Source organism: Sinorhizobium sp. BG8 (assembly GCF_016864555.1).
Taxonomy (GTDB): domain Bacteria; phylum Pseudomonadota; class Alphaproteobacteria; order Rhizobiales; family Rhizobiaceae; genus BG8.
Genome location: NZ_CP044011.1, coordinates 1,622,843 through 1,679,623 on the forward strand (window position 1 = coordinate 1,622,843; position 56,781 = coordinate 1,679,623).

A 56,781-nucleotide genomic window follows, 5' to 3' on the forward strand; every position below is an offset into this window, starting at 1 on the left:
CACCGGCCACACGCTCGCCCGTTTCGAGGACGCCTTTTACGAGCCGATGCTCTCCGACTGGCGCAACTTCGAGAACTGGTCGGAAAGCGGCGCGAAAACCGGGACCGACAGGGCGAACGCCATCTGGAAGGAGCTGCTGCGCACCTACGAACAGCCGCCACTTGACGCGGCGGTGGACGAGGAACTCTCTGCCTACGTTGCCCGGCGCAAGGAGGAGATCGCTGCCGGCCGGATGTAGGTGCCTGCCGGCCAGTTCATTCAGAGCGGTCGATCCTGCCACCGGATTGGCCCCGGCGCGTGATTGTCGCGTGACGTGGATCCCGTTTCGGTCGGCCGCCGCCCTTCAATCCCTGCCTTTCTCGGGGGGCGGTCTCGCGGTGCCGCTCGCCCTCAAATCGATTCCTGTCGGGGAGAATTTGCGGTAGACGTCGGTCTCCTAGAGGGAGACGCGACGTTTCCCGCATCCGCCGGCCGGTCCGACGATAGGCGTGACTGTCCGGCGATTGCCACGAAAGAACGATGAGATGAGCAGAAATACCGGTCAATCGATCGCCACCCTGTCCGCCCGCATCCAGTCCGGCAGCCTGGATCCGATCGCTCTCGCGGAGGAAACGCTCGACGCCATCGGCGCCTGCGAGGACCGGTCGATCTTCCTGGCCGTGACGCCTGAGCGTGCGCGAGCCGAGGCCGAGGCGGCGTCGAAGCGTATGCGCGAGGGCCGTTCGCTCGGCCCGCTGGACGGTATTCCGCTCGCCTGGAAGGATCTTTTCGATCTCGAGGGAATGCCGACCCCGGCGGGATCCCGGGTCCTGGCGGAAGCCGAACCCGCGACCGAGGATGCCGCGGTGGTCAAGGCGCTGAAGGCCGCCGGCATGATCACGGTCGGTCGCGTCAACATGAGCGAGTTCGCCTTTTCAGGCCTCGGCATCAATCCGCATTATGGCACGCCGAGAAATCCGGCCTCGACGGATGGTGCGCGCCTGCCGGGCGGCTCTTCCTCGGGTTCGGGCGTTGCGGTGGCATCCGGCCTCGTTCCCGTTTCGATCGGGACCGATACGGGCGGTTCGGTGCGCATACCGGCCGCGTTCAACGGGATCGTCGGCTACAAGGCGACGCGCGGGCGCTATCCGATGGCGGGGGTCTTTCCGCTGGCCAAGAGCCTCGATTCCCTCGGTCCGCTCTGCCGGACGGTCCAGGATGCCGTCTGGGTTGACGCGGCGATGCGCGGCCTGGTCACTCCCGATGTGATCCGCGGATCTGTTTCGGGCCTGTCACTGGTCGTCCCGGAGACGGTCGTCTTCGACGAAGCGGAAGAAGCGGTCGTCTCTGCCTTCGAAGGGGCGCTGGAGCGGCTGGTGCGTGCAGGCGCGAAGGTGCGTCGCCAGGCCTTCCCGGCATTTGGCGAAATCTTTGAACTGATGGCGCGGAATGGTGCTCTGGTAACGGCGGAGGCATTCGCCGTGCATACAGAGCGTCTTGCGGGGCCGGAAGCCGAACGGATGGACCCGCGCGTGGTTGCGCGGACGCGCCTGGGCGAGAAGATATTGCTTGCCAGTTACATCGATACGCTGTCGGCGCGCGAGCGGCTGATCGCGCAGCTGGCGGACAGCGTGGGCGCGGACGAGTTGATCGTGTCGCCGACCCTGCCGCACGTCGCCCCGCCGACAGAACCGCTCGTCGAGGACGACGACACCTTCTTCAAGGTCAACGGGAAGACCCTGCGCAATACGCTGATCGGCAATTTCCTCGATTGGTGCGCCGTATCGGTCCCCTGCGGCAGGGGAGATGCGGGCATGCCGGTGGGGCTGCAGCTCGCCGCGCTGCCGAACTGCGACACGCGACTTCTCTCCGCGTCGCTGGCCGCCGAGGAGATCGTACGGGGCGCGTAGAGCGTCCCTCCGGCGAGGTATGGCGATCATCCGAACTGTGCCTGTCGCCCCGTCCCATGCCGGGGTTGTTCTGCTATCGAACCGCGTGAAATCTGCTAAGCTCAAGCCGTTGCTCTTCCAGTAAGCTCTTGGCAAATGGTGTCCGATGAAGCGACGAACCAGAACACGCACCTTCGCTGCCCTGACGTTCTTTCTGCTCCTCGTCTATCTTGCCGTCGCCTACTTCATGGCGCCTGAGCTCTGGAAGTTCCACGACCGCAGCCGCATCCGCGAGTTCGGCAGCATGGTGACGATGACCGAGCAGGATATCCCCGGAGATCCCATCAATGTGGGTCTCGTGGGCACGAAGGAGCAGGTCATTCGCGCCTTTGCCGCCGCCCACTGGGATCCTGCCGACAAGATCACCCTGAGCAGCTCCATAGACATAGGCCTCAGCGTTGTGCTGGACCGCCCCGATCTCGATGCCCCCGTGAGCCCCTTACTCTATGAGGGGCGGGTTCAGGACATGGCATTCGAGAAGCCTGTCGGTCATAGCGCGGACCAGCGCAACCATGTCCGCTTCTGGCATACGCCAAAGACTGGGGAGGACGGCCGCCCGATCTGGCTCGGTTCGGCCAGCTTCGACCGCGGCGTGGGCCTGAGCCACGATACCGGCCAGATCACCCACCATATCGGGCCGGATGTCGATGCCGAGCGTGATCTCGTCATCCATGACCTCACGGAAACCGGGAAGATTGCTTCTCAGTACGAAATCGAAGGCGTCGGCGCCACCGAGGATGGCCGCAATGGCGGTGGCGACCGATACTTCACCGACGGCAAGGTAATCGTCGGCGTGCTCGAGGGGGGAGCGCCGCAGTAAGGCACCCGGAACGTGACTTTGTCGCAAGCTGCTGAGCAACGCCACAGCCGAAAGGTTATTCCAAGCAAGTCCTGCTATTGCGGATGTGTATCTACGTCGAATTTGTAATAAAACTCTTCGATACTCGTGCGAAGATTGCGTGTATGCTTTCGGGGCGGACACGGACAAGAGAAGATTGTCTGCAAGGGTGATGAACTTTTGTCCGGCAACGCCCAGGCGGGAATGTTGCCGCCGCGATGAAGCGCGTCATGCGCCGTGGCGGTCTGAAACTGCTGCAAGATCTTGCTTCTGATGGCTCCGATCTCAGGAACAGGCAGCATGTCGATGCATGTGAACCCGAGGAACCGCTTGACGTAAAACACTCAACTTTCAAGAACCGGGGGTAATCCAGATGATATCCAGTCGTACTGCCCGCGTGATCGCGGGCGCAGTAAGCCTGCTATGCCTCGCAATGCCTGCGTTCGGTCAGGATGCCATGTCGGCACCGGCGCAGAAGACGATCGGTGCAAAGTCCAGCCAGATGGTGCCCTCGCTTGCCGTGCTGAACTCCGGAGGTGCGAAGCTTGCCGACGGGAAGCTGACGATGACCGCCATCGGACCCACCACGATCGTTTTCGCCGATCGCCCCGTAAGGGCGGCGGGTCACGTGGCGACGGCCAACTTCATCAAGCAATGGGATGAGGGAAACGACAGCTTCGCCAAGGACCCGCCCAACGCGACGATCTCCGTGCTCAACAGTGATGGCTCGGCAATCGAGGATGCGGTGGTGACGCTCAAGTCTCCAAAGCTCGAGGGCGGCAACCTGACCTTTGACGTCGCCGTGCTGGAAGGCGACCTGACGGGAGCGGACGGACCGGCCTCGCTCTTCATTGACTGGTTCGCTGTTCGCGGCGGCTATGGCAGGGTCGGCGCCGTTGGCGGTGTCGGCTACTATCACGGCCCGGTCTGGCACGGCGGCTGGTATGCCCATCCGGGAGCGGTGGCTGCAGGCGTGGCCATCGGCGCAGCGGCGGCATCCGCATATCGCCCCTACTATTACCCGCCGCCATGCGGCTACTATCCGTATCCGCCCTGCTACTGAGGGACCATGTACGCTTGCGCGGTCGCTACTTTTGGCGGCCGCGTTTCATTGGCATCGCGGCGTTCGCCCAGAGAATCGACAGCGAAACGGTTCTCGGTCTTCAGTACAAACAATATGTTACGTGAAGAGGACCAACGACCTCACGCGTATTTTGCGGTCGAGCATTCGTAGAGAGCATCGCCCGTTTCCGCCTCCACTCCGGCGAGGCTGACGTCGTAGCCCCAGAGATGCCGGACATGGCGCAACGTGGCGTCTCGGCTTGCCTCGTCGAGCAGCACGCCGTTCTTGATGTTGTGCTGGAGGCGAAGGTGGCGGTCGCCGAGAAGATCGACGTCGACCACCTGTATGTCCGGCTGGTTGGCTCCGAGATCGTAGCTGCGCGCCAGTGCCGCGCGGATCGCCTCGTAGCCACGCTCGTTGTGGATCGATGCGACTTCCAGGTAATTGTCGTTGGCGTCGTCGGACAGCTGGAACATTCTGAATTTCCGGATCAGGGAAGGGCTCAGATACTGGAGGATGAAGGATTCGTCGCGATGGTTGGCCCAGGCGTCGAGAAGCGTCTCCTTCCAGTTGCCGCTGCCGGCGATGTCCGGAAACCAGTCCCGGTCCTCCGACGTCGGCTCGGTGCAGATGCGCTGGATGTCCTGCATCAGCGCAAACCCCAGCGCATAGGGGTTGATGCCTGAAAAACGGGGATCGTCGAAGGAGGGCTGGAAGACCACGTTCGAGTGGCTCTGCAGGATCTCGAGCATTGCTCCTTCGCTGATCTTGTCCTGGTCGTAGAGCCTGTTCATGATGGTGTAGTGCACGAAGGTGGCGCACCCCTCGTTCATCACCTTCGTCTGTCGCTGGGGATAGAAGTACTGGGCGATGACACGCACGATCCGCAAGAGCTCCCTTTGCCAGGGATCGAGGATCAGGCTGTTTTTCTCCAAGAAATACAGCAAGTTCTCTTCCGGAAGTTTCAGCGCCTTCTTCCGCTCCGAAGCGTCGCGCTCGGCTTCGCTCGGATCGCTTCCCTCCGCTGTCGGGGGCAGGGTCCTCCAGAGGTCGTTGAATGTTTGCTCCTCGTATTCCAGTCGCTCACGGGCCCGTTCCCGAACCTTCTCTGAGGAAAGGCGCGGTGGGCGCCGGTATCGGAACACGCCCTGGTCCATGATCGTGTGCGCGGAATCCAGGATGGCCTCGACCGCGGCGGTGCCGTAGTGCTCCTCGCACTTGGCGATGTATTTCTTGGCAAACTCCATGTAGCTCAGGATGGAACTTGCGTCCGTCCACTGCCGGAAAAGGTAGTTGTTCTTGAAGAAGTGATTGTGACCGAAGGCTGCGTGCGCTGTCACCAGCGCCTGCATGGCCATGGTGTTCTCTTCCATCAGATAGGTGATGCAGGGGTTGGAATTGATGACGAGCTCATAGGCGAGACCGCGGCGCCCCTTGCGATAGAGGTTCTCCTCGTAGACGAAGCGCTTGCCGAACGACCAGTGCTGGTACATCAGCGGCATTCCGACCGAGGAATAGGCGTCCAGCATCTGCTCGGAGGAAATGATCTCGAGCTGGTTCGGGTAGACGCTGAGGTTCAGTTCATCGAGCGCGATTGTCTCGATGGCGTCGTAGGCGCGCGACAAGGTCGCGAAATTCCAGTCGGAACCACGGAACAACAGTTTTGAACTCGCCCTTCGCTCCATTGGCATAGCCTTTCACTTACGCAACTGCATTGTAGGCTGCTTGGCGAAGAGTTTTCGGAAGACCGGATAGATGTCCGCCGGCCTTGCTATTCGCGTCATCTGGAAATTTGGAAACTCGCCGTCGACGGTGCGGTAGGCGCGCCACAGCGAGGTGCCGTTGTCGGTCGACCCAAATATGTCGGTCTCCCGCTCGTCGATGATCTCGACGTAGGCATAGTACTGGCATATCCGCATCAGATGATCCCTGAGCAGCGAGGCACAGCGCTCGGAATCGCCGCTGATATTGTCGCCGTCCGAGGCCTGGGCGGCATAGATGTTCCACTCGCTGGCGGGATATCGCTCCTCGACGATGCCGATCATTTCCTCGAGTGCTGTCGAGACCACCGTGCCGCCGCTCTGCGTGCTGTAGAAGAACGTGTGCTCGTCGACTTCCCTTGCCTCGTCCGTGTGGCGAATGAAGACGATGTCTATCCGCTCGTAGCGGCGCTTGAGGAACAGATGCAACAGCACGAAGAACCGCTTGGCGAGATCCTTGTCTCGTTCGCCCATCGAAGCGGAGACATCCATCAGGCAGAACATCACGGCGCTGGTATTGGGCAGTGGCTGGGGCTCGAAGCGATTGAAGCGAATGTCGATCGGGTCTACGTAGGGGATGCGCCGACGCCGGCGTTCCAGCTTGTCCAGTTCCTCCTGCAGCGCCCGCAGCCGCGATCCATGCGATCCCTGGAGCGGCATTTCGGCCTCCAGCTTGGCGATTTCCTCTCCAAGGGCCTCCATCTCTCGTCTGGACGGGCGGCGCAACGCAATGCGTCGGCCATAGCTGTTGCGCATGGTCCGGCCGACATTGATGTTGGTGGGCGAGCCGGTGGTCGCAAAGCCGCTCCGGCGCGGCTTGAAGGCGGTCGTTTCCTTGAGGCTGAGCTTGACCATGTCGGGAAGCTCCAGGTCCTCGAAGAAAAAGTCGAGGACCTCCTCGCGCGACAGGACGAACTGGAAATCGTCCTCGTGCTCATCGGCGTCGGTGCCCGACCCACTGCCGCCCCCGCCGGAGGGTCGCTTCTGAAGGCGATCCCCCGCCGAGAATTCACGGTTGCCGGGGAGCACATGCTCCCTTCGCCCCGTGTTGCGGTTCGGCTGGAACGTCGGCTCGCTGGCACCGCGCGAGGGCATGGGTACGCTGTGGTCGGCATCGACATCCGTGATCTTGCCGGCCTTGACCTGCTCCTTGATGACCCTTTTCAGTTCCTCGCGTGCCCGCCGCAGGAAGCGCCGCCTGTTTCCGAGACTTTTATCCTTCGGATTGAGGCGGCGATCTATGAAATTCGGCATTAGCTAATCCCCGCGCAGCATCGTCAGCCGGCCTTGTTCACGCGCATGTACCAGTCGACAAGTCGCCGGACCTGCCGCTCGGTATAGCCGCGCTGGATCATCCTCTGCACGAATTCGGCATGCTGCTTCTCGGTGGAACTGTCCTTCTTGGATCCGAAGCTGATGACCGGCAGCAGGTCCTCGACCTGACCGAACATCCGCTTCTCGATGACCTCCCGCAGTTTCTCGTAGCTCGTCCACGAGGGATTGCGGCCGTGGTTCTTCGCGCGTGCGCGCAACGTGAACTTGACGACCTCGTTGCGGAAGTCCTTCGGATTGGCGATGCCCGCCGGCTTCTCGATCTGCGAAAGCTCGCTGTCGAGAATTCCCCGGTTGAGGATCTGCCCCGTATCGGGATCCTTGAAATCCTGGTCTTCGAGCCATGCATCCGCATAGGCGATGTACCGGTCGAAGAGGTTCTGGCCGTACTCGCTGTAGGATTCGAGATAGGCCTTCTGGATCTCATGCCCGATGAACTCGGCATAGCGAGTGGCGAGTTCCGATTTGATGAAATCGAGGTAGGCAGCCTCGTTTTCCTTGGGGAACTGCTCGCGCTTGATCGCCTGCTCGAGAATGTACATGAGGTGCACCGGATCGGCGGCGACCTCCTTGGTATCGTAGTTGAAGGTTTCCGACAGCACCTTGAAGGCAAAGCGCGTGCTGACGCCCGTCATGCCTTCGTCGACGCCCGCGGCATCGCGATATTCCTGTACCGATTTAGCCTTCGGATCCACGTCCTTCAGGTTCTCGCCGTCATAGACCCGCATCTTCGTATAAAGCGGCGAGTTTTCATGCGGCGTGAGCCGGGTGGAAACGGTGAAGCGGCTGAGGTTCTCGAGCACTTCCGGTGCGCAAGGGTTGTCTACCAGCTCGCTTTCGCGAAGAAGCTTTTCGTAGATCTGCTTTTCCTCGGTCACCCGCAGGCAATAGGGGACCTTGACCACCAGGATGCGGTCGAGGAAGGCCTCGTTGTTCTTGTTGTTCTTGAAGTGGAGCCACTCGGATTCGTTGGAGTGTGCCACCACGATCCCCTGGAAGGGGAAGGCGCCGAAGTTTTCGGTGCCGTTGTAGTTGCCCTCCTGGGTGGCGGTCAGCAGAGGATGCAGGACCTTGATCGGCGCCTTGAACATTTCGACGAATTCGAGGAGCCCCTGCGTCGTGCGGTTGAGACCGCCGCTGTAGGAGTAGGCATCCGGATCGGCCTGGCTGTAGTTTTCGAGCTGCCGGATGTCGACCTTGCCGACGAGCGAGGAAACGTCCTGGTTGTTCTCGTCGCCCGGTTCTGTCTTGGTGATCCCGATCTGGCGCAGTCGCGAAGGCATGAGCTTCACGACGCTGAACTTGGAAATATCGCCACCGACCTCGTCGAGACGCTTGGTCGCCCAGGGCGAAATGAGGCCCGTCAGGCGTCGCCGGGCGATCCCGTACTTGTCTTCAAGCAGATCCGCCATGCGCTCGGGGTGGAAGAGACCGAGCGGACTTTCGAAGATCGGGCTGATCTTGCCACCCACCATGAGTGTGTAGATGGGGCGCAGTTCCATCAGTTTCTTGAGCCGCTCGGCGAGAGACGACTTGCCGCCGCCGACGGGTCCGAGCAGATAGAGTATCTGCTTGCGCTCTTCTAGGCCCTGTGCCGCATAGCGGAAGTAGCCGACAATTCGCTCGATCGTATCCTCCATGCCGAAGAAGTCGGCGAAGGAGGGGTAAATCTTGATGGTCCTGTTTGAGTAGATGCGGCCGAGCCTTTCGTCGGCACTCGTATCGATGAGGGTCGGCTCTCCGATCGCCTCGACCATCCGTTCTTGGGCTGTGGCATACATGCTTTTGTCATCACGACATGCAAGTAGATACTCTTGGAGACTGATCTCCTCTTGCGCAGTACTCGTGTAGATCTCTGAGAAGAGATTGAAGACGTCAGACTCACTTCTTTGCATCATGCTCTCCCGCGGCAAGCCGGTGTGATGTGAGACGGGATCGCTGCCTATCGGCTACTGCTTCGAGTGAACGGGGATTGGTACTGTAAGTTCCTTCACAAGATCGGCACTGGGATGCGTGCCAAAGCAGCAAACAACGGCGAGAATCCGCGTCATCGTTTCCGGATCGACCGATCGGCGACCGATCGAGCGGTGGGGACGGCGCCAAGTACGAATCATGATAACCCAGAACCATTAAGCGGTCGATCTTACAGAAGAAATTTCCCTCTATTGTTCATTCACGCCCTGTTACTCCTCATCAATTCGTCGTGAATCGCTTGGGGAAAACCGCCTTATTGTCCCGCCACGGCCACCCATTTGATGCTGCGGTGCAATAGCTGCGGGCGAATCACGTCCAACGCCGGTTGCGGAGAGGGGTGATTCGCGCTCGCCGATCCCCTAAGATTGCGGGGGCGTCTGACCGTCAGGATGGGAACTGCGGTCGAATTTCGAAAGGGGAGGCGTGATGGAACTTCCATATCGTTGGCTCAACGAGCCTGCACACTGGCAGGGCGATGCCCGGGTGCTGACGCTGCGCACGGATGCCCGCACCGATTTCTGGCGCGAGACATTCTATGGCTTCGTTCGCGACAGCGGCCATGCATTCCTTCGTCCCGTCACCGGGGATTTCACCGCGTCCGCGACGGTCACCGGAGGCTATGAGCAGCTCTACGACCAGGCCGGTCTGATGCTGCGCATCGACGAGGCGAACTGGATCAAGTGCGGAATCGAATATACGGACGGTCTGATGCATTTCAGCGTCGTGGTCACGCGCGGAGTGTCCGACTGGTCTGTTGTTCCGCTCCCGGACGTCGGTCCGACCGATCCCCTCTTTGTGCGGCTTACACGCCATGGCGACGCCGTGCGGGTTCAGTTCCGTTTCGGTGAGGCCCACTGGCAACTGGCAAGGCTTTGCCCCTTCGCCGCAGATGACGCCGAAGTTGGAGTGATGGCCTGTTCACCCGAGCGGGAGGGGTTCGAGGCAACGTTCCGAGATATTGCGGTCGGTCCGCCGATCGAACGGAACCTCCACGCAGAGTAAGCGCAAAACGTGTGAGACTGGCTCGCCTGCGAGTGCAGGCCGCTCGTGACCGAGGGCAGTGGTATTACCCATCCGCAGTCTTTGCGTCCGGATTGCGGCGGAGCTATTCGATTCTTGCATGCCTAATTTGCAATCGAATGCCTACCGCATGTGCGAAATAATGCCTATTTGAGCGTCAAGTTGAAAAGGAGAAGAAAAATGAACATTCGTCAGAAGATCGTTGAATATGCAAAGCTTCGCAAGGCTGTCCGTGAACTCCAGTCCATGGACGACCACGTGCTGAGCGACCTCGGGATCTCCCGTTCCCAGATCCGCGCTGCCGTCTACGGCCGCTGATATCGCGAGAAGTCGCAGCCGGTCACAACTGGCAAGCGCCTCGCCGACCGCCAAACCTCCGGCCAACCGGAGGTTTTTTTATGCCCGGTTGTCGGATTGCCCGACCCGGATGACGTCGTAGAGCGCGCCCCCCCGAGGCTCCGGGCCCTGCCGACGCGCGGAAACCATACGGCGCCATCTGCGGCCCGGGTCCTTCGCTATGGTCCCTCTATATGCGTGAAAAGAAACCGGAATCCTGTCTGCGACCTTCGCCGATACGGCTTGACCTCCGCCATGCCGGGCCGTTATGTGGTCGGCGACGGTTCCCCGACGATGACTCCGACGGGATTAATAGGGAACACGGTGCGGAAGACCCGAATGGGACCAAGACCGTGGCTGCCCCCGCAACTGTAAGCGGATTGTCGCCCATCCTCGTGACGCATCAGCGTCATGCCACTGCGAGTTGAAGATCGCGGGAAGGCAGATGGGAGGCAGATATCCGCGAGCCAGGAGACCTGCCGTCATGAGTTCACTCCAATGTCACGGGCGGGGATGCCCGGAACAGGATACGCCATGACCCACTTTTGCGCCGCCGTGCGCCTTGCTGCTTCTGTTTTTCCCCGTTCGTTGACTTCTTCAACCACGCAAATCGCGGACTGACATTGCCTGTCCGTGACCGAGCCGGTCCGCTTCGTTCGCGGCCGGCTTGCCGATCTGGGGAGATCCACCTGTGAAAACCATTCTTAGAAAATCCGTTGGCATCAGCCTTTGTGCTGTATCCATCCTTTTGACGTCGATGGGGGCCTCTGCCCTGGCGGCCGAAACGACCTACCCGCTGCGCCTCGACAATTGCGGGCGTTCGGTGACCTTCCAGAAGGCTCCGGATCGTGCCGTTGCAATCGGCCAGAGCAGCGCGGAAATCATGTACCTCCTTGGTCTTCAGGACCGGATGGTCGGCACCGCGGTGTGGATTGGGCCGGTCATCAAGGGCTTCGAGGAGGCCAATGCCAAGGTCGAGCGACTTGCCGACAACGATCCGAGCTTCGAGAGCGTGGTTGCCAAGAAGCCCGACATCGTCACGGCCCAGTTCCAGTGGCATGTGGGGCCGGAGGGTATCGTCGCGAAACCCGAGCAATTCGAGGAACTGGGTATTCCGGTCTACACCTCGCCTGCCGATTGCATCGGCAAGGACAATAGCGGTGGAGGCGATGGCGTGCGCCACACGGTCTTCACCATGGACCTGATCTACCAGGAAATCGCCGACCTGGCGCAGATATTCAATGTGCAGGAACGCGGCGAGAAGCTGGTTGCGGGGCTTAAGGCCCGCGAGGATGCGGCACGCAGGAAGATCGCTTCGGCGAACGGCAAACTCTCGGCCGTGTTCTGGTTCTCGAGCGCCGAACTCGACATCGATCCCTACGTCGCCGGCAGGAACGGCGCGCCCGGCTACATCATGTCGGCCCTCGGCATCCAGAATGTCATCGACAGCGAAGAGGAATGGCCGACCGTCGGATGGGAAACCGTCGCCAAGTCCGACCCGACGATCATCGTTGCGGGCAAGATGGAGCGCCGCCGCTTTCCGGCGGATGACGTCGAGGTCAAGCGTCAGTTTCTGAAGTCCGATCCCGTTGCAAGCCTCATGTCCGCGGTGAAGAACGGCCATGTCGTCGAAATGGACGCCCAGGCAATGAACCCGACGATCCGCACGATCGAAGGCATCGAGGTTCTGGCCGACGCGATCGAGAAATCCGGTTTGGGCCAGTGACCGGTGTGACCGCGTCATTGTCGCGGACAAGCGCCACGGTTCTGGCGCTTGTCCTGCTCGTTGTCGCGCTGTGGCTTGGCGCGGCAATCGGCGAGACGGCCATACCCATGGACGTGGTTGCCAAGACGGTTGCCAACCGCCTCTGGCATGCGGGCTATTCTCTGGACCCCATCGACGAGGGCATCATCTGGAACTACCGCCTGAGCCGCGCGGTCGTTGCCGCCTGCTGCGGCTCGGCCCTGGCTGTGTCCGGGGTCGTGTTGCAGTCGCTTCTGCGCAACCCGCTTGCCGACCCCTACATCCTCGGCATTTCGGCAGGTGCATCGACGGGAGCGGTCAGTGTCGCCATTCTCGGTTTCGGCAGCGGACTGCTCACGCTGCCGATCGGTGCGTTCTTCGGCGCGCTTGTTGCCTTCGGCCTTGTCAGCCTGCTCTCCATGCGTGCCGGGAGAGGCACGGGCGCGATCATTCTGGCAGGCGTCGCTGGTTCGCAGCTCTTCAATGCGCTGACGTCCTTCATCGTCACCAAGGCCGCAAACGCCGAGCAGGCGCGCGGCATCATGTTCTGGCTGCTGGGCAACCTCTCCGGGGTTCGCTGGCCGGATGTGTGGCTCGCATTTCCCGTCGCGATTGTCGGGTTTGTCATTTGTCTATGGCATTCGCGGGCGCTCGATGGCTTCACCTTCGGGTCAGAGTCTGCCGCATCTCTCGGCATCCCGGTTCGCCGGGTCTATGTCGTGTTGATTGGTGCCTCGGCCATGGTGACTGCTGTGATGGTCAGCATCGTCGGTTCAATCGGTTTTGTCGGGCTGGTAATACCCCATGCGGCGCGCATGATCGTCGGTGTCCGGCACGGTTTCCTGTTGCCGGCCTCGGCCCTCATTGGGGCCGTGTTCATGATCGCGGCCGATATCCTGTCCCGCGTCATCATTCCCGGACAGGTCCTGCCGATCGGCGTGATCACGGCGCTTTTCGGTGCACCGGCCTTCGCCTTCATTCTGGGACAGCGGAGGGCTGCTGCATGAAACTCTCCGCACGCGAGGTCTCATGGTCGGCCGGGGGTGTCTCCATCCTGGAAGGCGTGTCGCTTGATATCGTTCCCGGCGAGTTCCTGGGTATCGTCGGGCCGAACGGTTCCGGCAAGACCAGCCTGATGTCCCTGCTTGCCGGTATCCGGCGACCCCGGTCCGGCACCGTGCTCCTGGATGGACAGCCGATGCAGGATCTTGGACGCCGCGAGGTCGCACGATGCCTCGCGCTGGTCGAGCAGCAGGCCGAGACGGGCGAGCGGATAACGGCGCGCCAGGCGGTCGAACTTGGCCGCACGCCCCATCTCGGCGCTCTCTCGCCCTGGTCGATCAAGGATGACGGCATCGTCGACGAGGCGATCCGCAACGTCGACATGGCGCAGTTTGCGGGGCGCATGTGGCATACGCTGTCCGGTGGAGAGCGTCAGCGCCTCCACATCGCGCGTGCACTGGCACAACAGCCCAAGATCCTGCTCCTGGACGAACCGACGAACCATCTCGATATCGGCCACCAGATAGGTTTGCTGCATCTGGTTCGGCAACAGGGGCTGACGGTGGTCGCCGCGCTCCACGATCTCAACCATGCCGCCATGTTCTGTGATCGCATCGCCGTCATGAACGGCGGCCGCATAGCAGCACTGGGCCGCCCGCGCGCGGTGCTGAATGCCGAACGCATTCATACGGTCTTCGGCGTCGACGTCCATGTCGAACATGAAGGCGAGCATGGCTGCCATATCCGCTATCGAGCGCCCGGATTTTCAACGACCGAACCAGAACTGGCCAGAAGATTTTCATGACTGCGTTATTCAAAGCATTGTGCGTCGCTTCGATTGCATTCGCCGCCCCGCCGTCCGCCCTGGCCGAGACCTTCGAGGTCCGGATGCTGAACCGGGGCGAGAAGGGATCCATGGTTTTCGAGCCGGATTTCCTGGCGTTGAAGTCCGGAGACAGCATCAGGTTCATCGCCACGAACAAGAGCCACAACGCCGCCACCATCGACGGGATGGTTCCGGACGGCTATCCCGGGTTCAAGGGCAGGATCAACGAGGAGATCACGGTACGGTTCGATCAGGCCGGTTTCTACGGCATCAAGTGCTCTCCGCACTACGGCATGGGCATGGTGTTGCTGGTCAAGGTCGGCGACGCGCAGTTGCCGGAAAGCTATCGGGCGATTGATTTCCCCGCCCGTGCGAAGCCGCGCTTCGAAGCTCTCTTCGATGCAGTGACCACGGCGGCCGCGGCACCATGATGTACGCCGCAGGGGTCAGCCGGCATCTCAAGAAGTGCAGGTTGTAATCCGGTCGCGTACGTATTTTTCGCGCGTCCTGATGTGTATGATGGGTGGAAACTATGCCGGCGCCGGGGTTTGGCCGGAACTGTTGCCATACTGGCCCGTGACCTGCGGCAAGGAGCGTGATTTGCGCCTCATCATCGGTATTCTGGCTTTTATCCTTTTCTCAGTTTCCATTGCCGTTGCAACAACCTGGGCAACCCTTGCGCTGTGGTATCGCCTGCCGGCGCCGGAGCTTGTGAGAGCCGTTGCGTCCTGTGTCGCAGCTCTGGCGGGTCTGGCGACGATCGTCGCCCTGCTCACGCGAATGCGGATCCGGGCCGTCGTCCTCTTTCTTGTCGCATTCGCGGGTGTGCTGGGCTGGTGGAGCACGATAAAGCCCCCCGCAAGCGCTGACTGGGCGCCGGACGTCGCACGCCAGGTGACGGGATCGCTCGAGGGTGACACGCTGACGCTTACGGACGTGCGGGATTTCGAATGGCGCAGCAAGACCGACTTCACCGAACGCTGGACGACGCGAACCTACGATCTCAACGGCTTGCGATCGCTCGACCTGTTCATGTCCTACTGGTCGGGGCCGGACATCGCCCATGTCATCATGAGCTTCGGGTTCGAGGGTGGCGAGTACCTTGCCTGGTCGGTGGAGGTGCGTCGGCGGGTCGGTGGCCAGTTCTCGCCCATTGCCGACTTTTTCAAGAGCAATGCCCTGGTGATCGTGGCGGCTGACGAGCGCGACGTGGTCGGTGTCAGGTCGAACGTTCGCGGAGAAGACGTCCAGATCTATCGCCTGAAAGCTTCGCCCGCGGCGGCTCGCGCTCTGCTCCTAGCGTATGTGGAGGATGCCAACGCACTGGCGGCCGCTCCGCAATTCTACAACTCCGTCACCACGAACTGCACGACGGTGGTCGTCAGAATGATGCGTGCCATCGGTGACCGCGTTCCGCTTGACTGGCGGCTGATTGTCAACGGCTACTTGCCTGAGTACGCCTATGATCGCGGCGCCCTCGACATGCGCTACTCGCTCGAGGAGCTGCGATCGCTCGCCCATATCGACAAGCGTGCTCAGGCCGCCGGCCTCGCGCCGGACTTTTCCCGGCTGATCCGTGTCGGCGCGCCCGATCCTTCGACGGTGGCACTGCAATGAGCATTGCTTCTCTTTGAATGTAGGGTGTCACTGACGAACGTCTTTTCGGGTCGCCAGTGTAGCCGCGGATGGACATTCGTGGGGTGCCATTGCTGCCAGCCCTTCTGCATCTTCGAAAACGAATTAAAATTGGCCCAAGAAAACAGAGACATAGATAGTAATTAGGAATTGGTTAGCTGGATTTCTCACTCGGGACCGAGAAGAATCCGGCTTTTTGACATTTATACTTGCAGATGAAGAATAAGGAGATACTCTGAACTTTCCAGGACGGGAATTTGCAGCATTGGGAGGTGGAGCAAAATGTCTCGTACGAATGGATTTCGGCTGGCAACGGCCCTATGGCTCATCCTGGCCCTGTCGGGATCGCTCTATTCTACCGCTACAGCGCAGGAACAGACAGCAGCGGCGGCCACCACACAGGCAACCGACGACGAGGCGCCCGATCCGCTAAGCGAGGACGAGCTTGAAGTTCTCGTCGCCCGCATCGCGCTCTATCCCGATGAACTCGTGGCACTCGTGACGTCCGCATCGCTCTATCCACTGCAGGTCGTGGAAGCCGCGCGGTATCTGGAAAATCTCAAGAAGGACAAGAACCTCAAGCCGAAGGATAGCTGGGACGGCAGCATCATCTCGCTGCTGAACTACCCTGAGGTCGTCAAGATGATGAGTGACGACCTCGACTGGACCCAGTCGCTCGGCGATGCTCTCTCCTATCAGCAGAAGGACGTGCTGGTCGCGATCCAGCAACTGCGCGACAAGGCGGTCGCGGACGGCATCATCAAGACCGACGACAAGATGAAGGTGACTGAGGAAAACGAGAATGTCGTGATCCAGTCGGCCAATCCCGAGACCATCTATGTGCCGCAGTACGCCCCTCAGATGCTCTATGAGGACAACTACCCGCCGGAGCCGGTTTCCTATTATGCGGAGCCGTACCCCAACTATTATCTTCCCACGGCAACATTCTTTGCCGGAGCGATCACAGGCGGGCTCTGGGCGGCCGCTGTCGATTGGGATGACTGGGGCGTCTGGGGCGGAGACTGGGACGGGGACATCGATGTCGATTGCAACAAGTGCTTCAACAACGTTGACCTCGACGGAAAGTTCAAGGGCAAGGACATCGACTGGAGGAACGTCGACCGCAGCAAGATCAACTTCGACAAGAACCAGTTCAAGAACATCGATCGCAACGCGCTGAAGAACAACATCAAGGCGAACGATCGCAACAGCTTCAAGTCCAAGGCCAATGCCATTGGCAGCGACCGCAACAAGAACATCCGCAACAAGGCGTCGGGTGTCAGCGTGAAGGATGTCCGTCAAAGCAAGATCGACAAGGATAGGATCAACCGCGAGAGGGCGAACAGGCCGGGTGGCGACAGGGCGAACAGGCCGAGCGGAGAGAAGATCGGTTCGGCAACTGCAGGCAACAGGGCAGGCCAGGCTGCGAGGCCGGGCAACAAGGCCTCTAATGTGAAGGCGAAGGGAAACATCGATCGCAAGTCCGGCAAGCCGAAACCGGGCGCACGCGCGGACAACAGGCCGAAGAAGCCGTCGGCGCTTGGGCGTGTCGATAGTGGCAAGCGCACTCAGATGCAGTCCAACCGTGGCCGCCAGGCCATGGGCGGCGGAAATCGCGGCGGAGGCAGAAGCATGTCGTCAAGCCGTGGCCACAAGACCATGTACCGGGGCGGCGGCGGCGGTCATCGAGGCGGTGGCGGTGGTCATCGCGGTGGCGGTGGACGTGGCGGCGGTCGTCGCTGATCGCGGGCAACAAGGAAGACAGCCATGACAACGACATTCAGAAATATGGTTCTGGGTTCGGTCTTCACCATCGCGCTCGCGGGGATCGCTACCGTGCCGGGAACTCCCTTCGCTGCGGAACCTTCCGAGGCGACGGTCATCTCCGGATTTGCCTCCGAGAAGGAGCCGCCGACCTTCGACAGCCCGGAGAAGGCCGTCGAGGCATTCAAGGCGGCGCTTGCCGCCGATGACTTCGACAAGCTGGCAGAACTTCTCGGCCTCGACGCCGCCAAGGTGAAGACGGACGAGGGTGCGATGGAGACCTACGGGGAAATACGCGAAGGCGTTAAGCAGAAGCTGGTCGTGCGCGACGAGGGAGGCGACAAGATCCTCGATATCGGCGACAAGCTCTGGCCGTTCCCGTTCCCGCTCGCCAAGGGCGACGACGGCAAGTGGGCCTTCGATACCTTCACCGGCTTCGAGGAGATCATCAATCGCCGGGTCGGCGAGAACGAACTCCAGACCATCGAGACGATGCGCGACTACATTGACGCGCAAAAGGAATACGCCTCGGTGGATCACGACGACGACGGTGTGCTGGAATACGCGCAGAAGCTGATGAGCAGCGAGGGCAAGACGGACGGACTCTATTGGTCACCGGACCTCGGCTTCGGCGATAGCCCGGCCGGTGACGCTTTCGAGACTGCCGGGGTGCTCGAGAAGGTAAAGGCCGGCGAGGGCTACTTCGGCTACCGCTACCGCATTCTCACGAGCCAGGGCCCGAACATTGCCGGCGGCAAGTTCGACTACATCATCAACGGCAACCTGATTGCCGGTTTCGGACTGGTCGCATGGCCCGTCAGATACGGCGAGACGGGCGTCCATACCTTTGTCACGAACGCCAATGGCGTCGTTTATCAGGCGGACCTTGGAAACGACACGGAGAAAATTGCGGCCGGGATACGCCAATTCAATCCGGGTGACACTTGGGAGGTCACTGAGGACTGAGCGCTTCGATTCCAGTTTGCGCACCATGCCAAGGGAAGAATTTGCATGAGTGACGGACGAGCGAGCCAATCGAAGGAAATCGAAGACTACCTCGCCTCCCACGGTGGCCCTTTCTTCGAGTTGCAGAAGAGACTTGGGCTGCTGCACGAGCGTGCGTTGAAGACCTTTGAACGTGCCCTGATTTTCATCGGGATCGCCTGGGCCGTTCCGTTTGTGCTGGGTTTGCCGCAAAGCCTGTCGCTCGATTCGACGAGCGGCCTGCCTTATCTCCTCGATGTCGGCGCATGGGCCAAGTTCTTCATTGCAATCGGCGCATTCATGCTTGCGGAGCAACAGGTCGAACAAGGCCTCCGCCAGAGGCTGCGCCACGTGGTAGCTGCTCCGATCATTGCGCCGGAATCGCTTCCGGCCGCCGCGCAGGCGGTCAATGTTGCCCTGAGGCGGCGCAACTCGCGCATTGCCGAGATTGCTTGCCTGGTGATCGCGTACACAGCCGCAAGCGTTGCCCTTCGGCATCTATACACCGTCGACAAGTCGTCTTGGTCGGTCATTGCCTCGCCGGCGGGCAATACGCTGACGCTTGCCGGCTGGTGGACCGTGTTCTTCAGCATACCGTTGTTCTGGTTCCTGGCACTGCGCGGATTGTGGAGGCACTTCGTCTGGTCGTTGCTGTTGCGCAAGGTGGCAAGTCTCGAGCTTCGACTGGTCTCGACCCATCCCGATGGCCGCGCCGGTCTGGGGTTCCTCGCTGACTACCCGAACGCCTACATGACGTTCATTTTCGGTGTGAGCTGTGCCGTCGCCGCCGCCGTTGCAAAGAATGTGCTGCACGAGACGGCGACGATCACGAACATCACGATCCTGATGGTGGTCTGGCTCCTGATCGTTCACGCACTTTTCGCGTTCCCGCTTTCAGCCTTTGCCCGGCCATTGGGCAATCTCAAGAAGGCTACGCTTGCACGTCTGGGCGCGCGCGCGACGCAGTATCACCGGCTGGCTGAACGGAAGTTGATCGACGACAACATCGCCGCCAACAGCGCAGCCGAGGCCGCGCAAGTCCAGGACGTGCCGGACCCGTCGAAACAGTACGAGACCACCCGCAAGATGTCGACGTTTCTGTTGAACCGGTCGACGCTCCTGCCGGTCTCCGCCGCGGCACTCCTGCCTTACACGATCGTTGCCATAAACAGGGTGCCATTCAAGGAAGTCATGTCCTTGTTGAAGAAGCTGCTTTTGTTGTGATGCCGGTGCGGCGGCAACGGTAGCGTTGCCGGCTGTAACCAATCTGGCAATGCCATCCGTGGCCGAACGCACAAGGCGTCGGATGGCCGGTGTGCTCTGTCTCGCAGGTTTTTGTCCGGGGGTTCTTGTCCATGCCCTATCTGCTCGCGTTGCTGCTGTTCGCGGTGTCTCTTGTCGTGGGAAATCCTCGTGCCGGGTTCACTGCCGAATCGGCTGAATCACCCATTTTCAGCCTGCTTCTGAAGCCCCATGTCGACGATCTCGACGGCATGATGAAGCGGCGGGTCATCCGTATCCTGGTGCCCTACAGCAAGACGATCTACTTCATCGACAAGGGCCAGCAGCTGGGTACCGCCGTCGAGTTCGGCACCGCCCTCGAGAAGGAATTGAACAAGGACAGGAAGAAGGAGGTCGAGCGGATCCGCATCGCCTTCATCCCGACCAGCCGGGACCGCCTCATTCCCGCGCTGAACGAGGGCGTGGGCGACATAATCATGGCCAACCTCACGATCACTCCCAATCGGCTCGCCCTGGTCGATTTCAGCGCGCCGATCTACGACAAGGCGCGCGAAGTCCTCGTGTCCGGTCCCTCCGCTCCGCCGGTCGCCAGCCTCGATGACCTTGCCGGCAAGGAAGTCTTCGTCCGCCAGACCAGCAGCTACTTCGAGCATATCGTGTCCCTCAACGAGCGCTTTCGCAGCGAGGGTAAGCCAGAGATCCGCATCAGGCCGATTGATGAAAACCTCGAGGACGAGGATATCATGGAGATGGTCAATGCCGGCCTGCTCTCCTGGACGATCGTGGACGAGTACAAGGCCGATATCTGGTCGACAGTGTTCACTGACCTCAAGGTGCACGAAGACATCGCGCTATCGATGGACGGCCAGATCGCCTGGGCCATCCGCAAGGGCAGTCCGAAGCTCAAGGAGGTGCTCGACGCCTTTGCCGCCGAACACAAGGCAGGCACGACCTTCGGAAACATTCTTCGCAAGAAGTACTTCAAGAGCGACAAGATGCTGAAGCGCGCCTATGCCACTGCCGATGTGGAGCGGTTCAAGATGCTCCTTGCCATTTTTCGAAAGCACGCCGGCACCTATTCCTTCGACCACCTGATGCTGATCGCGCAGGGCTACCAGGAATCCCAGCTCGAGCAATCGCGCCGCAGCCCGCGCGGGGCGGTCGGCATCATGCAGCTCCTTCCCGCCACAGCGGCCGGCAAGGAAGTTGGAATCGGCGACATAGCCGAGAGCGAGGACCGCAACGTTGAAGCGGGTGCGAAATACCTGCGCTATCTGACGGATACCTACATAAACGAGCCGAACATGTTGCCGCACGACCGGATGCTCATGGCCTTTGCCGCCTATAATGCCGGACCAGGCAATCTCAGGAAGTTTCGAAAGAAGGCGACGGAGCTCGGGCTCAATCCCGACATCTGGTTCGGCAATGTCGAGAATGCGGCCGCCTCGATAGTGGGGCGCGAGACCGTCCAGTATGTGAGCAACATCTACAAGTACTATGTTGCCTACAGCCTGCTGGCCGAGGTCGCCGATGCCAAGCCCGACGAGGATTCCGCAACATCGATGCAGTAGGCGGTCCGCTCGCTCCTTTGCATGTATCCGGTCGTCACGAAATCCCGAGGTTTCGTTGTTTCGACCTCCGGTCTCCGATTGGCATCACGAAATCACGTTGCGCACGAAGCGAACTCCGGCAGGCCCGGGATTGCTGTAGGAATAGGCCTGGGCTGTGCTGTAGACCGCGAAGGAACCAACAGAATAGTCGCGGACCTTGCCCGACAGTTCCAGCCGTAGCGTCCCTTCCATCACGAAGATCATTTCATGCCAGCCCGGCGGGTCGGGCTCGGCGTCATAGCGCTCGCCGGGCCCGAGCGCCCACAGCCACATCTGCGCTTCGCTCGTTGCCGGGGCCGAACCGAGAAGGACGGCGCAGCTCTCCTCGCGCGTGCCGCGCCAGGTGACTTCATTGATGTCGGTCCGGGATTCCACCGTCGGATCGCGCACCAGATCGACGAAACCGACGCCGATCGCGGCTGCAAGCTTGTCGAGGCTCGAAAGGCTGATGTTTGCGTCGCCCTTTTCGACCGCGACGATCATCCGCCGGCTGATGCCGGAAGCCTGGGCGAGCGCCGTCTGGCTGAGGCCGGCCTCTTGGCGCAGGCGCCTCAGATTTCCGGAGACATGGGCGAGAACGTCACCGCGTCCTTGACTGTGCAATATATTGCTCATACGGTACTTTCAAACGATCAGCCGAGCCAGGTCAACGGCTTGGCGACGCATTGCGCCGCGCCCCGGAAGCCTTCGCTATCAGGGCATTCCCTCAGATAAGGACTAAGGGCTCTGCGTGGCAACCGCAAACCACGGAAGGAACGACACGATGAAGATCCGCGATTTCGGCGTCGAAATATGGATGAACCGCTACGAGACGAGATGCGAGTGGAACCTCGCCGAGACCTGCGTCGAGTCACTGACGGTTGCCGAACTCCTCGACATGGCCGGAAAGCGTGACGCGATCCTGGGAGAGCTCCTGCCGATGAAGCTGACCTATGGTGCAATCGAGGGAAGCGAGCGCCTCAGGGGGCTGATCGCGGATCTCTACGAGAAGCAGTCCATGGAGAACATCGTCGTCGCCCATGGCGCGATCGGCGCCAATGCGCTCGTGCACGAGACTCTGGTGGAGCCGGGCGACCGGGTGATCTCGGTGCTGCCGACCTACCAGCAGCACTATTCCATTCCGGAAAGCTATGGCGCCGACGTCCGGATCCTGAAGCTCAGGGAGGAAAACGGCTTCCTCCCCGATCTCGAGGAACTGGGCCGCCTCGCGACCCCGGGCACCAAGCTGATAGCACTCAACAATCCGAACAACCCAACGGGCGCCCTGATGGACCGCGCCTTCCTCCTCAGGATCGTCGAGATCGCCCGCGCATCGGGAGCCTGGATCCTCTGCGACGAGGTTTACCGCGGCACCGACCAGGAAGGTTCGGGCATGACCGCCTCCATCGCGGATCTCTACGAAAAGGGGATCAGCACCGGCAGCATGTCGAAAACCTTTTCACTGGCAGGTCTCAGGCTCGGCTGGATCGCAGCGCGGAGCGAGCTCATTCACGCTGTCTCCGTCCATCGCGACTACAATACGATCAGCGTCGGCATGCTCGATGACCACTTCGCGGCGATCGCTCTCGAAAACCGCGACAGGATCCTCGCCCGCAGCCATCGGATTACCCGGACGAACCTCGCAATCCTCGAGGAGTGGGTGGAAGGGGAGCCGCTGATCTCCTGGACCAAGCCCCGATCCGGGACCACCGCGCTGCTCAAGTATAACCTTCCGTTCTCGTCCGAAGTCTTCTGCACGAGGCTCCTCGAGCGCACAGGCGTCATGCTGACGCCGGGCAGTGCCATGGACATGGAAGGGTATCTGCGCATCGGCTATGCGAATTCCGAAGCGGTGTTGCGCGAGGGCCTGAGCAGGCTCTCGCGCTTCCTCACCGAGGAACAGGTTGCGGCCGCCTGACAAGCCTCAGAGCCTCGCTTCGAGGATCAGGTTGAACGGCGTCGCCATGGCGCGGCGGAAGCGGGTGAAGCCCGCCTTGCGGAACACCTCCGCCAGCCGTGCCTGACCGGCCTGTGCGCCGAGCACCATGCGCCCGCCGTCGGAAATCGCATGGGCGCAGCAGATGGTCGTCGATGCGGCATAGTACATTCTGGCGACGGGCGAGATGTTGTCCTCGACCCGGTCGTTGGCAAAGGGTTCCACCAGCATGACAGTGCCGTCAGGTGCAATGGCGCTTGCCGCGTGTTTCGCCGCCGCGAGCGGATCGCCCATGTCGTGCAGGCAGTCGAAGAAGCAGATGAGGTCGTAACCCGTGCCCGGATAGTCGCTCGCCCGCGCGACGGAAAAGGAGGTACGCCCGCCGACGCCCGCATTGGCAGCAATCCTCTGCGCCTCCGCGACGGACTCCCCGTGTGTGTCGAAACCGCGGAACCGCGACGCGGGAAACGCTTCCGCCATGAGCGCCGTCGAGTGGCCGTGGCCGCATCCGATGTCGGCGACCAGCGCACCGGTCTGGAGCTTCTCGATGACGCCCTCGAGCGCCGGCAACCATTCGGGGACGAGGCTTGCCTTGTAGGCATTGCGGTAGAAGGCCGCGACTCCGCAGTAGAGCCGCCCGTCATGGTCGCCCCAGGAAACGCCGTTGCCGGTGCGGAAAGCCTCCACGGCCTTGTCCTCGTCCGCCCACATCGACGCCGGAACGGCCCAGGCGTTCGGAATGAAGACCGGGCTGTCCTCGTCTGAAAGGACCAGAGCCTGTTCGGGCGTGAGCTCATAGGTGTCGCTGACCGCATGATAGGCGACGTAACCGCCGGCAGCCTGTGAGCCGAGCCATTCGCGCACATACCGTTCGGCGCAGCCGCTGCGGCCCGCGAGCTCGTGCGAGGTGAGGGGCCTGCTTCCGCCATCGCCTTGTAGAGGCCGAGCCGGTGGCCGAGGCTCACCATGACGCCGCCATAGCCGGCCGAGAGATCCGCAACCGCACGCCCGAGAAGGGCATCGAGTTTCGCGGAATTGATCGTTTTCGCCTTGTGCTGATCCATCTTCTAGTCTCCTTTTCACGCATCGGGGGATCCGAAGTCTTGCCAGAGCATCGCACCAGGACCGGCGGCATGTGAGAGCCGGACTGTCCACAAACGGGCCGTTCGTGCCACCAAGGGCGAAAATCGGGAGGTGACCGGTCGTCGCCGGCGCTGCACGCACCGGCCATATGGCCCTGTTGCGGGCATGGCGCTATTCTGCTGTTCCTGAGCCTTGGGGGGATTGAAGTGCCGCGCGACACTTTCGAGAAGGGATCGGAACCTCTCCATGTCAGCCTCGTCGCCGTTCCCGAGGCGGTGGTCTCGACGCTGAGCGGCATCTTCGACGTCATGAACGCCTTTGCGATCCTGCCCATCCCCGGCCGCACGTCGCCCGCGCCGCCCCCGTTTCGCGTAGAGATCGTCGGGTTGCAGCCGGGGCCGCTCCAGCTTGCAAGCCGCGTACCCGTGACGGTGCAACGCGGCATCTCCGAGCTCGATGAGACTGACATCATCATCGTTCCCTCACTCCTGCTCGGGCCGGACGGCTGGCGGAAGGGGACGCATCCGGAAATCGTCGACTGGGTTGCCGCCATGCATCGCCGAGGCGCACTCCTGTGCTCGGCCTGCTCGGGGCTTTTCCTCCTCGCCGAGACGGGGCTCTTCGACGGGGCGGATGCGACGGTGCATTTCGGCTACGCCCGAACCTTCGAGGCGGCATTTCCCGCCGTGCCGATACGGCCGGAACGCGTCCTGGTGGTTTCCGGCAGGCGCGAGGAACTGATCACTTCGGGGGCCTCCATGACCTGGCACGATCTGGTCCTCTACCTGATCGGGCGTCATGCGGGAGCGACAGCCGCACAGGCCGTCGCGCGGTTCTTCGCCCTGCAATGGCATCAGGACGGTCTTGCGCCGTATATCGTCTTCGAAGGACGCAACAACCATGGCGACGTCGCGATCCAGGCCGCCCAGGACTGGGTGGCGGCGCATTTCGCCGTCGCCAATCCGCTCGAGGAGATGATCCGAAGCGCCGGGCTCGGCGAGCGCACCTTCAAGCGTCGGTTCACGGGTGCCACCGGGCTCAGCCCGATCGCCTATGTACAGCGCCTGAGGGTGGAGGATGCCAAGCGCCGCCTGGAGCGCACCGAGGCCTCGGTCGACGAGATCAGCTGGCAGGTCGGCTATGAGGAACCCGCCTTCTTCCGCCGCCTGTTCAAGCGCGTGACCGGGCTTACCCCGGGAAACTATCGCCGCCGCTTCCGGATCCCCGACTACGCCCGAACGCATGGATAGGCGCGCGCGCTTCAGTGCGGCGGACAATTCGTGCCGAAGACTACCCTTGGGAACCCGCAGGACCGGGCATCGTGCCCCACCCAAACAGTGGGCGCCTGGACCGCCCTCTCCCTTGGCGGAAAATTGCATTGAAGCGGCCCCTCGTTGTAGGGATTCCGCCCAGCTGGTTTGAGAGGAGGCGCAGCATGGACCGATTCACGGGTGGCTGCCTGTGCGGCAATGTCCGGATTGTGGCGTCGGGGCGCCCTTATCGGGTCGGCCTTTGTCACTGCCTTGATTGCCGCAAGCATCATGGCGCCCTGTTCCACGCCTCGGCGATATTCCCTCAGGATGCGGTGACGATCGTTGGAGAGACACGCGATTATTCCGGGCGACATTTCTGTCCGCGTTGCGGCTCGTCCGTTTTCTCACGCACCGCGGACGAAATCGAAGTGAACTTGGGATCCCTGGACGCCCCTGACCAACTGGTGCCGACCTACGAGCTCTGGGCCGTCCGTCGCGAATCCTGGTTGCCGCCTTTTCCGCTCAAAAGACGATACGACCGCGATCGCGACGAGACTGATCGCTTCGAGGACTAGGCCGCACGAGCGGCGGGAGCCACGGACCCGCGGCCGCTCAGAACAAGAAGGACATGCTGGCGGTCATCGCAAAGGCAAGAAGCCACGCGAAAACCACCAGCGCCCAGAACACCATGGGCGACAGGCGGTCGAGCCAGAGGCGGCGTGAATGTCCTCGCTGAGAACCTTCAACTTCTGCCGTGGGTCGCCCCATTTCACGCGCCTGAACTTGTAGACGTTGTCGACCATGCTCGAACGATACGACGGGCCGGTTAATCGAATTTGAAACCGCCCTGTCTCACCCGTTGGATGAAAATCAACGGGCGTGGAAGTTCATGAATAGTTCCGAAAAATCCTGATTGTGGCCATCAAGTTCACGGTGCGTTCGGGCGGTGTTCACCGAATGCCGCTAAAACCTTATCGGTTCGCTCAAGTATTGTGCCACGGAGCCCCGTCCCGGAGCGTCTCCTGATGACGGGGCCTTGCACTTCAGATGACGTGAGGTGTTGGTTTTCTAAAACCTACCGGCGGCTCATGCTGGCCTGGGCCGTGCCATCGCCCTTCCATACCGCGTTGGCTGTATCGGCGCCGGTAAAGGTCATCGTCACGCTGTATCCCGATCCGAAGCGGATCGTCTTGCCGGACACCTTGGTGCCGCCCACCTTCTGAGCACGTCCCTGGAAGTAGTACGAGGTCACCTTGTTGTTCTTGATGGTGACTTTGCCCGACGATTTGCCGCTCCATTTGCCCGCCCAGGTTCCGTCCCAGGACGCCGCCTGAGCGGCAGGCTTTTTCGATGCCGCGAAGCTGTCGGTCGGCTGAGTGAACGCAATGAAAGACGCTGCAAATGCGATTGTCAGTATCATTTTAGCAATATGCATACTTTGCCCCTTGTGATTGCATAACAGATAAACCGCTATCACAAGTTCACAGTCGCTTCATGGCTTAAACTGGGGTGGATTGGACAAATCCTGAAGGGGGAGGGGACTGGTTCAGCACGCGGTGGGGCATACGCCGTGATGACAGGAAGTCTAATTTCGCGTTGTGCTGCGTGGGGGGATGGAGCGCCATAACAAATGTGCGCCAACAGCGGGCGACGCACCCAGGCGGCTTCATCTGTCGAATATTCGCTCTGTCCATAGGGGAGCAGCACTCATTCGACTCGAGCTAAGTTGACGAGCCCGAGGAAAACTACGAGGCACGACCAGAGGTGCGCGCCACTCTGCAGGTATCTGGAATTTCAAGAGAAAGTTGGCTGGGGAACCTGGATTCGAACCAGGACTAACGGAGTCAGAGTCCGTGGGTCTACCGTTAACCTATTCCCCAATCCTTGAAGCGAAAGAGATCGCTTGACGGGCGCGGGAACTAAGGTTTGTCGCCTCTTCTGCCCCGGTCAGGCAGAACTCGTTCCCGTTTCGTGGCGCCTTTTAGCATATTCGCGGCAGTGATCAAGGGGCATATGCAGCTTATTCAAATATGTTTTCGACGATGTCTTTTGCCCGTCACAAAAAGAATTTGGCGAAAGGGCGGAGCGCTGGTAATGTCGCGCCAACGAAAATCGAGAGAGCGCCTGCTGCAGTCTCAATGGCTTTGCGCGGCGCCGTAGGCAGTAACGTGAACGACCCCGACAGCGGCTCCAGGCCGCCCGTTTCCGGGGCGCAGGCCGTGGATGGACAGGCGAGACCGAAGCGGTCGCGCCGCCGCAAGGGCAGGCATCATGACGGACGCAATCCGTCCATGGGCACCCAGACCGCGAGCCACCCGACCGGCAAGACCGGATCGGAACAGCGCCCACCGATGGCAGAAGGCGGTGATCCCGCCCGCAAGCGCAAACGCCGCCGGCGCGGAAAGCAGGGCGGCGAGCATGTGCGTCCGCCGGTTCCCGTCGGAGAGCACGGCGTTTCCCAGGCCAATGGATCCCAAGGCGAAGGACGCAAGGGCCGTCGCAAGAATCGCGGCCACCGCGGCCCGCAGGCGAGGGCGCTGAAGACGGCGGAGAAGGCTCCCGCCGTATCCGTTCCCGTCTCGCGTGCCGACGATGCCAAGCCGCGCAGCGAGCGGGTTGCGGCGGAAGCCGGACCGATCGCCGCCCAGCGGCAGCCGATGCCGCAGCCGCAGTTCGAAGGCCAGAATGGTCAGTGGAACGACCAGCCGCTCTATGCGGCGCTCGACCTCGGCACCAACAATTGCCGGCTTCTGATCGCTCAGCCCACCCGTCCCGGCCAGTTTCGCGTCGTCGACGCCTTTTCGCGGATCGTGCGCCTCGGCGAGGGGCTGGCGGCGAGCGGGCGCCTTTCGGACGAGGCGATGGAGCGATCGATCGAGGCGCTCAGGGTCTGCGCCGCGAAGCTCCGCAACCGCAACATCCGCAGAAGCCGCCTCATCGCGACGGAGGCCTGCCGCGCGGCCGAAAACGGCGAGGCATTTCTCGAACGGGTCAAATCCGAGACGGGGCTGGATCTCGAGATCATCAACCGCGAGACCGAGGCGCGGCTTGCCGTTTCCGGCTGCTCGTCGCTCGTCGGCCGCGAGGCGAAGTCCGTCGTCCTCTTCGATATCGGCGGGGGCTCCTCCGAAATTGCCGTGATCCGCATCGGCGAGAATCGCTCGAGCCGTCTTGCCAACCACATCACCCACTGGACATCGCTGCCGGTCGGCGTCGTCACCCTGTCGGAACGTCACGGCGGCAAGCATGTGACGCCGGAAAGCTTCGCGGCCATGGTCTCGGAAGTCGAGGGGATGCTCGCGGGCTTCCATTGCCCCGATGACGCCGGTTGCATCGAGCCGGACGATTTCCATCTCATCGGCACGTCGGGCACGGTTACGACGCTTGCCGGCGTGCATCTCGATCTGCCGCGCTACGACAGGCGAAGGGTGGATGGCGTCTGGCTGTCCGACGACGAGGTGAGCGCCATGCAGGCCCGCCTGCTGTCCTGGGATTTCACGGCGCGGGCCGCCAATCCCTGCATCGGGCCGGATCGTGCCGATCTGGTGCTCGCGGGCTGCGCAATTCTGGAAGCCATCCGCAAGCGCTGGCCGTCGACACGCATGCGGGTCGCCGACAGGGGACTGAGGGAAGGGCTGCTGACGGACATGATGGCCGATGACGGCGTCTGGCGCCGCGGTCGGCACCGTCGTCACCCCAGGGGCAACTTCCGCCATTCCGGCCCTCGGAGGGCCAGACTCCATGACAAAGCCACCGATCGGCGGAAACCGGACGGGCCGCAAGCTCGGCCAGAAGGTGAAGAAGGGCAAGCTCAAGGCGTCCTCGCGGCGCTGGATCGAGCGCCATATCAACGATCCCTACGTCCAGCGCGCCAAGCTCGAGGGCTATCGGGCACGTGCGGCCTTCAAGCTCCTTGAAATCGACGAACGCCACCACATCCTGAACGGCGCGCGGCGCATCATCGACCTTGGTGCGGCTCCCGGAAGCTGGTCGCAGATCGCCGCCAAGGTCACCGATTCCACGGACGAGGATCCGCGGGTCGCCGCGATCGACTTCCTCGAAATGGATCCGCTGCCCGGCGTGCGCATCCTGCAGATGGATTTCCTCGACCCCGAGGCGCCGGAAAAGCTGATCGAGGCGGTCGGCGGAACGCCGGACCTCGTCATCTCCGACATGGCTGCGCCCACCACCGGCCACCGCCAGACGGATCACCTGCGCACCATGCACCTGTGCGAGGTCGCCGCGCATTTCGCGGTCGAAGTGCTGGGGGAAGGCGGCCATTTCCTGGCCAAGACCTTCCAGGGCGGGACCGAGCGTGACCTTCTCAACATGCTGAAGCAGAATTTCCGCCAGGTCATTCATGTGAAGCCCGGCGCCTCACGCGCCGAATCGGTCGAGATGTTCCTTCTTGCCAAGGGCTTCAAGGGCCGGAAGGCCGCGCAGGCCGCCGAGGTCGAGGAGGACGGCTGATGCTGCTTTACGTCACCGTCGGCACCAACGACCTGGCCCGCGCGGGCGCCTTCTACGATGCGGTCCTGCCGCTCCTCGGCTATCGCCGCCAGAAGCAGGCGAAGGACGAGATCGGCTACGGTGCCGATGAGGACGTGCGCTGCCGTTTCTGGGTGGTCGAGCCGTTCAACCGGGAGCCTGCGACCTTCGGCAACGGCGTGACCATTGCCCTCGACGCACCGAGCCGCGCGGCGGTCGATGCCTTCCATGCCGCGGCACTCGCCCATGGCGCAACGGATGAGGGCGCGCCCGGCCTGCGGCCGTTCCATGCGAATTTCTATGCCGCCTTCGTGCGCGACCTCGACGGCAACAAGATTTCCGCCGTCTGCGAACGCCCGGAATAACGCCTCTACTTCACCGCCGTCGACGTGTCGCTCTCGCGTGCCACCAGCCGGTGGCCGGAGACTGATGCGCCCGCATTCCTGGGCATCGAGAGGAACGGGATGACAGCGGCGAGCGTGATCGCCGAAATGATCATGAACGCGATCTGGAAGTCCCTGAGCTCCAGCGGCGAGCCGGTCAGCGTCGTCTCGATCTCGAGGATGGCACCGGCGACCGCCACGCCCATCGCAAGGCTCATCTGCTGAAGGACGGCGCTCATCGAGGTCACCTTGCTCGCATCCCTGTCGGGAATGTCGGCGAAGGAGAGCGCGTTGACGCTGGTGAAGAAGAAGGACCGAGCGAAGCCCGCGACGAGCAGCACCAGGGCGATCAGCACGAAGGGCGTTGAAGGCGTGAACAGGCCGTTGACGAAGGTGAGCGCCGCACCCGCGATCGCGGCGACGATCAGCGTCGAGCGGAAACCGGCGAAGGTCAGCACGCGCTTGGCGAGAAACTTGGTCGTGATCGCGCCGATGGCACCGGTGAAGGTGATGAGCCCGGATTGAAACGGCGAAAGCCCGAAGCCCACCTGCAGCATCAGCGGCATCAGGAACGGAACCGCGCCCACGGAAATGCGAAAGAGCGTGCCACCGACGGATGCGGCCCTGAACGATCTGTTGCGAAAGAGCCGGAGGTCCAGAAGCGGTGCCGGATGACGTCTCGCGTGGCGGACATAGAGGAAGCCGCAGACGACACCGACGGCCGTCGAAACGAGTCCCACCACCGGCGGCAGTGCCGGCAGGCTCACCACGGACAGGCCGAACATCGTGCCGGAGGCGGCGATCGCGCTGAGGAGGAAGCCTTTGAAGTCCATCGGCGGCGGCGCATCGGCGCGGATTTCCGGCAGGAAGATACCGGACAGGACATAGCCGACGATCCCGACCGGAACATTGATGAGAAAGATCCAGTGCCAGGTGAAATAGGTGGTGATGAAGCCGCCGAGCGGCGGTCCGGCGAGCGGGCCGACGAGCGCCGGGATCGTCAGCAGCGCCATGGCGGAAACAAGCTCGCTTCGCGAGGTGCTTCGCACAAGCACGAGACGGGCGACAGGCGTCATCATCGCCCCTCCCATGCCCTGGATGAAGCGCGAGACGACGAACGCGACGAGGCTGTTCGACACGGCACAGAGTATGGAACCGATGATGAAGACGACGATTGCTGAGCGGAAGATGCGCTTGGCACCGAAGCGGTCGGCCATCCAGCCGCTGAGCGGAATGAAGATGGCAAGCGACACCATGTAGGCGGTCAGCGCCAGTTTGAGCGTGATCGGACCGACGCCGAGATCGTGTGCGATAGCCGGCAGCGACGTCGAGATGACAGTCGAATCCATCTGTTCCATGAAGAGCGCGACGGCAAGGATCAGGGGAACGATGCGATTCATGGGGTGGTTGCTTGCGACTGGCGTGGTTCGGTGCGGAGCGCGCTGGCGAGAGACAGGGCGACTAACCGTCCGGCTCTCCTGGATGCCGGTCTTGTGCGCCCAATGTCCGGGGATGTCAAACCTCGGGGAATTCCCGGGAGCATCACAAACCCGTGATGTTTTCGACAGTATCGTGACTTGCTACCGGTTGTCGGAGAGTCATGCTGCGCAACTTCAAAGTGGACATCAACAGGGGAGGCCAAGATGGCTAAGTTCAGTGGAACGATCTCACGTCGTACATTGTTTTGTGCTGCGGCAGTCGGCACATTGGCGGCGCCATTCGTCATGAGGCAGGGAGCCGCGCAGGCAGCATCCGGAGTGGAAAATGCAGATATGAAGGAACCGGTCGCCACACGCAGCTTCAAGCTTGGCAGCTTTGACGTGACCGTCATCCGCGACGGTGCGCGGGCCTCGGACAAGCCCGGCGAAACGTTCGGGACGAATCAGACCGCAGAGACGGTTGGCGCCTTGCTCACCGAGAACTTTCTTCCGGCGGATCGTTTCGTCAACAGCTTCTCGCCGACCGTCGTCGACACGGGTTCGGAATTGGTGCTGTTCGATACCGGCATGGGAGAGGGCGGCCGCGAGGCCGGCATGGGGCGCCTCGCCGAGGGCATGCAGGCGGTCGGCTACACCCCGGACCAGGTCACGGTGGTCGTGCTGACCCATATGCACGGCGATCACATCGGCGGTGTGATGGAAGGCGGCGCGCCGGCATTCAAGAATGCCCGCTATGTCACCGGCCGAACGGAGTACGATTTCTGGGCGAGCACGGATCGCGTCGGAACGCCGGCCGAACAGGGGCACAAGGGCGTGCTGGCGAAGGTGAAGCCGCTCGCCGAGAAGATCACCTTCATCGAGGATGGCGGAGAGGTTGTGCCGGGCATTACCGGCATCAACGCGTTCGGCCACTCGCCAGGGCACATGATCTTCCGGTTGGAATCGGAGGGCAAGCCGCTGATCCTGACGGCCGATACCGCCAATCACTATGTTCTCTCGCTGCAACGGCCCGATTGGGAGGTTCGCTTCGACATGGACAAGGCCATGGCCGCGGCCACCCGCAAGCAGGTGTTCGACATGATCGCCACCGACCGGCTGGCCTTCGTCGGCTACCACATGCCGTTCCCGGCTGCGGGTTTCGTCGAGAAGGCGAGCGAAGGCTATCGGTTCGTTCCGCTGGCGTATCAGTACGACCTCTGAACGCGACGATTTCGCAGTTCTTTCGCGGTTCTTGTGTGACCCGGGAGCGATCCCGGGTTTTAGCTATTTCCAATCGGTCATGAACGTGTTACGAGCCCTCGCCAACTTCCAAGAATAACTTAGAAGCGACGAGGCGGATCACTCCCAATGTTCCCCTCGGGCTGCTGCATTTACACCGAAGGGATTTGGCCATGGCGCGTATCATAGAAACTGCAACCGGTCTGGAAGCGTTGACGTTCGACGACGTGCTTCTGCAACCCGGTCACTCCGAAGTCATGCCGGGGCAGACGAACATCGCGACCCGCATTGCTACCGACTTCGACCTGAACCTCCCCATCCTCTCCTCTGCAATGGATACCGTCACCGAGAGCAGGCTCGCCATCGCCATGGCACAGGCCGGCGGTCTTGGCGTTATCCACCGCAACCTCACGCCTGCCGAGCAGGCCGAGGAAGTCCGTCAGGTCAAGAAGTTCGAAAGCGGCATGGTCGTCAACCCGGTGACGATCGGCCCGGACTCGACGCTCGCGGAAGCCTTGAGCCTGATGAAGTCGCACGGCATTTCCGGCATTCCGGTTGTCGAGAACGGCAGCGGCGGCAAGCCGGGGCGTCTTGTGGGCATCCTGACCAACCGTGACGTCCGCTTCGCCTCCGATCCGGCCCAGAAGATCTACGAACTGATGACGCGGGAAAACCTCGTCACGGTCAAGGAGACGGTGGATCAGCAGGAAGCCAAGCGCCTACTGCACAAGCACCGCATCGAGAAGCTGCTGGTCGTCGACGGTGACGGTCGCTGCGTCGGGCTTATCACCGTCAAGGACATCGAGAAGTCGCAGCTCAACCCCAATGCCTCCAAGGATGCTCAGGGCCGCCTTCGCGCCGCTGCGGCAATTTCCGTCGGTGACGACGGCTTCGAGCGGGCAGAACGCCTGATCGATGCCGGTGTCGATCTTCTCGTCGTCGATACGGCGCATGGCCATTCCCAGCGCGTGCTCGACGCCGTTGCCCGCGTGAAGAAGCTGTCCAATTCCGTTCGCGTCATGGCCGGAAACGTCGCAACGTTCGATGGCACCAGGGCACTGATCGATGCAGGTGCGGATGCGGTCAAGGTCGGTATCGGCCCGGGCTCGATCTGCACGACCCGCATCGTCGCCGGCGTGGGCGTGCCGCAGCTCGCCGCGATCATGTCCGCCGTTGAAGCCGCCTCTGCAGCCGGCGTTCCGGTCATCGCCGATGGCGGCATCAAGTTCTCCGGCGACCTCGCAAAGGCGATCGCGGCCGGCGCATCCGCGGTGATGGTGGGCTCGCTGCTCGCCGGCACCGACGAAAGCCCGGGCGAAGTGTTCCTCTACCAGGGCCGCTCTTTCAAGGCCTATCGCGGCATGGGGTCCGTCGGCGCGATGGCGCGCGGTTCGGCCGACCGCTATTTCCAGGCAGAGGTCCGCGATACGCTGAAGCTGGTCCCGGAAGGCATCGAGGGACAGGTTCCCTACAAGGGACCGGTCGCTGGTGTTCTCCATCAGCTCGCCGGCGGTCTCAAGGCATCGATGGGCTACGTCGGCGGCCGGGATCTGAAGGAATACCAGGAGCGTGCCACCTTCGTGCGCATCTCCGGCGCCGGGCTTCGCGAAAGCCATGCCCACGACGTCACCATCACCCGCGAAAGCCCGAACTATCCGGGCGCCGTCTGACGTGCCATTTCGAGCCGGCGTCCGGCCTTGCCGGATGCCGCTTGCGGCTGCTGCGTATGGTAGAGCGAGGCGACCGGACATTCTTGCGCCGGTTGCTCTTTCGAATTCGATGCTGGTATGATCAATTTGGCGCGGTCGTCATGGCCGCGCCTTAACTGTTTTTGGGTTCGAATGATGATTTCCGTGAGCAACGAGGCCATTTTCTGGCCGATGATCGTACATGCCTTTCTGGTTCTCTTCCTCTATGGCGTGCTGATAACGCGGCGCACCAAGGCGGTGAGGAGCGGGCATGCGAAGATTTCGCAGTTCAGGGAAAACAGGCACGAGCCGGCCGCGAGCATTACCGCGCGCAATGCGGTTGCCAACCAGTTCGAGCTTCCGGTGCTCTTCTATGTCGCCACGATCCTGCTCTACATGGTGAACGCCGACAACGTGGTGACGATAGGTCTTGCCTGGATCTTCGCCCTCTCGCGCTACGTCCATGCCTTCATCCACCTGACGAACAACCGCTTGCGCTATCGCCGGCCGGCCTTCTTCGTCGGCTACGGCGCCGTCGTCCTGATGTGGGTATGGCTCGCGGTCTGGGTTGCCATGAGCTGACGGCCGGGCGCCGCGCGATCTCGCGCGCAGCCATCCGCGCGTGTTTCGGCCCGTTCACATAGTTTTGTTCACCTGTGTACTCTGAACTTCTGTCCGCTGCCCTATTCTGACGGCGACAGGCGTCCGGGTTCCCCGACGACCAGCTATTCGGAACGGGAGGATGACATGGAAAAGCCGCTTATCACGCAGGCGATGATCGATGCCTACGACGAATACACCCATCTGACCCTCGACAGGCGGAGGTTCATGGAGCGCCTGACGGCGCTTGCCGGCTCCGCCGCGACCGCGGCCGCGATTGCGCCGATGCTCGCCGCAAACAGCGCGAGCGCCGAAATAATCGCGTCCGACGATGCACGCGTGACGGCGGAAGATGTCACCTATCCCGGCGGCAGCGGCGAGATGAAGGGATATCTCGTGCGGCCGAAGGACGCTTCCGGCCCGCTCGGCGCCGTCATCGTGATCCACGAGAACCGCGGTCTCAACCCGCACATCCGAGACGTTGCCCGCCGCATGGCGCTGGAAGGTTTCGTGGCGCTTGCCCCGGATTTTCTTTCGCCGGAGGGCGGAACGCCTTCGGACGAGGACAAGGCGCGCGAGATGATCGGCAAGCTGGACCCCGCCGCAACCGTTGCGAACGCCGAGGCGAGCCTGAAATATCTTGCGACCCTTCAGGGCGTGAACGGCAATGTGGGGGCGATCGGATTTTGCTGGGGCGGCGGTCTCGTGAACCGTTTCGCCACGAAGTCTCCCGACCTGAAGGCGGGCGTCGCCTACTATGGCGCGCAGCCGGCAGCGGCTGATGTGCCAGGCATAAAGGCTGCGCTGCTGCTTCACTATGCCGGCCTCGACGACCGCATCAACGCCGGCATCGATGCCTACAAGAAGGCGCTCGAGGCCAGCGGCAAGACCTTCGAGGTCTTCGTCTACGACGGGGTCAACCATGCCTTCAACAACGACACGTCGGCCGCGCGCTACGACAAGGCCGCAGCCGAACTCGCCTGGCAGCGCACCGTGGAGTTCCTGAAGAAAAATCTCGGCTGATCGATCGGCAGCGCCACTTGGCTACATTGAAAGCCGGGTCACGAGGCCTGGCCTTCTGGCTTTTTGAGTTGGGCAGCCCGTGCGCCCGCAGTTCACCAGCCCGGCAGGATCTGGCCAGCCCGGGCCCGTTGGAGGCGCGGGAAGGGCTTGACTTCCGCCTCCGGCAGGTCGTCGTTCATGCCGAGCGGCGTGATGTTGTCGAGGCAGGCGGTGATGTGGTTGGTAATCGCGTTCATCAGCGAGGGCGAAAGCCCCGGACGCTTCATGATGCCGATCTGGACCGGTGCAAGGCTCGGGAAGCCATCGGCCTGTGTCAGCACCTTCATGCCCGGGCGAAGCGCGGATTCCGGCAACACAGACACGGCCATGCCCGCCAGCACTGCTGCTGCAACGACGGTCGAGGACCAGCTGGTGAACAGGACCTGGTAGTCCCGTCCGACGGAATCGAGGGCTGCGCAGGCGATCTGCCGCCACTGGCAATCCCGGCGGCCGACCGCGAGCGGCACCGGCGCGTTCTCGGGAAGCGGATGATTGGCGGATGCCACCCAACAGAGCGGCTCGGTTCTCACCACGTCCGACTGCCGCTGGCGCGGATTGTGCGTTACCAGCGCGATGTCGAGTTCGCCCTTGCTCATTTTCTCACCGAGATCCACCGAAGGCTCGCAGACGATATAGAGCTCCACGTTCGGATGGGTCTTGGCGAACCGCATGATGATTTCCGGCATGTAGCGATCGGCATAGTCGTCTGGTGTGCCGATACGGAGCGTGCCTTCGAGTCGATTGTCGTCGAAGGCCGCAATCGCCTCGTTGTTCAATCGGATCATGCGTCGCGCGAAGTTGAGCAGGCGGTCGCCCTCGGTGGTCAGGCGGTTGCCGCGGCCATCCTTCATGAAGAGCTGCTTGCCGATTCTCTCCTCGAGGCGGCGCATCTGCATCGAGACCGCGGATTGCGTCTTGAACACGCGGTCCGCAGCTTTTGTGAAGCTGCCTGTATCTGCGATTGCAACGAAGGTCTGCAGCTGGTCGATGTCTAGGGGAGCGGACATGAGCACCATCCATAAGCTTGCTTGATCAATACTATTAAAAACATTCGTTGGACTGATCAATGAGATTCTGCGAAAAAACACCTGCAACGCGATGAGCCATCCGCCGGCTCCAGCGCGTAGCCCCAGACCCTTCCCGCTAGGGCCTCCCGGCGGGAAGGGGTTCTTTCAGGAGTGCAAATTTCACCGCCGTGGGCATGGCGTCCACGGGGAACGATCATTGGCGCCGTTCAACACCATCGGATCTGATGGACTACGGAGCCGGAAAGGAGAAAGTGCCATGCGCATGCTAGACCGCACCACCGACCTCGACCTCGCCTTGTCCCTGCGACCGGCCCCGACCTACCTGGGGCGTATCCGCAATTATGCAACGATGCTGCTGCGCGCATGGCGGAACCGTCGAGTCCTCGGCAATCTGGACCAGCTGGACGATCACCAGCTCCTGGATATCGGATTGCGCCGCGAAGACTTGCGTGAGGCTGCGACCTCCTCCTTCTTCGGCGATTCCAGTCTGCATCTGACCATTGCCGCCCGCCAGCGGGCGCGCCAGCACCTGAGGACCGGTCTGCTCGACTGACCGGTTCCAGCCTTCCCCGCAGGGTATGAGCCAATGACCCTGCTGCTTGCCCGGCGAGTGACCGAGATCGGTTGCGCCGGGCTTTTTCTTGCCCGGAAGGAATTTGCGCCGGTAGATGTGATTTCGGTCAATCCGGACACCCGATTTTGCGCTATAGCTGCGCCATCGTTCTTTCCGGATTTTCCATGGTCACCGTTTCCTTTCTCCTTACCTCGTCGATCATCCTTCTCACCCCCGGACCGACAAACACGATTCTTGCTGCGTCCGGAGCTGCCCTCGGCTTTCGCCGGGCGCTCTTCCTGCCGCTTGCCGAAGCGCTGGGCTATGCGATCGCGATCTCCTTTTTCGTGGCGCTTACGTCCCTGACCGGCGGCCTTCCTTGGGCATTGCCGATCATGAAGGCGATCGCATCCCTGTGGCTTATCCTCTCGGCCGTACGGCTCTGGACCGAAAAGGTCGACATGACCGCGGCGCCGGCGAGAGGCGCGTTCTTTCGCGTCCTCTTCACCACACTCCTGAACCCGAAGGCGATGCTCGTCGGGACCATGCTCATTCCACCATCGGAGGCCGGGGGAACGGCCGGATGGGTCGGCGCATTCGTCACGCTCTCGGTCATCGCTGGAATGGGGTGGGTGATGCTCGGCTCGCTGTTGCCGCGCGGTGTTCGCCGCCATGCGTACAAAGGGGCGGCGGTCGTTCTTGGCGGCTTCTCCATGGTCGCCGCCGCCAGCGCCCTGGCCTGACGGGGCGCGGCGCGATCCGGGCGACGGCCCGTCCGGATCGATATGCTCGGATCAGAGCAGGCGCCGGGAGTGCTGAAGCACCGGCTGCCCTGCGATATTACTTCTTCGGCTTCTCTTCCGGCGGTGCATCGTCCGTATCGACAGACCTGCTCATCTGTTCGAAGATGTTCTCGATGCTCTTCTGATAGTCCTTCTGCATCTCGAGGCCGGTGTCGAACATCGTGTTGAAGAGCTTGGTCAGCGATTCCGCCGGCGACACGCTCTTGTCCGTCTTGTCCGCGGTATCACCCGAAAACCCCGCCATCATGTCCTGGAAGGCCTTGGCGAATGGATTGTCCGCAAAGGGGTTCGGCGTGTCCTTCTTCGCGGCAGCTCCGCCGCTGAAGAAGCTCTGCATGGCCTGTGTGAAGGGGTTGTCAAAGGGATTGGCGGCAGGCTGAGGCTTCTTCGCCATGCCCGTCGCTTCCATCCACTGCTGGGCCATGACGGCAAAGGGATTGTCAGTGGAAGTGCCCTGGGAGCCGCCCATGAACGGCGCCATCGACTGCTTGAAAATGCCGCCCATCAGCGTGGTCGCCATGACAGGCAGCATCTGCTTGTAGATTTCCTGGCCGATGCCGGTCATCTGGGCGGCCTGCGCGGCGATTGCCCGCGAAATCTCCTTGGAGCCGAAGAGATGGCCAAGGACCCCGTTTCCGTCCTCCATGCCCTGAGGCGTGAAGGCCTTGGTCATGTCCTCGAAGTACTTCACGTGGTTTCCCGAACCGAGCGCGGTCAGGAACGCTCCCAGGTCATAGGGATTGGCGGCGTTGCGCTTGAAGCCTTCGGAAAAGGCCGGCATCAGCGCGGCCATCGCGTTGTTGGCCTGTTCCTGGGCCAGGCCGAACTGTTTGGCCATGACCTCCATGGCTTTGCCGTTCTGCGCCTGCATCATCATGTCGTAAAGAGGCAGCATAGTGGATCCCGATCCCCTCGCAAAGCATAAGCATGTGCTTGCACTATAACGGGAAATTCAAGGACGGAAACCGCTTTCTTGGTCGTGCGGCCGCCGAACCGTCAATATTGGTATTCGGTGAAGACGGGATCCACGGAACCGCCCCAGCGGCCGTGATAGAGAGCGAGCATGTCCTCGGCAAGTGTCGCCTTCTTGGCGAGCACTTCCTCGAGGGGCGCGAGGAAGATGCTCTCGTCCACGCCATCGCCGTTCAGGCGGTTGCGTGCAACAAGCCCTCCGCGCGAAATCGCGAGAACTTCGCGGGCGATTTCCATGAGCGGGCGGCCGCGATGTTCGGCAGAAAGTCCCTTGGCGGGAACGCCGTTGCGCAGGGCCAGCACCTCGTCATACGTCCAGTCGCGCGTCAGCGCCTCGGCCGCGTCCAGAGCGCCGTCGTCGTAGAGCAGTCCTACCCAGAAGGCGGGGAGGGCGCAGATCCGGCGCCACGGTCCGCCGTCGGCACCGCGCATCTCGAGGAAGCGCTTCAGCCGCACGTCAGGGAACAGCGTCGACAGATGGTTGGTCCAGTCGCCCATGTTGGGCTCGAAGTCCGCGACCACACCTTTCATCGCGCCGCCCATGAACTGGCGGAAGGTGATGTGTGTGCAGTCGTGATACTTGCCGTCGCGTACGATGAAGTACATCGGCACGTCGAGCGCCCACTCGACATAGTTCTCGAAGACAAAATCCGGAGAGAAGGCGAAGGGCAGGAGGCCGGCGCGATTGTTGTCCGTGTCGCGCCAGATGTCGCCACGCCACGAAAGAAGGCCGTTCGGCTTGCCGTCGGTGAAGGGCGAGCTTGCAAACAGTGCGGTCGCAAGCGGCTGCAGCTTCAGGGAGACCTGCATCTTCCGGCGCATGTCCGCTTCGGATGAGAAGTCGAGATTAACCTGGATCGTGCAGGTGCGGTACATCATGTCGAGACCCTTGGTGCCGACCTTGGGCATGTAGCGGGTCATGATCTCGTAGCGCGACTTCGGCATGCGCGGGGTCTCGTCGAATGTCCACTTGGGACTTCCGCCCATGCCCAGGAAACGTATGCCGAGGGGCTCTGCGATATCGCGCAAGGTTGCCAGATGCTGCTGCGATTCCTTGCAAGTCTGGTGAAGGGTTTCGAGCGGCGCGCCGGAAAGCTCGAACTGTCCGCCCGGCTCGAGCGAAATCGCGCCCATGCCCGACGGCTCGCCGAGGCCGATGATGTTGCCCGCATCGAGAATCGGCTCCCAGCCGCTTTTCTCCTGCATCCCCTTCAGCAGCGCGGAAATGCTCCGGTCGCCGAAATACGGAACGGGGCTGTTGTCAGCCGTAAAGAAGACGAATTTCTCGTGTTCCGTCCCGATGCGGAATCGCTCCTTCGGCTTGCAACCGGCGGCGAGATATTCCGTCATGTCTGCTATCGAGCGAACCGGCGTCTGGTCGGTTGTATCACGGGCCATGGGCGTCTTCTTCTGATCGGGTATTGCCTGGCAGAATAGACAGGCACGTGAGGGGTGCTTGGACCGGATTTAAGTGCGGTGCAAGCGAATTCATTTCAAGACAGGTTCAAAAAAACGATATGAGCGTGTCGCGCAAGGCACTGCCACGCCTGTTCAATTCCAGTCGCCGACCGTCGCCTGAAGCACCGCCATTGCGGCGACTGCGGCCGTGTCGGCCCTGAGGATCCGCGGTCCGAGCGGGATCGCCGTCACGTAGTCGAGGCTGCGCAGCAACTGGCGTTCCTCGTCGGAGAACCCGCCTTCGGGCCCGATCAGCAATGCAAGTTTTCGCTCGGCGATTGCCTGCAGCACGGGAACGGGATTCTGGCTTTCGTGGCCCTCGTCGCAAAAGACGATGCGACGGTCGCGGGGCCAGTCGCTGAGGAGGTCGGTCAGCTTTTGTGGCGGCATCACGTCGGGTATGGAGAGGATGCCGCATTGCTCGGCCGCCTCGATCACGTTGGCCTGCAGCCGTTCGAGACTGGTGATCTTGCCCTGCACATGCTGCGTCATGACAGGTCTCAGGACACCGGCCCCCATTTCGACCGCCTTCTGCACGAGATAGTCGAGGCGTCCGACCTTGAGGGGGGCAAAAAGGTAGTGAAGGTCCGATGGCGCGGGTTGCGGCCGGACCTGCTCGACGGCGGTCATCATCAGGCGCTTGCGGGTCGGCAGCGAAATCTCCGCGCGCCATTCCCCGTCGCGGCCGTTGAAGGCGAGGATCGACGTCCCTTCCTCGATGCGCAGCACGTTGGCCAGGTAGTGGAACTGCTCCTTCGTCGCTTCCAGCGCCGCGCCGTCATGAAGCGCGCCCTCGACGAAAAGCCGTTGCATGCGGTAGTTCGCGCGCATCGCAGGTCTTCCTTCAGGTAAACAGCGCGTTGAGGATCACGAAGATCACTGCGGAGAGCGCCGCGGAGACCGGCAGAGTGACGATCCAGGCCGCTATGATTGTCATGAAGTGCGACCGGCGCACGAGATAGCGCCGGCGGGATTCGTCCGGATTGGAAAACTGGGGCACGTCGTCGGCAATCTTGCCGCCTCTCGCCCGGATGTACTCGATGCGCCGCTTGGAGTTCCGGGTATACCACTCGCGGAACAGCCCGACCCCGAAGACTGCGCCGACGGCGATATGCGTGGACGATACCGGGATCGCGAGCAGCGATGCGGTGAGCACCGCCACGGCCGAGGAAAGCGTCACGCAGAAGGCGCGCATCGGATTGAGCTTGGTAATTTCGTGGCCGACCAGCCGGATGAGGCGGGGGCCGAAAAGCATGAGGCCGATCGATATCCCGAACGCGCCGATCAGCATGATCCAGAGCGGCGGTGCCATGGGGTCGCCGGCTGCGCTGTGGCGCAGCGCCGTGACCACGCCGAGCAGCGGCCCGACCGCGTTCGAGACGTCGTTTGCCCCGTGAGCGAAGGATAGGAGGGCGGCCGAGCAGATGAGCGGGATCTTGAAGAGGGTTCTGAGCGACTGGTTCCTGTTTTCCAGCCCGACGGAGTGGCGCGCGACGATCGGCGACACGATGAAGTATGAGAGAATGCCAGCTGCAAGGCCGATCAGTAGAGCGGAGGTGAGCGAAACCTCGTACAGCTGGTTGATGGCGTTGTGCGCAAGGAAGGCGACGAAGGATCCGAGCATCACTGAGATCAGTATCGGCACCCAGAACCGCGCGGCCGCGATCTTGTCCTCGCGGTAGATGATGAACTCCTTGATCAGGGCAAGGAACAGGGCGGCAATGACGCCGCCCAGAATCGGCGAGAGGGTCCAGCTCACGACAATTAGCGAAATGGAATCCCACTGCACGCTGCCGAGGCCACTTGCCGCGGCACCCGCGCCGATCACGCCACCGACGATGGAGTGGGTGGTCGAGATGGGGGCATTCGCGAGAGTGGCGAAGTTGATCCAGAGTGCGGAGGAGGCAAGTGCCGCCACCATGGCCCAGACATAGGTCTCGCCGTTGCCGAACCGCGAACTATCGAGCAGCCCGGAACCGATGGTCTGTACCACGCCGCCGCCGGCAATGACGGCGCCGGCGATCTCGAAGATCGCTGCGAGGATCAAGGCGACCGTCATGGTCATCGCGCGGGCGCCGACGGCAGCGCCGACATTGTTGGTGACGTCGTTGGCGCCGATGTTCATCGCCATGTAGGCAGCAAGCGCAGCCGCGACCACGACCAGCGTCGCCCCCGGAGCATTCGAGACAAATGCGCTGGCTACGGCCATTGCAAGCAGCAGGAAGACCAGAGCTATGCCCACGCCTGTCCAGGACCTGAGCACGAACTGCGTCGCCTGCTCGCTGAAGGTCAGCTTGTCCAGATCCTTGTCAAGCGTCGGCTTTTCGAGCCGCACCTGCGAATTCGCCATCAATCATGCTCCTTTGTCACGACTGGGACTATCGTCACAGGACGGCAAGAGCAATATGACCGGAACCGGACAGTGGTACATTATTTGGAAGCGGGGAGGGCGGGCTCGACCGGCATGGACTTCTCGAAGGCAAGGAACAGGTTCTTCAGCCCTGGTTCGTTGACCCTGCGGGCGGCTTCGGCGCAGCTCACCCATTCCATCCGCCGTTCGCCCTTTTCCGGGTAGTTCTTACAGATGTCCTCGACTTCCAGCGCGTAGACCTGGACCTTGCAGCTGACCTTGAGGCCCTCTGCCAGGCCCTTCTGATACATGTAGTGGCCGATCGACATCTTGCCGACCTTGCCCTTTACGCCGGCTTCCTCGTAGGCTTCGCGCTCGGCGACGCCATGGCAGTCCCGGTTGGCCATCGGCCATCCCTTGGGAATGACCCAGCGGCCCGTGTCGCGGCTGGTGATGAGGAGAACCTCGAGAACCGATCGCTTTTTCCTGAAGCGATAGCAAAGCGCCGCATACTGCACCCGCGCAGGGCGCCGGAACATCAGGTGCACATCACCAGCAAGTCGGTTCAGGATGTTCAAGGTCCGCTTCATACCCTTTTGTTCGAATCACTTAAAAAGCCTTGATGGCCGATTATCTACGCCATCTGCCTTGTGTAAACTTTGCGCGCCGCCGAACGGCCTATTCCCCGAAGGTTTCCGAGGATCGTGTCGTTTCGGAGTCAGTCCGTCAGGCCGCGCTGCTGCATGCGCAATTGCGATATGCGCTGCCATTCGCCGCTGCGCTCCGCTTCCCGGATCGCCGCGCTGATATAGTCAATATGGGTCTGGGCCGCCGACTTTGCCAGTGCGCCATCGCCCCTGATGATCGCCGCACAAATCGCCTCGTGCTGGCTGAGTAGCTGTTCGCGGGAATGCTCGGACGAAAATACCAGGTGGCGGTGGAAGAAAATGCCCTGCGCCAGCAACCGGTAGCAGGCCCGAAGCGTGTGAAGCAGGACGATGTTGTGGGCGCATTCGCCGATGGCGTTGTGCAGCTCGACATCGGCCGCAAGCTCTTCCTCGAAATCACCCTTTTCGTGCGCCTGGCGCATGGAGGCGAGGATCCGCGTCAGCATCTCCCTGTCGAACTGCGTTGCGCGCCGTGCCGCCAGTTCGGCTGTGATCCCTTCCAGCTCGCGGCGATATTCCAGATAGTCGCTGGTGGCGCGCTGGTGCCGTGCAATCAGTTCGACGACGGGCTTCGAGAACACCTGCCCGATGAGATCGGCCACATAGGTGCCCCCGCCGTGGTGGCTGACGAGCAGGCCGCGGGTTTCGAGCTCCTTCAGCGCCTCGCGAAGGATGGGACGAGACACGTCCAGCCGCTTGGAAAGCTCCCGTTCTCCCGGGAGCCTGTCGCCGTCGCGTAGCACGCCTTCGAGCAACAGCAGCTCGATCTGCCGCACAACCTCGTCTGCCGTGCGGCTATGGCTGATGCGGGCAAAAAGGTCGAAGGATTCGGCGTTCGGGACGGTCTCCATGCGGGCAAAGGTATCAACTTGAATTAAAACCGGTCAAGATTTTTGTCCACTCGCGGGATTTCTCCGTGGCCCCTGCGTCAATGAGCCCTTTCTTTTTTGGCCTGACATTTGTTAAGCGAAGGGGGTCGATGCATTTGCGATGGGGGATCAAGCAGGCATGGCAAAGGGAAGTTTTGCATTTCCGCCGGCGTCTGCACGCGCCCAGGCGCTGGGTGAGATCCACGCACGGCCCTATGCGCTGGTGGATTCTCCGCGGGTGATTTTCCAGCTCGCCTTCCTGACGGAGGGCGGGTCCGCCGTGGACCAGGCGGTGGTTGCGAACCTGGCGCGCTCGCGCGGGGTTTCTCCGCCGGCACGCGATGCCAGCCACCAGGCGATGAGCTGGGGGCAGGGAACGCTGCGCTGGGAGCGGCATACGGAATTCTCGACCTACTTCTGGGACGCTCCGGTGCCCGAGAAGTTCGGGGACGTGGTGCCCGTGCATCCGTTCGGCGACAGCTTCTCGCCGCCCGGCACGCTGATATCGGGCATCCGGCTGGAGATCCGCCCCGACAGGCCGGAAACGCGCGCCGCCATGGCGGTGTTCGACCCGACCAGCCTCTGTTACAGCGAAGTCAAGGACGGGCAGGCGGCCGTTCTGACGGACTTCCGGCAGAACGGCGACGGGCTTACCCAGATTCTCGTCATCGACCGTGGCATGACCGAGGCCGGGCGCGGTGCGCTGGTGCAGCGTCTCCTCGACATCGAGACCTACCGCACGCTGGCGATGATGGGGCTGCCGCTCGCCCAGTCGCTCTCGCCCGAGATCCGCCGCATCGAGGACGGGCTGACCGCGATTACCCAGCGCATGAAGCTCCACGCGCGCGACGAGGCCGACGAGATGCTCGGCGAGATCACCCGCCTGGCAGCGGAGCTGGAGGCCAATGCGGCGCTGAGCCTTTATCGCTTCGGTGCAAGCAGGGCCTATTACGGCATCGTCCAGGAGCGTGTGCGCACACTGGCCGAGACGGCCGTGCCCGGCTACGAAACGCTCGGCGCCTTCCTGGAACGCCGTCTCGCGCCGGCGATGCGCACCTGCCAGTCGGTGGAAGAGAGGCAGGCGAACCTGTCGCGCAAGCTCGCCCGCGCCACGGCGCTGCTCAGAAGCTGGATCGATGTGGAGCTGGAGCAGCTGAATGCAACGTTGCTGAACTCCATGGATCGCCGCGCCAAGCTGCAATTGCGCCTCCAGCAGACCGTTGAAGGGCTCTCGGTGGCGGCAATCTCCTACTATGTGGTCGGCCTCTTCGGATATGTCGCCAAGGCGGCGAATGGCCTCGGCCTGCCAGTCAAGCCAGAGACGCTGACAGGTATCGCCGTGCCGGCCGTCGTCCTTTCCATGTGGCTCCTCGTGAGGGCGATCCGCAGGCGACACGCGGAGGAGGACGCGCTCTGAGCGGAGAGGGACGAAGCCTCGTGCCGTCTCCTTGGCATGCCGTTGCCCCGGAAGCCGCGTCAGCTTCTGGACCCTAGCGGTCCCAGTAGGGCGCGGGGCCGTAGAGATCGGCGAGGTAGTCGATGAACATCCGCACCTTGGCCGGCAGGAACTGGCGCGATGGGTAGACAGCGGAAAGGGTCACGCTCTTCGAGCTTTCGAAGGCGGGAAGAACCTGCACGAGCTTGCCTTCCTTCAGTTCCTGGCCGATGTCCCAGGTCGAGCGCAGCGCAATCCCCATGCCGGCGATAACTGCTTCCCGTATGACTTCGCTGGAATTCGTCACCAGCGGGCCGTCCGGACGCCACGTCACGATCCCGGAGGGGCCGTCCAGGCGCCAGATGTCCTGGTTGTGCGGCGGCAGGCAGACATGCCGGGAGAGGTCTTCCATCGTCTCGGGGGTGCCGTGTTGCTTCAGGTAATCCGGGGCGGCGCAAAGGACCCTGCGCACCGGCGCGAGCCTGCGGGCGACGAGCGAGGAATCCGACAGCTCTCCGATGCGGACGGCGAGATCGAATCCGCCGCCGACGATGTCCGAGAACTCGTCTGACAGCACCAGGTTTATCGTGAGATCCGGATGCGCCGACAGGAAGGCCTTGAGATGAGGGGCGATGTGCATGCGGCCGAAGGATGTCGGCGCGGAAACACGCAACGTTCCGCGCGCCGTGCCCGAGCGGCCCGAGACGAAGGCTTCCGCCTCTTCGATGCCTGCGAGAATGCCGAGAATTCGCTCGTAGAAGCCCTGTCCTGCCTCGGTCAGCGATATCTGGCGCGTGGTGCGCTGCAGGAGTCGCGTGCCGAGGCGTTCCTCCAGCCGCTTGATGCGTTTGGAGACCACGGCGGGCGAAAGTCCCAGCGTCCGGCCGGCTGCGGACATGCTGCCGGTATCGACCACGCGGGAGAAAATTTCGAGATCGCCGAGATTTGTCACAAGTCGGATCCATTATTGCCTTTGCGGAAACAGTGCTTAGCATTTGCCTCCTTTCGGCGGAAGTGGTAAAGAAAAAATACCACTTGTGAGGCTGGGAGGTTCGCCGCATGGATCAGATCGGGTTCCTGGAACCGAAGGCGGAAGTTCTCGCCCGCCGCAGCCAGATCGTTGCCGACCTCGCGGACCTTCTGCCGCCCGGCTGCCTCGTGCATGAGCCGCGCGAACTCGTGCCCTTCGAGACCGATGCGTTTGTTTCCTACCGGCGCGTTCCGCTGGCGGTCGCGCTGCCGGAGACGACGGCCCAGGTCGCAGCTGTCATGAAGTACTGCGCCCGCTACGGCATTCCCGTCGTGCCGCGCGGTGCCGGGACCTCCCTTTCGGGCGGCGCGATTCCGCAGGAGGATGCGGTCGTGCTCGGGCTGTCGAAGATGTCTCGTATCCTGGAAGTGGACTACGCCAATCGCACGGCAACGGTTCAGGCCGGCGTCACCAATCTCAACATTTCCGAAGCCGTGTCGGCGGATGGCTATTTCTACGCGCCGGATCCGAGCTCCCAGCTCGCCTGTACCATTGGCGGCAACATCGGGATGAACTCGGGAGGCGCCCACTGTCTGAAATACGGGGTCACCACCAACAATCTCCTCGGCGTGAAGCTGGTGATGACGGATGGAACGGTCGTCGACCTCGGCGGAAAGGCGCTCGACGCGCCCGGGCTTGATCTCCTCGGCCTCGTCTGCGGTGCAGAGGGGCAGCTCGGCATCGTCACGGAAGCGACGGTGCGGCTCATCGCGAAGCCGGAAGGTGCGCGCCCCGTTCTCTTCGGTTTCGATTCCTCGGAGCAGGCAGGTGCCTGTGTCGCCGACATCATCGGCGCCGGCATCATTCCCGTCGCGATCGAGTTCATGGACAAGCCGGCGATCGGCATCTGCGAAGCCTTTGCCGGTGCGGGCTATCCGATGGATGTCGAGGCCCTGCTGATCGTCGAGGTCGAGGGGTCGGATGCGGAGATGGACGGCATGCTGGCGAGCATCATCGAGATCGCCCGGCGTCATGACGTGAAGGTCGTCAAGGAAAGCCAGTCCGCCACGGAGGCAGCGCTCATCTGGAAGGGCCGCAAATCCGCTTTCGGCGCAACGGGCCGCATTGCCGACTACATATGCATGGATGGAACGGTGCCGCTCAGCCAGCTCTCCAAAGTGCTGCGCGGCACGGCCGAGATCATCGAGCGCTACGGCCTTCGAGTGGCAAACGTCTTCCATGCGGGCGATGGCAACATGCATCCTCTCATCCTGTTCAACGCCAACGATCCCGAGGATGCCGCCCGTGCGGAAGCTGCCGGCAACGACATCCTGAAACTCTGCGTCGACGTCGGCGGCTGCCTGACGGGAGAGCACGGGGTCGGCATAGAGAAGCGGGACCTGATGCGCCACCAGTACACCGATGCGGACCTCGCCCAGCAGATGGCGGTGCGCGCCGCCTTCGATCCCCAGTGGATCCTCAATCCCTCGAAAGTCTTCCCGCTCGAAGGACGGCCCGCCGCATGACCATGACGCATGAGCCTTTGTCCGAGGAGGCTGCCGCACGGATCGTGCAGGCGGCCGCGGCATCCGGAACCAGTCTATCGATCCGCGGTGGCGGGACGCGCTCTCGGCCGGATGCGGCCGAGGCCGACATCCTCTCCACGGCCGGGCTTTCCGGCATTGTCGCCTATAATCCCGCCGAGATGACGCTGACGGCTAGGGCCGGCACGCCGCTTGCCGAAATCGAGGCGGCCGTCGCCGAGAGGCGCCAGATGCTTTCTTTCGAGCCGATGGACATGCGGCCGGTCCTTGCAACGACCGGGGAGCCGACCATCGGCGGCGTTTTCGCCACCAACGCCTCCGGGCCGCGCCGCTATGTTGCCGGTGCCGCGCGTGACAGCCTTCTTGGCGTCCGTTTCGTGAACGGCCAGGGCGAGATCGTCAAGGCGGGTGGCCGGGTGATGAAGAACGTGACGGGGCTCGATCTCGTCAAGCTTCTGGCGGGATCGCGCGGATCGCTCGCGCTCCTGACCGAGGTCACGTTCCGCCTCCTGCCGGTGCCGCAGACCGCGCTCACCATCGTCGTCTCGGGACTGAACGACGCGGAGGCCGCTGCCGCAATGGCAACGGCCATGTCGATGTCGGTCGAGGTTTCAGGGGCGGCACACCTGCCGGAATCGGTGAGGGGACGCTTCGTCGACGGCACGCTTCCCGAAGGCGCCGCCACCGTCCTGCGCCTCGAGGGGCTCGCCGCATCGGTCGCCGTCCGTGCCGAACGCCTCGCCGCCGGGATGGCGCGGTTCGGCGGCGTGTTAACGCTCGGCGAGGAGGCGAGCCTCCGGCTGTGGCGCGAAATCCGCGACGTCCATCCCTATTGCGACGGGAGTGACCGTCCGCTCTGGCGGGTATCCGTCGCACCGACGGCCGGGCACCAGCTTGTCGCGGCCCTTCGGCTGGAGACGGGCGTGGACGCCTTCTATGACTGGCAGGGTGGCCTGGTCTGGCTTCGGATGGAGGCAGATCCCGAGGCGCCGCTCGTGCGCAGCTACATCAAGGCGCTCGGCGGCGGGCATGCCACGCTCGTGCGCGCTCCCGCTTGGCTGGCTGCCGGCATTGCGGCCTTCGAGCCGCAACCCGAGCCGGTCGCAGCGCTCAGCATACGGATCAAGGAAAAGTTCGATCCGGCAGGAATTTTCGCTTCGCAGTTGGCCGGGTGAGGAGATGGCGGCTCAAGGCTCCACCACTCCCACCTCGCTCCGCCAGGACAAGGGCATTTTCTGATGCAGACCAATTTCACGCCCGAGCAGTTGGCTGACCCGCACGTCGCCAACTCGGAAAAGATCCTGCGCAAGTGCGTCCATTGCGGCTTCTGCACCGCCACCTGTCCGACCTATGTGACGCTCGGGAACGAACTCGACAGTCCGCGGGGGCGCATCTACCTCATCAAGGACATGCTGGAAAACGGCCGCCCGGCGGACGAGCAGGTCGTGACGCACATCGATCGCTGCCTCTCCTGCCTGGCCTGCACCACGACATGTCCATCCGGCGTCGACTACATGCATCTCGTCGATCACGCCCGCGCCCATATCGAGCAGACCTTCCGGCGTCCGTTCTGGAACCGCCTGACCCGGAACATCCTTGCGGCGGTGTTGCCCTATCCTGGCCGGTTCCGGCTGGCCCTTCGCGCAGCTGCCCTGGGCAGGCCGCTCGCGGGCCTGCTGAAGCGGGTCAAGCCCCTTGAACCCTTCGCCGCGATGCTGGATCTGGCGCCGAAGGCCGTTCCGCCGCGCTCGGACAGCGCACGGCCCGGGGCGCGGCCTCCGGCGGGAGAAAAGCGCGGACGCGTCGCTATTCTCTCCGGCTGTGCGCAGCCCGTGCTGCGGCCCGAGATCAACGAAGCGACGCTGCGCCTGCTCTCCCGTTTCGGCATCGAGGTTGTGGTGCCGGAGGGCGAGGTCTGCTGCGGCTCGCTGGTCCACCACATGGGGCGCGAGGAGCAGGCGCTCGATGCCGCGCGCCACAACGTCGACGTCTGGACACGGCTCATCGACAATGGCGGGCTCGACGCGATCATCATCACTGCCTCCGGCTGTGGGACGACAATCAAGGACTACGGTTTCATGCTGCGCCTCGATCCCGCCTATGCGGAAAAGGCCAGGCGTGTCTCGGCACTCGCCAAGGACATAACGGAGTATCTGGCGACGCTCGACCTGCCGCGGCAGGAATTGCGGCAGGTTACGGTCGCTTACCATTCGGCCTGCTCCATGCAGCACGGGCAGAAGATCACTCTTGCGCCCAAGAACCTGCTGAAGGCCGCAGGCTTTGCCGTTCGCGATCCCGCCGAAGGACACCTCTGCTGCGGATCGGCCGGGACCTACAACATCCTGCAGCCGGAAATCTCGGGCAAGCTGAAGGCGCGCAAGGTGAAAAACCTCGAGGCCGTGAAGCCCGACATCATCGCGACCGGCAACATCGGCTGCATCACGCAGATCGCGACGGGAACCGAGATCCCGATCCTGCACACCGTCGAGCTGCTTGACTGGGCTTACGGCGGAGAAAAGCCCAAGGCTCTCGCCTGAACTCTCACTTTGCCGCACAAATGAAGAATGCCGGCGCTGGGCCGGCATTCAAAGTCCTTATGTGCGCTAGTCGTGCCGGGACCGGGCGCGTCAGCCGCCGAACAGCGTTCTGAAAATATCGACCCCGCGGTCCTGATAGCTGACGGTGCCCTGGCGGTTGCCCGGACCAACGACGATGACCTTGGCGCCGATGCCCGCGCGCTCATAGAGGTGCTCCACGTCCTTGTTCATCATGCGGATGCACCCGGACGACATGTTGAGACCGATTGTCCAGGGCTGGTTCGTGCCATGGATCCGGAATGCGGTGTCGTTGCCACCCTTGTAGAGATAGAGGGCACGCGCACCGAGCGGATTGTCGATCCCGCCCTCCTGGTAGGTCGGCAGGATGCGACCCTTTGCGGCTTCGCGCCGGCGCATCTCCGCAGGCGGTGTCCATCCCGGCCATTCGGCCTTGCGGCCGACCGTCACCACGCCCGACCAGCCGAAACCTTCACGGCCGACCCCGATCCCGTAACGTGTCGCGCGGTTCCCGCCCTCGATGAAGTAGAGATATTTGTTGTTGGTATCGACGATGATCGTGCCGGGGCGCTCGTCGGTAACGAGCCGCACCTTGCGGCGAAGATACTGCGGCGCCGGCTGCTTCTGCACGGCGACCAGGCTGACGTCCGAGGTTGCGGCCTGGCGCGCATCCGCTTGGCCCGCAGTGAACGCGGCTGCCGGTGCCGCCGGCAGGATCGCAGTGACTGCGATGACGCCTGCGAGAAGCATGGGCATATATTTTTGCATGATCGTTTCCCTCTCTACCCCGGTCATGAAACGCTACCGATCGCGATCGTAAATTCAAGTCGATCCCTGTGCGATAATACGATTGTGATGTTCGTTTTATGCGCAGGTGCGGCTTCTGTGCTTCATAGTCATGCAGCGGGCCGGACACAATACCGGCTCGCTGCGGTGCGATACACCATCGGCAGACCCTGTTTCTTGAATTGAAATATGGAGCGCCGGATATGCTGGGCTCAGATCACGATGACTTTCGTTCCGACCTTCACGCGTTCGTAGAGATCGACCACATCTTCGTTGCGCATGCGGATGCAGCCGGATGAAACGGCGTAGCCGATCGTCCAGGGCGCGTTGGTCCCGTGAATGCGGTAGAGGGTGGAACCCAGATACATGGCACGCGAACCGAGCGGGTTTGCAGGCCCGCCTTCCATGAACGCGGGAAGGTAGTGGCCCTTCGCCGCTTCGCGGGAGATCATCTCCTGCGGGGGCGTCCAGCTCGGCCATTCCGCCTTGCGGGTGATCTTGTGCGCGCCGGCCCATTCGAAGCCGGGCTTGCCGACGCCGACGCCGTAGCGCCGGGCCTTGCCGTTCTCCATGACGAGGTAGAGGAAGCGGTTGTTGGTATCGATGACGACCGTGCCGGCCTTGTGCGTCGTATCGTAGTCGACGAGCTGCGGCAGGAACATCGGATCCATCTGCGTCTGGACGGGCTTGTTTGCACGCACCGCCGCCACCTGCTGAACGCGCGGCGTGTTGCTGCGCAGGATCTGCCTCTGGAACGCCTGCTGGCGCTTGACGGTGCGCCGCTCTAGAACCGCGGGCCGGACGCCCTGGCCGCCGAGCTGCATTACCCAGGGCGCCGTCAGGTCGGGGCTTACCACCACGGGCGGGCGTGTCATGTATCGATCGTCGGCATGGGCGGCGCCCGCTGCAAGCAGAAGAGTGGTGGCAAGGAGAATGGACATTCTTGACATGGCGTACCCGTAACCTTTCGCCGCACAGAAGATTCCCGCCGACCCGAACGGGCGGCGGGGGTTGCATCGTTGAACCGTGCACGCCCTCCGGGCGCGCTGTGGTTCGATGCTCGCATCCCCCGGAAAGCGAATGGTAAACGGACGATCGTTCGACATCGAACGGAACGATAAACCGTCGGGTAGGGTTATTGCGGCCTTTCCAAAGCTGGTTGATCAATGGTAAATGCGAACAAACAGGAAACAAAGGGAGCGTTGGTCATGTCGGAAAAAGGGTTGATCGTCGGGGAAGACGGCAGGAGCCGGTGCGCCTGGCACGGCAATCTAGAGGACTACCGGCGCTACCACGACGCCGAGTGGGGACGTCCGGTCACCGACGACTTCCGCCTGTTCGAGAAGATCTGCCTGGAAGGGTTCCAGTCCGGTCTGTCCTGGCTGACGATACTGCGCAAGAGGGAGAGCTTCCGCTCCGCCTTCGCCGGCTTCGACTACGACAGGGTCGCGGCCTTCGGTGACGACGACATCGCCCGGTGCCTTGCCGACGCGGGGATCGTCCGCCATCGCGGCAAGATCGTCTCGACGATCAACAATGCGAGACGGGCGCAGGAGATGCGGTCGGAGTTCGGCTCGCTCGCCCGCTATTTCTGGGCCCATGAACCGCAAGTGGAAGAACGTCCGGAGCGGATGGATTACGAGACCCTCGTCGCCAACCCGACCACGGCGATGTCGGTTCGCATCTCGAAGGATCTCAAGAAACGCGGGTGGACCTTCGTCGGGCCGACCACAATCTACGCGTTCATGCAGGCGATGGGCCTCGTCAACGATCATCTGGAAGGGTGCTTCTGCCGCGAGGAGGTTGAGCAGGCGAGGGCGCGCTTCGTGAAGCCGTAACCACGGCTTTTAAAAGCAAATACAGATTCTAACCCCTCAGAATCAGGTGTTCCTTCCGTATTTGCTTTCCAAGAGAATCATGTAGCTTCTGGTTGAGGCGGCAATTTCGGCAAGTTGTATTGCAGGATGGTTCCCTGGCGCGTGAGTGCGATCATGCCGCTTTCCGCTGATGGATTTGGCAGGTTGGGGGAAGTGTATGTCGAACGACATGGGGATAGAGCATTGGGCGTGCGAGAAGGCCCAGGAAATCGTGTTGCGTGAGGGGTTCAACCTTATCCGGTCCGCCCGCGAGCACAACAACGTGGAAATTCGCCAGCACAGCCTGATGCTGGCGAGAGCGATTGCCGCGACCCTGGTGGAAGCCTCGGTGTCCCGGGACGGCTCCGCTGACGATGGCGTCCTCGAAGTGTCGGCTTCGACCCGGCAGTAACACAGCGGGCCGAAGCTTCTTGAGAACGCGGCGTTCCTACTGACCGTTCTTCTTCAGCCAGTCCTTCATCATCGAGATCTCGCCCTCCTGGGCCTTTATGATCTCTTCCGCGAGCTTGCGCAGCGCGGCATCCTTGCCGTACTGCAGTTCGACCTTGGCCATGTCGATCGCTCCCTGGTGGTGAGCGATCATGCCGCGAACGAAGTCGACATCGGCGTTGCCGCTGAAATCGATATCCATGCCTTGGTGCATCCTGGTGTTGGCCGCGATGAAGGCCTCGGTCGAGGGGCTGCGAGCACCCTCCGCCTGCTCCATCGCCATCGGGTCGTGGTCCATCCCGTCATGCATGGTGTTGTTCGAATCCTGCGCGAAGGCAGGCATGATGAATGCGAGCGCGATCGCGGCGCCCAAACCAACCTTTTTCATGGTGGTCCTTCCAATCTGAAACATATCCTTGCGGAGCGAACTCCGCGCGAAAGCGAGCGGTTTCAGGTGCGCGGCGGCGGATCGAGCGGCGGAAGGTCGATTCCCGAAAGCGTGGTGGCCTCGCCCTCGACACGGGCGAGCGCTCGGGGAGCCGGCGCCGAGACGCCCGCATCGGGCGTGACCGCGAAGCATGCGGCGCAGAGCAGGGGATGCAGCCGTGGATGCCCGCCGGTTCGATGATCCGGGCTTGCTCGGTCGCCATCGGCATGTGCTGCGCTTGCGTCATGATGGGTGATGGCGGTTGTCGTCCCATGTCCGCTATGGGCAGCCATCGACGCTGCCGGCATCCAGCCGGCGAGCATCGCGCCCAAAAACGCGAGGACAATGAAGAACCGTCTCATGCCTTACATCTAGGAAGAATCGCTAGCCGAGAAAAGAGGGGCGTCGGCCATTTGTCGGTGATCCCCAATCTCCGTCACACTCCTCGCGTATGAACGCGAAGACGCCGTGGATGACGCCCATCTGGCCCTCGAGAAGATCAGAACGACCGACGCAATAGACCGGCCGGCGCAGGTTGTCGCGAGCATGGATCGTCGTCGCGAACGAGAAGCTTGCGGAGGTCCCGCTCGCTTCCTCAAGGGCCCACAATATCCTGGGGCAGTCCACCGGATCGTAGGACCGGATAAGCTCGACGATGCCGCACGGGCTGCGATGCATGTCGTGCATGGCGAGCGTCTGCGCACCGAGTTCGATGAGGCCCGTCGAAAGATCGGCTCCCCATTCCTCGTAGACAAAACTGCTCCGGACGGCAGAGACGTCCGAACCGGCCAGTTCCGCAATGGCGGCGAGGTGGCCCGTCTGAGATCCCACTTCAAAACCCTGCACATGAATATGGGAACTACCGATGGCCTGCCGCACAGTCCGATGCTGCGCTTTTTGTGGCATCTGCAATCTGATCCTCGAAATATCCCGCGGTCTGGTTTGAGATTGAGTAGCTGCGAGATGATTGTTCACGTTAGAGTAGCCGACATTGAACCTGGCAGGAACAAGGGTTGCTAGTCGTTTAATAAACCTTTAGTTGTTATTTTATGCATGTTGCAATCAATAAGGATTGACCCTCATGCTGCACACGCCGACGGATCTCGTTCACCAGCTTCGCGCATATCGGATGAAGGTAGGACTAACCCAGGAGGATATCGCCTGGAAGCTGGGTTTTTCCCCCATCACCGTATCGCGCTGGGAGCGGGGCGTCAGTATTCCGGACCTAAGGGCGACCGGCGCGATCGTGGATTTTCTGCGCCGCGCCGACCAGCAGAGCGAGCGCCTGCTGATCCGCGCTATCCAGAACTCGCGCGAAAGCAGAAACCTATGGGAAGGACGCGACATTCGCTATCTTGCCGGATCTCCACAGGAGTTCCGGGAGTCACCCGAAATGCGCGCGGTCGTCGGCACCAGCATCAGGCGTTATGTGACCGGTATCTACCGCGAGGTGATGGAAAACCATGACATCATCAACGGGATCGAGGCAGGCGAGATTGCGCGCATCGACATTTATGGCGGGCCTGTGCTTTCCATGACGTCGATTCCGTCAGGCTTCGTGCAGTTGAAGCGCCTGACCTTCGGCGGAAAAATGCTCGGCATAATCCGGGGGGAAACCCAGTCCATGCTGATCCCCGCGGTAAGCGCGCCGCCGCATCCGGGGTTCAAGGTTCTGAGCTGGGACGTCCTGTCGCGCCGGCCCTAAGTTTCGCCACCCCTTCGCCCTTGCCGCCTCGGGTTCAATCCGCTAGGGAAGCCCACAAAGAAAATCCAGCGTTTTTGGGCATCCCGATGAGCGAAAAACAGAAGAAACCGCAGAAGCTGAGGGCCCGTCTGCCACGTGGCTTTGTCGACCGGTCTGCCTCCGACA

The 56,781-nt window shown here is 62.3% G+C and carries 53 protein-coding genes, 1 tRNA gene, 2 pseudogenes and 1 riboswitch (2 of these 57 only partly in view); of the genes and pseudogenes, 35 read left to right on the forward strand and 21 right to left on the reverse strand.

From position 1 onward, the window contains the following. The 4 genes from F3Y30_RS07475 to F3Y30_RS07490 all read left to right on the forward strand — a co-directional run. Positions 1-238, forward strand: partial view of a trimethylamine methyltransferase family protein gene (locus F3Y30_RS07475; protein WP_203425842.1) — the end only. 1,295 nt of this gene lie to the left of the window's left edge; 238 of the gene's 1,533 nt are visible here — the last part of the coding sequence; its start codon lies off the left edge, out of view; its stop codon occupies positions 236-238. A 286-nt stretch (positions 239-524) separates the two neighbouring features. Next, positions 525-1,889 (forward strand): amidase, encoded by a 1,365-nt coding sequence (locus F3Y30_RS07480; RefSeq protein WP_203425843.1) that lies wholly within the window; start codon positions 525-527, stop codon positions 1,887-1,889. Positions 1,890-2,034: 145 nt separating this feature from the next. Further along, positions 2,035-2,748, forward strand: a complete 714-nt coding sequence (locus F3Y30_RS07485) for an LssY C-terminal domain-containing protein (protein WP_203425844.1) — start codon at positions 2,035-2,037, stop codon at positions 2,746-2,748. Positions 2,749-3,199: 451 nt separating this feature from the next. Next, positions 3,200-3,829, forward strand: a complete 630-nt coding sequence (locus F3Y30_RS07490) for a hypothetical protein (protein WP_246752958.1) — start codon at positions 3,200-3,202, stop codon at positions 3,827-3,829. Positions 3,830-3,969: 140 nt separating this feature from the next. On the opposite strand, the gene F3Y30_RS07495 is transcribed toward F3Y30_RS07490, so the two are convergent. From F3Y30_RS07495 to F3Y30_RS07505, 3 genes are read right to left on the reverse strand one after another with little or no spacing between them, the layout of a single operon-like run. Continuing rightward, positions 3,970-5,514 carry a SpoVR family protein gene (locus F3Y30_RS07495; RefSeq protein WP_203425846.1) on the reverse strand — a complete coding sequence of 515 codons (1,545 nt, stop codon included), beginning with the start codon at positions 5,512-5,514 and terminating at the stop codon, positions 3,970-3,972. Positions 5,515-5,526: 12 nt separating this feature from the next. Beyond that, positions 5,527-6,843, reverse strand: coding sequence for a YeaH/YhbH family protein (locus F3Y30_RS07500; RefSeq protein WP_203425847.1), 1,317 nt, complete (start codon positions 6,841-6,843; stop codon positions 5,527-5,529). Between the two features lie 23 nt (positions 6,844-6,866). Further along, complete coding sequence (locus F3Y30_RS07505; protein WP_203425848.1) at positions 6,867-8,816, reverse strand: PrkA family serine protein kinase; 1,950 nt, start codon at positions 8,814-8,816, stop codon at positions 6,867-6,869. Between the two features lie 505 nt (positions 8,817-9,321). On the opposite strand from F3Y30_RS07505, the gene F3Y30_RS07510 reads away from it, so the two are divergent. The 11 genes from F3Y30_RS07510 to F3Y30_RS07560 all read left to right on the forward strand — a co-directional run bounded on the left by F3Y30_RS07510 (position 9,322) and on the right by F3Y30_RS07560 (position 21,019). Beyond that, complete coding sequence (locus tag F3Y30_RS07510; RefSeq protein WP_203425849.1) at positions 9,322-9,897, forward strand: DUF1349 domain-containing protein; 576 nt, start codon at positions 9,322-9,324, stop codon at positions 9,895-9,897. 198 nt (positions 9,898-10,095) lie between these two features. Further along, entirely contained in the window at positions 10,096-10,233 is a 138-nt protein-coding gene (locus tag F3Y30_RS07515) for a DUF1127 domain-containing protein (RefSeq protein WP_203425850.1), read from the forward strand. A 282-nt stretch (positions 10,234-10,515) separates the two neighbouring features. After that, positions 10,516-10,750, forward strand: a riboswitch (cobalamin riboswitch). Positions 10,751-11,008: 258 nt separating this feature from the next. Beyond that, positions 11,009-11,977: an ABC transporter substrate-binding protein gene (locus tag F3Y30_RS07520; protein ID WP_203426518.1), complete on the forward strand. Its 969-nt coding sequence runs from the start codon at positions 11,009-11,011 to the stop codon at positions 11,975-11,977. Beyond that, positions 11,974-13,002 carry an iron ABC transporter permease gene (locus F3Y30_RS07525; RefSeq protein WP_203425851.1) on the forward strand — a complete coding sequence of 343 codons (1,029 nt, stop codon included), beginning with the start codon at positions 11,974-11,976 and terminating at the stop codon, positions 13,000-13,002. Before F3Y30_RS07520 ends, F3Y30_RS07525 begins: the two co-directional genes overlap by 4 nt. Then, positions 12,999-13,802: an ABC transporter ATP-binding protein gene (locus tag F3Y30_RS07530; RefSeq protein ID WP_203425852.1), complete on the forward strand. Its 804-nt coding sequence runs from the start codon at positions 12,999-13,001 to the stop codon at positions 13,800-13,802. The genes F3Y30_RS07525 and F3Y30_RS07530 overlap by 4 nt, the downstream gene beginning before the upstream one ends. Beyond that, the gene (locus F3Y30_RS07535; RefSeq protein WP_203425853.1) at positions 13,799-14,254 is read left to right on the forward strand and encodes a pseudoazurin; all 456 of its coding nucleotides are present in this window, start codon (positions 13,799-13,801) and stop codon (positions 14,252-14,254) included. Before F3Y30_RS07530 ends, F3Y30_RS07535 begins: the two co-directional genes overlap by 4 nt. A gap of 169 nt (positions 14,255-14,423) precedes the next feature. Next, positions 14,424-15,440, forward strand: a complete 1,017-nt coding sequence (locus F3Y30_RS07540; protein WP_246752903.1) for a DUF4105 domain-containing protein — start codon at positions 14,424-14,426, stop codon at positions 15,438-15,440. A 300-nt stretch (positions 15,441-15,740) separates the two neighbouring features. Continuing rightward, positions 15,741-17,201: a DUF3300 domain-containing protein gene (locus F3Y30_RS07545; RefSeq protein WP_203425855.1), complete on the forward strand. Its 1,461-nt coding sequence runs from the start codon at positions 15,741-15,743 to the stop codon at positions 17,199-17,201. Between the two features lie 24 nt (positions 17,202-17,225). Beyond that, complete coding sequence (locus F3Y30_RS07550) at positions 17,226-18,188, forward strand: DUF2950 domain-containing protein (RefSeq protein WP_203425856.1); 963 nt, start codon at positions 17,226-17,228, stop codon at positions 18,186-18,188. A 45-nt stretch (positions 18,189-18,233) separates the two neighbouring features. Further along, positions 18,234-19,430 carry a hypothetical protein gene (locus tag F3Y30_RS07555; RefSeq protein WP_203425857.1) on the forward strand — a complete coding sequence of 399 codons (1,197 nt, stop codon included), beginning with the start codon at positions 18,234-18,236 and terminating at the stop codon, positions 19,428-19,430. Positions 19,431-19,561: 131 nt separating this feature from the next. Beyond that, positions 19,562-21,019: a lytic transglycosylase F gene (locus tag F3Y30_RS07560; RefSeq protein ID WP_203425858.1), complete on the forward strand. Its 1,458-nt coding sequence runs from the start codon at positions 19,562-19,564 to the stop codon at positions 21,017-21,019. 84 nt (positions 21,020-21,103) lie between these two features. Here F3Y30_RS07560 and F3Y30_RS07565 read toward each other — a convergent pair whose 3' ends face one another. Further along, positions 21,104-21,673: an XRE family transcriptional regulator gene (locus tag F3Y30_RS07565; RefSeq protein ID WP_203425859.1), complete on the reverse strand. Its 570-nt coding sequence runs from the start codon at positions 21,671-21,673 to the stop codon at positions 21,104-21,106. Between the two features lie 148 nt (positions 21,674-21,821). Here F3Y30_RS07565 and F3Y30_RS07570 point away from each other — a divergent pair, with 148 nt between their 5' ends. Next, positions 21,822-22,955, forward strand: a complete 1,134-nt coding sequence (locus F3Y30_RS07570; RefSeq protein WP_203425860.1) for an aminotransferase — start codon at positions 21,822-21,824, stop codon at positions 22,953-22,955. A 6-nt stretch (positions 22,956-22,961) separates the two neighbouring features. Here F3Y30_RS07570 and F3Y30_RS07575 read toward each other — a convergent pair. Further along, positions 22,962-24,037, reverse strand: a pseudogene (locus F3Y30_RS07575) (class I SAM-dependent methyltransferase). A 225-nt stretch (positions 24,038-24,262) separates the two neighbouring features. Between F3Y30_RS07575 and F3Y30_RS07580 the strand changes: the two are divergent. Together F3Y30_RS07580 and F3Y30_RS07585 are read left to right on the forward strand one after the other, a co-directional pair. Next, positions 24,263-25,306 (forward strand): helix-turn-helix domain-containing protein, encoded by a 1,044-nt coding sequence (locus tag F3Y30_RS07580; RefSeq protein WP_203425861.1) that lies wholly within the window; start codon positions 24,263-24,265, stop codon positions 25,304-25,306. Positions 25,307-25,491: 185 nt separating this feature from the next. Next, positions 25,492-25,884, forward strand: coding sequence for a GFA family protein (locus tag F3Y30_RS07585; protein WP_203425862.1), 393 nt, complete (start codon positions 25,492-25,494; stop codon positions 25,882-25,884). Positions 25,885-26,384: 500 nt separating this feature from the next. Here F3Y30_RS07585 and F3Y30_RS07590 read toward each other — a convergent pair whose 3' ends face one another. After that, positions 26,385-26,744 (reverse strand): hypothetical protein, encoded by a 360-nt coding sequence (locus F3Y30_RS07590; protein WP_203425863.1) that lies wholly within the window; start codon positions 26,742-26,744, stop codon positions 26,385-26,387. A 371-nt stretch (positions 26,745-27,115) separates the two neighbouring features. Further along, positions 27,116-27,189, reverse strand: a tRNA-Gln gene (locus F3Y30_RS07595). A gap of 288 nt (positions 27,190-27,477) precedes the next feature. On the opposite strand from F3Y30_RS07595, the pseudogene F3Y30_RS07600 reads away from it, so the two are divergent. The 3 genes and pseudogenes from F3Y30_RS07600 to F3Y30_RS07610 all read left to right on the forward strand — a co-directional run. After that, positions 27,478-29,001 (forward strand): annotated as a pseudogene (locus tag F3Y30_RS07600) (Ppx/GppA phosphatase family protein); the annotation flags it as partial. 49 nt (positions 29,002-29,050) lie between these two features. Further along, positions 29,051-29,779: an RlmE family RNA methyltransferase gene (locus tag F3Y30_RS07605; protein WP_203425864.1), complete on the forward strand. Its 729-nt coding sequence runs from the start codon at positions 29,051-29,053 to the stop codon at positions 29,777-29,779. Next, on the forward strand, positions 29,779-30,162 hold the full coding sequence (locus F3Y30_RS07610) for a VOC family protein (RefSeq protein ID WP_203425865.1): 384 nt from the start codon (positions 29,779-29,781) through the stop codon (positions 30,160-30,162). Before F3Y30_RS07605 ends, F3Y30_RS07610 begins: the two co-directional genes overlap by 1 nt. A gap of 5 nt (positions 30,163-30,167) precedes the next feature. On the opposite strand, the gene F3Y30_RS07615 is transcribed toward F3Y30_RS07610, so the two are convergent. Continuing rightward, on the reverse strand, positions 30,168-31,664 hold the full coding sequence (locus F3Y30_RS07615; protein WP_203426519.1) for a DHA2 family efflux MFS transporter permease subunit: 1,497 nt from the start codon (positions 31,662-31,664) through the stop codon (positions 30,168-30,170). Between the two features lie 159 nt (positions 31,665-31,823). Between F3Y30_RS07615 and F3Y30_RS07620 the strand changes: the two genes are divergently transcribed. The 4 genes from F3Y30_RS07620 to F3Y30_RS07635 all read left to right on the forward strand — a co-directional run bounded on the left by F3Y30_RS07620 (position 31,824) and on the right by F3Y30_RS07635 (position 36,148). Beyond that, positions 31,824-32,819: an MBL fold metallo-hydrolase gene (locus tag F3Y30_RS07620; RefSeq protein WP_203425866.1), complete on the forward strand. Its 996-nt coding sequence runs from the start codon at positions 31,824-31,826 to the stop codon at positions 32,817-32,819. 191 nt (positions 32,820-33,010) lie between these two features. Then, on the forward strand, positions 33,011-34,507 hold the full coding sequence (gene guaB / locus F3Y30_RS07625) for an IMP dehydrogenase (protein ID WP_203425867.1): 1,497 nt from the start codon (positions 33,011-33,013) through the stop codon (positions 34,505-34,507). Between the two features lie 183 nt (positions 34,508-34,690). After that, complete coding sequence (locus tag F3Y30_RS07630) at positions 34,691-35,107, forward strand: MAPEG family protein (RefSeq protein WP_203425868.1); 417 nt, start codon at positions 34,691-34,693, stop codon at positions 35,105-35,107. Positions 35,108-35,272: 165 nt separating this feature from the next. Next, positions 35,273-36,148, forward strand: a complete 876-nt coding sequence (locus F3Y30_RS07635; protein WP_203425869.1) for a dienelactone hydrolase family protein — start codon at positions 35,273-35,275, stop codon at positions 36,146-36,148. A 92-nt stretch (positions 36,149-36,240) separates the two neighbouring features. Here the strand turns inward: F3Y30_RS07635 and F3Y30_RS07640 are convergent, their stop codons facing one another. Next, entirely contained in the window at positions 36,241-37,194 is a 954-nt protein-coding gene (locus F3Y30_RS07640) for a LysR substrate-binding domain-containing protein (protein ID WP_203425870.1), read from the reverse strand. Positions 37,195-37,471: 277 nt separating this feature from the next. On the opposite strand from F3Y30_RS07640, the gene F3Y30_RS07645 reads away from it, so the two are divergent. Beyond that, entirely contained in the window at positions 37,472-37,768 is a 297-nt protein-coding gene (locus F3Y30_RS07645) for a DUF1127 domain-containing protein (protein WP_203425871.1), read from the forward strand. Between the two features lie 185 nt (positions 37,769-37,953). Further along, positions 37,954-38,511, forward strand: coding sequence for a threonine transporter (locus F3Y30_RS07650; RefSeq protein ID WP_203425872.1), 558 nt, complete (start codon positions 37,954-37,956; stop codon positions 38,509-38,511). Positions 38,512-38,608: 97 nt separating this feature from the next. Here F3Y30_RS07650 and F3Y30_RS07655 read toward each other — a convergent pair whose 3' ends face one another. From F3Y30_RS07655 to F3Y30_RS07680, 6 genes are all read right to left on the reverse strand, one after another. After that, positions 38,609-39,466: a DUF937 domain-containing protein gene (locus F3Y30_RS07655; RefSeq protein ID WP_203425873.1), complete on the reverse strand. Its 858-nt coding sequence runs from the start codon at positions 39,464-39,466 to the stop codon at positions 38,609-38,611. Between the two features lie 101 nt (positions 39,467-39,567). After that, positions 39,568-40,941, reverse strand: coding sequence for a glutamate--cysteine ligase (locus F3Y30_RS07660; protein ID WP_203425874.1), 1,374 nt, complete (start codon positions 40,939-40,941; stop codon positions 39,568-39,570). A gap of 153 nt (positions 40,942-41,094) precedes the next feature. Further along, on the reverse strand, positions 41,095-41,832 hold the full coding sequence (locus F3Y30_RS07665) for a 16S rRNA (uracil(1498)-N(3))-methyltransferase (RefSeq protein ID WP_203425875.1): 738 nt from the start codon (positions 41,830-41,832) through the stop codon (positions 41,095-41,097). Positions 41,833-41,845: 13 nt separating this feature from the next. After that, positions 41,846-43,351, reverse strand: a complete 1,506-nt coding sequence (locus F3Y30_RS07670) for an inorganic phosphate transporter (RefSeq protein WP_203425876.1) — start codon at positions 43,349-43,351, stop codon at positions 41,846-41,848. A gap of 80 nt (positions 43,352-43,431) precedes the next feature. Next, a complete protein-coding gene (locus tag F3Y30_RS07675; protein WP_203426520.1) occupies positions 43,432-43,929 on the reverse strand; it encodes an NUDIX hydrolase in 498 nt (165 codons plus the stop codon). A gap of 140 nt (positions 43,930-44,069) precedes the next feature. Then, the gene (locus F3Y30_RS07680; RefSeq protein ID WP_203425877.1) at positions 44,070-44,870 is read right to left on the reverse strand and encodes a FadR/GntR family transcriptional regulator; all 801 of its coding nucleotides are present in this window, start codon (positions 44,868-44,870) and stop codon (positions 44,070-44,072) included. 157 nt (positions 44,871-45,027) lie between these two features. Between F3Y30_RS07680 and F3Y30_RS07685 the strand changes: the two genes are divergently transcribed. Continuing rightward, a complete protein-coding gene (locus F3Y30_RS07685; protein ID WP_203425878.1) occupies positions 45,028-46,305 on the forward strand; it encodes a DUF3422 family protein in 1,278 nt (425 codons plus the stop codon). Between the two features lie 73 nt (positions 46,306-46,378). On the opposite strand, the gene F3Y30_RS07690 is transcribed toward F3Y30_RS07685, so the two are convergent. Beyond that, positions 46,379-47,275 (reverse strand): LysR family transcriptional regulator, encoded by an 897-nt coding sequence (locus tag F3Y30_RS07690; protein ID WP_203425879.1) that lies wholly within the window; start codon positions 47,273-47,275, stop codon positions 46,379-46,381. 107 nt (positions 47,276-47,382) lie between these two features. Here F3Y30_RS07690 and F3Y30_RS07695 point away from each other — a divergent pair, with 107 nt between their 5' ends. The 3 genes from F3Y30_RS07695 (at position 47,383) to glcF (ending at position 51,374) form a co-directional block, all read left to right on the forward strand. Further along, a complete protein-coding gene (locus F3Y30_RS07695) occupies positions 47,383-48,819 on the forward strand; it encodes an FAD-linked oxidase C-terminal domain-containing protein (RefSeq protein WP_203425880.1) in 1,437 nt (478 codons plus the stop codon). After that, entirely contained in the window at positions 48,816-50,012 is a 1,197-nt protein-coding gene (locus F3Y30_RS07700) for an FAD-binding protein (protein WP_203425881.1), read from the forward strand. Before F3Y30_RS07695 ends, F3Y30_RS07700 begins: the two co-directional genes overlap by 4 nt. A gap of 63 nt (positions 50,013-50,075) precedes the next feature. After that, positions 50,076-51,374, forward strand: a complete 1,299-nt coding sequence (gene glcF / locus F3Y30_RS07705; RefSeq protein WP_203425882.1) for a glycolate oxidase subunit GlcF — start codon at positions 50,076-50,078, stop codon at positions 51,372-51,374. Positions 51,375-51,464: 90 nt separating this feature from the next. Here the strand turns inward: glcF and F3Y30_RS07710 are convergent, their stop codons facing one another. Beyond that, positions 51,465-52,160 carry a L,D-transpeptidase gene (locus tag F3Y30_RS07710; RefSeq protein WP_203425883.1) on the reverse strand — a complete coding sequence of 232 codons (696 nt, stop codon included), beginning with the start codon at positions 52,158-52,160 and terminating at the stop codon, positions 51,465-51,467. 230 nt (positions 52,161-52,390) lie between these two features. Continuing rightward, on the reverse strand, positions 52,391-53,128 hold the full coding sequence (locus tag F3Y30_RS07715; RefSeq protein WP_203425884.1) for a L,D-transpeptidase: 738 nt from the start codon (positions 53,126-53,128) through the stop codon (positions 52,391-52,393). A gap of 258 nt (positions 53,129-53,386) precedes the next feature. Here F3Y30_RS07715 and F3Y30_RS07720 point away from each other — a divergent pair, with 258 nt between their 5' ends. Next, the gene (locus F3Y30_RS07720) at positions 53,387-54,016 is read left to right on the forward strand and encodes a DNA-3-methyladenine glycosylase I (RefSeq protein WP_203425885.1); all 630 of its coding nucleotides are present in this window, start codon (positions 53,387-53,389) and stop codon (positions 54,014-54,016) included. Positions 54,017-54,212: 196 nt separating this feature from the next. Then, entirely contained in the window at positions 54,213-54,446 is a 234-nt protein-coding gene (locus F3Y30_RS07725; protein ID WP_203425886.1) for a hypothetical protein, read from the forward strand. A gap of 36 nt (positions 54,447-54,482) precedes the next feature. On the opposite strand, the gene F3Y30_RS07730 is transcribed toward F3Y30_RS07725, so the two are convergent. The 3 genes from F3Y30_RS07730 to F3Y30_RS07740 all read right to left on the reverse strand — a co-directional run bounded on the left by F3Y30_RS07730 (position 54,483) and on the right by F3Y30_RS07740 (position 55,742). Next, entirely contained in the window at positions 54,483-54,794 is a 312-nt protein-coding gene (locus F3Y30_RS07730) for a DUF305 domain-containing protein (protein WP_246752959.1), read from the reverse strand. A gap of 140 nt (positions 54,795-54,934) precedes the next feature. Next, complete coding sequence (locus tag F3Y30_RS07735; RefSeq protein ID WP_203425887.1) at positions 54,935-55,273, reverse strand: hypothetical protein; 339 nt, start codon at positions 55,271-55,273, stop codon at positions 54,935-54,937. 22 nt (positions 55,274-55,295) lie between these two features. Further along, complete coding sequence (locus tag F3Y30_RS07740; RefSeq protein WP_203425888.1) at positions 55,296-55,742, reverse strand: hypothetical protein; 447 nt, start codon at positions 55,740-55,742, stop codon at positions 55,296-55,298. Positions 55,743-55,992: 250 nt separating this feature from the next. Here F3Y30_RS07740 and F3Y30_RS07745 point away from each other — a divergent pair, with 250 nt between their 5' ends. Continuing rightward, complete coding sequence (locus tag F3Y30_RS07745) at positions 55,993-56,616, forward strand: helix-turn-helix domain-containing protein (protein ID WP_203425889.1); 624 nt, start codon at positions 55,993-55,995, stop codon at positions 56,614-56,616. Positions 56,617-56,702: 86 nt separating this feature from the next. Continuing rightward, positions 56,703-56,781 carry the start of a histidine--tRNA ligase gene (gene hisS / locus F3Y30_RS07750; protein ID WP_203425890.1) on the forward strand. Its footprint extends 1,544 nt past the window's final position, so the window shows 79 of its 1,623 coding nt (coding positions 1-79); the start codon lies at positions 56,703-56,705; its stop codon lies beyond the right edge, outside the window.

Coding starts and splice junctions, on each gene's coding strand:
- F3Y30_RS07645 (WP_203425871.1), top strand. CDS start 37,472: ATGCGCATGCTAGACCGCACCACCGACCTCGACCTCGCCTTGTCCCTG.
- F3Y30_RS07500 (WP_203425847.1), bottom strand. CDS start 6,843: ATGCCGAATTTCATAGATCGCCGCCTCAATCCGAAGGATAAAAGTCTC.
- F3Y30_RS07535 (WP_203425853.1), top strand. CDS start 13,799: ATGACTGCGTTATTCAAAGCATTGTGCGTCGCTTCGATTGCATTCGCC.
- F3Y30_RS07590 (WP_203425863.1), bottom strand. CDS start 26,744: ATGCATATTGCTAAAATGATACTGACAATCGCATTTGCAGCGTCTTTC.
- F3Y30_RS07555 (WP_203425857.1), top strand. CDS start 18,234: ATGAGTGACGGACGAGCGAGCCAATCGAAGGAAATCGAAGACTACCTC.
- glcF (WP_203425882.1), top strand. CDS start 50,076: ATGCAGACCAATTTCACGCCCGAGCAGTTGGCTGACCCGCACGTCGCC.
- F3Y30_RS07720 (WP_203425885.1), top strand. CDS start 53,387: ATGTCGGAAAAAGGGTTGATCGTCGGGGAAGACGGCAGGAGCCGGTGC.
- F3Y30_RS07620 (WP_203425866.1), top strand. CDS start 31,824: ATGGCTAAGTTCAGTGGAACGATCTCACGTCGTACATTGTTTTGTGCT.
- F3Y30_RS07610 (WP_203425865.1), top strand. CDS start 29,779: ATGCTGCTTTACGTCACCGTCGGCACCAACGACCTGGCCCGCGCGGGC.
- F3Y30_RS07715 (WP_203425884.1), bottom strand. CDS start 53,128: ATGTCAAGAATGTCCATTCTCCTTGCCACCACTCTTCTGCTTGCAGCG.
- F3Y30_RS07660 (WP_203425874.1), bottom strand. CDS start 40,941: ATGGCCCGTGATACAACCGACCAGACGCCGGTTCGCTCGATAGCAGAC.
- F3Y30_RS07695 (WP_203425880.1), top strand. CDS start 47,383: ATGGATCAGATCGGGTTCCTGGAACCGAAGGCGGAAGTTCTCGCCCGC.
- F3Y30_RS07550 (WP_203425856.1), top strand. CDS start 17,226: ATGACAACGACATTCAGAAATATGGTTCTGGGTTCGGTCTTCACCATC.
- F3Y30_RS07560 (WP_203425858.1), top strand. CDS start 19,562: ATGCCCTATCTGCTCGCGTTGCTGCTGTTCGCGGTGTCTCTTGTCGTG.
- F3Y30_RS07505 (WP_203425848.1), bottom strand. CDS start 8,816: ATGCAAAGAAGTGAGTCTGACGTCTTCAATCTCTTCTCAGAGATCTAC.
- F3Y30_RS07640 (WP_203425870.1), bottom strand. CDS start 37,194: ATGTCCGCTCCCCTAGACATCGACCAGCTGCAGACCTTCGTTGCAATC.
- F3Y30_RS07490 (WP_246752958.1), top strand. CDS start 3,200: ATGCCTGCGTTCGGTCAGGATGCCATGTCGGCACCGGCGCAGAAGACG.
- F3Y30_RS07510 (WP_203425849.1), top strand. CDS start 9,322: ATGGAACTTCCATATCGTTGGCTCAACGAGCCTGCACACTGGCAGGGC.
- F3Y30_RS07585 (WP_203425862.1), top strand. CDS start 25,492: ATGGACCGATTCACGGGTGGCTGCCTGTGCGGCAATGTCCGGATTGTG.
- F3Y30_RS07495 (WP_203425846.1), bottom strand. CDS start 5,514: ATGGAGCGAAGGGCGAGTTCAAAACTGTTGTTCCGTGGTTCCGACTGG.
- F3Y30_RS07730 (WP_246752959.1), bottom strand. CDS start 54,794: ATGCATGACGGGATGGACCACGACCCGATGGCGATGGAGCAGGCGGAG.
- F3Y30_RS07680 (WP_203425877.1), bottom strand. CDS start 44,870: ATGGAGACCGTCCCGAACGCCGAATCCTTCGACCTTTTTGCCCGCATC.
- F3Y30_RS07635 (WP_203425869.1), top strand. CDS start 35,273: ATGGAAAAGCCGCTTATCACGCAGGCGATGATCGATGCCTACGACGAA.
- F3Y30_RS07605 (WP_203425864.1), top strand. CDS start 29,051: ATGACAAAGCCACCGATCGGCGGAAACCGGACGGGCCGCAAGCTCGGC.
- F3Y30_RS07650 (WP_203425872.1), top strand. CDS start 37,954: ATGGTCACCGTTTCCTTTCTCCTTACCTCGTCGATCATCCTTCTCACC.
- F3Y30_RS07685 (WP_203425878.1), top strand. CDS start 45,028: ATGGCAAAGGGAAGTTTTGCATTTCCGCCGGCGTCTGCACGCGCCCAG.
- F3Y30_RS07670 (WP_203425876.1), bottom strand. CDS start 43,351: ATGGCGAATTCGCAGGTGCGGCTCGAAAAGCCGACGCTTGACAAGGAT.
- F3Y30_RS07570 (WP_203425860.1), top strand. CDS start 21,822: ATGAAGATCCGCGATTTCGGCGTCGAAATATGGATGAACCGCTACGAG.
- F3Y30_RS07745 (WP_203425889.1), top strand. CDS start 55,993: ATGCTGCACACGCCGACGGATCTCGTTCACCAGCTTCGCGCATATCGG.
- F3Y30_RS07710 (WP_203425883.1), bottom strand. CDS start 52,160: ATGCAAAAATATATGCCCATGCTTCTCGCAGGCGTCATCGCAGTCACT.
- F3Y30_RS07655 (WP_203425873.1), bottom strand. CDS start 39,466: ATGCTGCCTCTTTACGACATGATGATGCAGGCGCAGAACGGCAAAGCC.
- F3Y30_RS07725 (WP_203425886.1), top strand. CDS start 54,213: ATGTCGAACGACATGGGGATAGAGCATTGGGCGTGCGAGAAGGCCCAG.
- F3Y30_RS07520 (WP_203426518.1), top strand. CDS start 11,009: ATGGGGGCCTCTGCCCTGGCGGCCGAAACGACCTACCCGCTGCGCCTC.
- F3Y30_RS07700 (WP_203425881.1), top strand. CDS start 48,816: ATGACCATGACGCATGAGCCTTTGTCCGAGGAGGCTGCCGCACGGATC.
- guaB (WP_203425867.1), top strand. CDS start 33,011: ATGGCGCGTATCATAGAAACTGCAACCGGTCTGGAAGCGTTGACGTTC.
- F3Y30_RS07735 (WP_203425887.1), bottom strand. CDS start 55,273: ATGAGACGGTTCTTCATTGTCCTCGCGTTTTTGGGCGCGATGCTCGCC.
- F3Y30_RS07565 (WP_203425859.1), bottom strand. CDS start 21,673: ATGAGCAATATATTGCACAGTCAAGGACGCGGTGACGTTCTCGCCCAT.
- F3Y30_RS07665 (WP_203425875.1), bottom strand. CDS start 41,832: ATGCGCGCGAACTACCGCATGCAACGGCTTTTCGTCGAGGGCGCGCTT.
- F3Y30_RS07545 (WP_203425855.1), top strand. CDS start 15,741: ATGTCTCGTACGAATGGATTTCGGCTGGCAACGGCCCTATGGCTCATC.
- F3Y30_RS07530 (WP_203425852.1), top strand. CDS start 12,999: ATGAAACTCTCCGCACGCGAGGTCTCATGGTCGGCCGGGGGTGTCTCC.
- F3Y30_RS07480 (WP_203425843.1), top strand. CDS start 525: ATGAGCAGAAATACCGGTCAATCGATCGCCACCCTGTCCGCCCGCATC.
- F3Y30_RS07515 (WP_203425850.1), top strand. CDS start 10,096: ATGAACATTCGTCAGAAGATCGTTGAATATGCAAAGCTTCGCAAGGCT.
- F3Y30_RS07485 (WP_203425844.1), top strand. CDS start 2,035: ATGAAGCGACGAACCAGAACACGCACCTTCGCTGCCCTGACGTTCTTT.